Source organism: Deltaproteobacteria bacterium, from assembly GCA_029860075.1.
In the GTDB taxonomy this organism is placed as follows: Bacteria; Desulfobacterota; JADFVX01; order JADFVX01; family JADFVX01; genus JAOUBX01.
In genome coordinates this window covers 1-57250 of record JAOUBX010000017.1, presented here as the reverse complement: position 1 = coordinate 57250, position 57250 = coordinate 1, and the positions used below count along the sequence as shown (strand labels likewise).

General features: G+C 44.1%; 58 protein-coding genes, 1 tRNA gene and 1 riboswitch. Of the genes, 33 read left to right on the top strand and 26 right to left on the bottom strand.

Features of this window, described 5'->3' with window-relative positions; genetic code table 11:
- Positions 1-245: 245 nt before the first annotated feature.
- Genes OEV42_07320 through OEV42_07295 form a run of 6 tightly spaced genes read left to right on the top strand, consistent with a single transcriptional unit; the run spans position 246 to position 5326 of the window.
- Complete coding sequence (locus tag OEV42_07320) at positions 246-626, top strand: hypothetical protein (GenBank protein MDH3974072.1); 381 nt, start codon at positions 246-248, stop codon at positions 624-626.
- Between the two features lie 10 nt (positions 627-636).
- The gene (locus OEV42_07315) at positions 637-1839 is read left to right on the top strand and encodes a radical SAM protein (GenBank protein ID MDH3974071.1); all 1203 of its coding nucleotides are present in this window, start codon (positions 637-639) and stop codon (positions 1837-1839) included.
- 1 nt (position 1840) lies between these two features.
- Positions 1841-3076: an SPASM domain-containing protein gene (locus OEV42_07310; protein MDH3974070.1), complete on the top strand. Its 1236-nt coding sequence runs from the start codon at positions 1841-1843 to the stop codon at positions 3074-3076.
- Positions 3077-3102: 26 nt separating this feature from the next.
- Complete coding sequence (locus tag OEV42_07305) at positions 3103-3252, top strand: hypothetical protein (GenBank protein MDH3974069.1); 150 nt, start codon at positions 3103-3105, stop codon at positions 3250-3252.
- Entirely contained in the window at positions 3240-4256 is a 1017-nt protein-coding gene (locus OEV42_07300; protein ID MDH3974068.1) for a radical SAM protein, read from the top strand. Before OEV42_07305 ends, OEV42_07300 begins: the two co-directional genes overlap by 13 nt.
- Positions 4235-5326 carry a radical SAM protein gene (locus OEV42_07295; protein ID MDH3974067.1) on the top strand — a complete coding sequence of 364 codons (1092 nt, stop codon included), beginning with the start codon at positions 4235-4237 and terminating at the stop codon, positions 5324-5326. The genes OEV42_07300 and OEV42_07295 overlap by 22 nt, the downstream gene beginning before the upstream one ends.
- Positions 5327-5414: 88 nt before the next feature.
- On the opposite strand, the gene OEV42_07290 is transcribed toward OEV42_07295, so the two are convergent.
- Positions 5415-5744, bottom strand: coding sequence for a hypothetical protein (locus OEV42_07290; GenBank protein ID MDH3974066.1), 330 nt, complete (start codon positions 5742-5744; stop codon positions 5415-5417).
- On the opposite strand from OEV42_07290, the gene OEV42_07285 reads away from it, so the two are divergent.
- Positions 5710-6549 carry an MBL fold metallo-hydrolase gene (locus OEV42_07285; protein MDH3974065.1) on the top strand — a complete coding sequence of 280 codons (840 nt, stop codon included), beginning with the start codon at positions 5710-5712 and terminating at the stop codon, positions 6547-6549. The two genes, OEV42_07290 and OEV42_07285, sit on opposite strands and share 35 nt — an antisense overlap.
- Positions 6550-6569: 20 nt before the next feature.
- On the opposite strand, the gene OEV42_07280 is transcribed toward OEV42_07285, so the two are convergent.
- From OEV42_07280 to OEV42_07265, 4 genes are all read right to left on the bottom strand, one after another.
- A complete protein-coding gene (locus OEV42_07280; GenBank protein MDH3974064.1) occupies positions 6570-7571 on the bottom strand; it encodes an acetylserotonin O-methyltransferase in 1002 nt (333 codons plus the stop codon).
- Positions 7572-7598: 27 nt separating this feature from the next.
- Entirely contained in the window at positions 7599-8354 is a 756-nt protein-coding gene (locus tag OEV42_07275) for an SDR family oxidoreductase (GenBank protein ID MDH3974063.1), read from the bottom strand.
- Between the two features lie 156 nt (positions 8355-8510).
- Entirely contained in the window at positions 8511-8645 is a 135-nt protein-coding gene (locus OEV42_07270; GenBank protein MDH3974062.1) for a hypothetical protein, read from the bottom strand.
- Between the two features lie 81 nt (positions 8646-8726).
- Positions 8727-9590 (bottom strand): acyltransferase, encoded by an 864-nt coding sequence (locus tag OEV42_07265; GenBank protein MDH3974061.1) that lies wholly within the window; start codon positions 9588-9590, stop codon positions 8727-8729.
- 261 nt (positions 9591-9851) lie between these two features.
- Here OEV42_07265 and tsaB point away from each other — a divergent pair, with 261 nt between their 5' ends.
- Both tsaB and prfB read left to right on the top strand, forming a co-directional pair.
- The gene (tsaB, locus tag OEV42_07260) at positions 9852-10553 is read left to right on the top strand and encodes a tRNA (adenosine(37)-N6)-threonylcarbamoyltransferase complex dimerization subunit type 1 TsaB (GenBank protein MDH3974060.1); all 702 of its coding nucleotides are present in this window, start codon (positions 9852-9854) and stop codon (positions 10551-10553) included.
- Positions 10554-10668: 115 nt separating this feature from the next.
- Positions 10669-11761 (top strand): peptide chain release factor 2 gene (gene prfB, locus OEV42_07255; GenBank protein ID MDH3974059.1). Its coding sequence is split into 2 segments (ribosomal slippage): positions 10669-10737 and positions 10739-11761, totalling 1092 coding nucleotides; the frame shifts between segments, so codons are not numbered across the junction.
- A 38-nt stretch (positions 11762-11799) separates the two neighbouring features.
- Here prfB and OEV42_07250 read toward each other — a convergent pair.
- Together OEV42_07250 and OEV42_07245 are read right to left on the bottom strand one after the other, a co-directional pair.
- A complete protein-coding gene (locus OEV42_07250; protein ID MDH3974058.1) occupies positions 11800-12090 on the bottom strand; it encodes a hypothetical protein in 291 nt (96 codons plus the stop codon).
- Positions 12087-12386: a hypothetical protein gene (locus tag OEV42_07245; GenBank protein MDH3974057.1), complete on the bottom strand. Its 300-nt coding sequence runs from the start codon at positions 12384-12386 to the stop codon at positions 12087-12089. The genes OEV42_07250 and OEV42_07245 overlap by 4 nt, the downstream gene beginning before the upstream one ends.
- A 111-nt stretch (positions 12387-12497) precedes the next feature.
- Between OEV42_07245 and OEV42_07240 the strand changes: the two genes are divergently transcribed.
- The 6 genes from OEV42_07240 (at position 12498) to OEV42_07215 (ending at position 17649) form a co-directional block, all read left to right on the top strand.
- Complete coding sequence (locus OEV42_07240; GenBank protein MDH3974056.1) at positions 12498-12833, top strand: c-type cytochrome; 336 nt, start codon at positions 12498-12500, stop codon at positions 12831-12833.
- A gap of 223 nt (positions 12834-13056) precedes the next feature.
- Complete coding sequence (locus tag OEV42_07235; GenBank protein ID MDH3974055.1) at positions 13057-13452, top strand: accessory factor UbiK family protein; 396 nt, start codon at positions 13057-13059, stop codon at positions 13450-13452.
- A gap of 11 nt (positions 13453-13463) precedes the next feature.
- Positions 13464-15116, top strand: a complete 1653-nt coding sequence (ubiB, locus tag OEV42_07230) for a 2-polyprenylphenol 6-hydroxylase (GenBank protein MDH3974054.1) — start codon at positions 13464-13466, stop codon at positions 15114-15116.
- A 150-nt stretch (positions 15117-15266) separates the two neighbouring features.
- Positions 15267-16055, top strand: coding sequence for a bifunctional demethylmenaquinone methyltransferase/2-methoxy-6-polyprenyl-1,4-benzoquinol methylase UbiE (ubiE, locus tag OEV42_07225; GenBank protein ID MDH3974053.1), 789 nt, complete (start codon positions 15267-15269; stop codon positions 16053-16055).
- Positions 16056-16074: 19 nt separating this feature from the next.
- The gene (locus OEV42_07220) at positions 16075-16956 is read left to right on the top strand and encodes a DMT family transporter (protein ID MDH3974052.1); all 882 of its coding nucleotides are present in this window, start codon (positions 16075-16077) and stop codon (positions 16954-16956) included.
- Positions 16957-17064: 108 nt separating this feature from the next.
- Positions 17065-17649, top strand: a complete 585-nt coding sequence (locus tag OEV42_07215; GenBank protein MDH3974051.1) for a nucleoside deaminase — start codon at positions 17065-17067, stop codon at positions 17647-17649.
- 191 nt (positions 17650-17840) lie between these two features.
- Here OEV42_07215 and OEV42_07210 read toward each other — a convergent pair whose 3' ends face one another.
- Together OEV42_07210 and OEV42_07205 are read right to left on the bottom strand one after the other, a co-directional pair.
- Positions 17841-18953, bottom strand: a complete 1113-nt coding sequence (locus OEV42_07210; GenBank protein MDH3974050.1) for a Fic family protein — start codon at positions 18951-18953, stop codon at positions 17841-17843.
- A 694-nt stretch (positions 18954-19647) separates the two neighbouring features.
- On the bottom strand, positions 19648-19851 hold the full coding sequence (locus tag OEV42_07205) for a hypothetical protein (GenBank protein ID MDH3974049.1): 204 nt from the start codon (positions 19849-19851) through the stop codon (positions 19648-19650).
- Positions 19852-20042: 191 nt separating this feature from the next.
- Here OEV42_07205 and OEV42_07200 point away from each other — a divergent pair, with 191 nt between their 5' ends.
- Positions 20043-20885, top strand: coding sequence for a hypothetical protein (locus OEV42_07200; GenBank protein ID MDH3974048.1), 843 nt, complete (start codon positions 20043-20045; stop codon positions 20883-20885).
- A 582-nt stretch (positions 20886-21467) separates the two neighbouring features.
- On the opposite strand, the gene OEV42_07195 is transcribed toward OEV42_07200, so the two are convergent.
- Entirely contained in the window at positions 21468-21644 is a 177-nt protein-coding gene (locus tag OEV42_07195; GenBank protein MDH3974047.1) for a hypothetical protein, read from the bottom strand.
- 90 nt (positions 21645-21734) lie between these two features.
- Between OEV42_07195 and OEV42_07190 the strand changes: the two genes are divergently transcribed.
- The 7 genes from OEV42_07190 (at position 21735) to OEV42_07160 (ending at position 31149) form a co-directional block, all read left to right on the top strand.
- On the top strand, positions 21735-22094 hold the full coding sequence (locus OEV42_07190) for a helix-turn-helix domain containing protein (protein MDH3974046.1): 360 nt from the start codon (positions 21735-21737) through the stop codon (positions 22092-22094).
- Positions 22095-22394: 300 nt separating this feature from the next.
- Complete coding sequence (locus OEV42_07185) at positions 22395-24191, top strand: DUF262 domain-containing protein (protein ID MDH3974045.1); 1797 nt, start codon at positions 22395-22397, stop codon at positions 24189-24191.
- Between the two features lie 33 nt (positions 24192-24224).
- Complete coding sequence (locus OEV42_07180) at positions 24225-25748, top strand: site-specific DNA-methyltransferase (protein ID MDH3974044.1); 1524 nt, start codon at positions 24225-24227, stop codon at positions 25746-25748.
- Positions 25748-28420 carry a DEAD/DEAH box helicase family protein gene (locus OEV42_07175; GenBank protein MDH3974043.1) on the top strand — a complete coding sequence of 891 codons (2673 nt, stop codon included), beginning with the start codon at positions 25748-25750 and terminating at the stop codon, positions 28418-28420. Before OEV42_07180 ends, OEV42_07175 begins: the two co-directional genes overlap by 1 nt.
- Positions 28421-28431: 11 nt before the next feature.
- A complete protein-coding gene (locus OEV42_07170; GenBank protein ID MDH3974042.1) occupies positions 28432-29139 on the top strand; it encodes a DUF3800 domain-containing protein in 708 nt (235 codons plus the stop codon).
- Positions 29139-29630 (top strand): hypothetical protein, encoded by a 492-nt coding sequence (locus OEV42_07165; GenBank protein ID MDH3974041.1) that lies wholly within the window; start codon positions 29139-29141, stop codon positions 29628-29630. The genes OEV42_07170 and OEV42_07165 overlap by 1 nt, the downstream gene beginning before the upstream one ends.
- A 595-nt stretch (positions 29631-30225) precedes the next feature.
- A complete protein-coding gene (locus OEV42_07160) occupies positions 30226-31149 on the top strand; it encodes a DUF4124 domain-containing protein (GenBank protein ID MDH3974040.1) in 924 nt (307 codons plus the stop codon).
- 579 nt (positions 31150-31728) lie between these two features.
- Here OEV42_07160 and OEV42_07155 read toward each other — a convergent pair.
- Positions 31729-31917 (bottom strand): helix-turn-helix domain-containing protein, encoded by a 189-nt coding sequence (locus OEV42_07155; GenBank protein MDH3974039.1) that lies wholly within the window; start codon positions 31915-31917, stop codon positions 31729-31731.
- Positions 31918-32107: 190 nt separating this feature from the next.
- Positions 32108-32256: riboswitch (cyclic di-GMP riboswitch) on the top strand.
- A 66-nt stretch (positions 32257-32322) separates the two neighbouring features.
- Between OEV42_07155 and OEV42_07150 the strand changes: the two genes are divergently transcribed.
- The 3 genes from OEV42_07150 to OEV42_07140 all read left to right on the top strand — a co-directional run bounded on the left by OEV42_07150 (position 32323) and on the right by OEV42_07140 (position 35902).
- Positions 32323-32493 (top strand): hypothetical protein, encoded by a 171-nt coding sequence (locus OEV42_07150; protein ID MDH3974038.1) that lies wholly within the window; start codon positions 32323-32325, stop codon positions 32491-32493.
- An 88-nt stretch (positions 32494-32581) separates the two neighbouring features.
- Complete coding sequence (locus OEV42_07145; protein MDH3974037.1) at positions 32582-35269, top strand: hypothetical protein; 2688 nt, start codon at positions 32582-32584, stop codon at positions 35267-35269.
- A gap of 486 nt (positions 35270-35755) precedes the next feature.
- Positions 35756-35902, top strand: coding sequence for a hypothetical protein (locus tag OEV42_07140; GenBank protein MDH3974036.1), 147 nt, complete (start codon positions 35756-35758; stop codon positions 35900-35902).
- Positions 35903-36051: 149 nt separating this feature from the next.
- Here the strand turns inward: OEV42_07140 and OEV42_07135 are convergent, their stop codons facing one another.
- A complete protein-coding gene (locus OEV42_07135; protein MDH3974035.1) occupies positions 36052-36471 on the bottom strand; it encodes a bacteriohemerythrin in 420 nt (139 codons plus the stop codon).
- A gap of 277 nt (positions 36472-36748) precedes the next feature.
- On the opposite strand from OEV42_07135, the gene OEV42_07130 reads away from it, so the two are divergent.
- The 3 genes from OEV42_07130 to OEV42_07120 are packed head-to-tail and all read left to right on the top strand — an operon-like array spanning position 36749 to position 38233.
- Complete coding sequence (locus OEV42_07130; GenBank protein ID MDH3974034.1) at positions 36749-36967, top strand: type II toxin-antitoxin system Y4mF family antitoxin; 219 nt, start codon at positions 36749-36751, stop codon at positions 36965-36967.
- On the top strand, positions 36957-37310 hold the full coding sequence (locus OEV42_07125; GenBank protein ID MDH3974033.1) for a HipA N-terminal domain-containing protein: 354 nt from the start codon (positions 36957-36959) through the stop codon (positions 37308-37310). Before OEV42_07130 ends, OEV42_07125 begins: the two co-directional genes overlap by 11 nt.
- Positions 37307-38233, top strand: a complete 927-nt coding sequence (locus OEV42_07120; protein MDH3974032.1) for a HipA domain-containing protein — start codon at positions 37307-37309, stop codon at positions 38231-38233. Before OEV42_07125 ends, OEV42_07120 begins: the two co-directional genes overlap by 4 nt.
- A 122-nt stretch (positions 38234-38355) precedes the next feature.
- Here the strand turns inward: OEV42_07120 and OEV42_07115 are convergent.
- Positions 38356-38443: transfer RNA gene (locus tag OEV42_07115), tRNA-Leu, on the bottom strand.
- 285 nt (positions 38444-38728) lie between these two features.
- Between OEV42_07115 and OEV42_07110 the strand changes: the two genes are divergently transcribed.
- The 3 genes from OEV42_07110 to yhbY are packed head-to-tail and all read left to right on the top strand — an operon-like array spanning position 38729 to position 40823.
- On the top strand, positions 38729-39382 hold the full coding sequence (locus OEV42_07110) for a DnaA/Hda family protein (protein MDH3974031.1): 654 nt from the start codon (positions 38729-38731) through the stop codon (positions 39380-39382).
- Positions 39379-40527 carry a cation-efflux pump gene (locus OEV42_07105; GenBank protein ID MDH3974030.1) on the top strand — a complete coding sequence of 383 codons (1149 nt, stop codon included), beginning with the start codon at positions 39379-39381 and terminating at the stop codon, positions 40525-40527. The genes OEV42_07110 and OEV42_07105 overlap by 4 nt, the downstream gene beginning before the upstream one ends.
- Complete coding sequence (yhbY, locus tag OEV42_07100) at positions 40524-40823, top strand: ribosome assembly RNA-binding protein YhbY (protein ID MDH3974029.1); 300 nt, start codon at positions 40524-40526, stop codon at positions 40821-40823. The genes OEV42_07105 and yhbY overlap by 4 nt, the downstream gene beginning before the upstream one ends.
- A 35-nt stretch (positions 40824-40858) precedes the next feature.
- On the opposite strand, the gene OEV42_07095 is transcribed toward yhbY, so the two are convergent.
- The 5 genes from OEV42_07095 to OEV42_07075 form a co-directional block, all read right to left on the bottom strand.
- Positions 40859-42475 (bottom strand): glycosyltransferase family 39 protein, encoded by a 1617-nt coding sequence (locus OEV42_07095; protein MDH3974028.1) that lies wholly within the window; start codon positions 42473-42475, stop codon positions 40859-40861.
- Positions 42476-42888: 413 nt separating this feature from the next.
- Positions 42889-43047: a DUF5989 family protein gene (locus OEV42_07090; protein MDH3974027.1), complete on the bottom strand. Its 159-nt coding sequence runs from the start codon at positions 43045-43047 to the stop codon at positions 42889-42891.
- Positions 43048-43078: 31 nt separating this feature from the next.
- Positions 43079-44902: a carbamoyltransferase gene (locus tag OEV42_07085; GenBank protein ID MDH3974026.1), complete on the bottom strand. Its 1824-nt coding sequence runs from the start codon at positions 44900-44902 to the stop codon at positions 43079-43081.
- Positions 44899-45135 (bottom strand): SxtJ family membrane protein, encoded by a 237-nt coding sequence (locus OEV42_07080; GenBank protein MDH3974025.1) that lies wholly within the window; start codon positions 45133-45135, stop codon positions 44899-44901. The genes OEV42_07085 and OEV42_07080 overlap by 4 nt, the downstream gene beginning before the upstream one ends.
- 348 nt (positions 45136-45483) lie before the next feature.
- On the bottom strand, positions 45484-46335 hold the full coding sequence (locus tag OEV42_07075) for a DUF362 domain-containing protein (protein MDH3974024.1): 852 nt from the start codon (positions 46333-46335) through the stop codon (positions 45484-45486).
- A 514-nt stretch (positions 46336-46849) separates the two neighbouring features.
- Here OEV42_07075 and OEV42_07070 point away from each other — a divergent pair.
- The gene (locus OEV42_07070) at positions 46850-47575 is read left to right on the top strand and encodes a TIGR00730 family Rossman fold protein (GenBank protein ID MDH3974023.1); all 726 of its coding nucleotides are present in this window, start codon (positions 46850-46852) and stop codon (positions 47573-47575) included.
- A gap of 51 nt (positions 47576-47626) precedes the next feature.
- Here OEV42_07070 and OEV42_07065 read toward each other — a convergent pair whose 3' ends face one another.
- The 8 genes from OEV42_07065 to OEV42_07030 all read right to left on the bottom strand — a co-directional run bounded on the left by OEV42_07065 (position 47627) and on the right by OEV42_07030 (position 57098).
- Positions 47627-47923, bottom strand: a complete 297-nt coding sequence (locus OEV42_07065) for a zf-TFIIB domain-containing protein (GenBank protein ID MDH3974022.1) — start codon at positions 47921-47923, stop codon at positions 47627-47629.
- Positions 47924-48036: 113 nt separating this feature from the next.
- Positions 48037-48993: a dipeptide ABC transporter ATP-binding protein gene (locus tag OEV42_07060; protein MDH3974021.1), complete on the bottom strand. Its 957-nt coding sequence runs from the start codon at positions 48991-48993 to the stop codon at positions 48037-48039.
- Between the two features lie 4 nt (positions 48994-48997).
- Complete coding sequence (locus OEV42_07055) at positions 48998-50893, bottom strand: tetratricopeptide repeat protein (protein ID MDH3974020.1); 1896 nt, start codon at positions 50891-50893, stop codon at positions 48998-49000.
- A gap of 74 nt (positions 50894-50967) precedes the next feature.
- Positions 50968-51834, bottom strand: a complete 867-nt coding sequence (locus OEV42_07050) for an alpha/beta fold hydrolase (GenBank protein ID MDH3974019.1) — start codon at positions 51832-51834, stop codon at positions 50968-50970.
- A 12-nt stretch (positions 51835-51846) separates the two neighbouring features.
- Positions 51847-53217 (bottom strand): protoporphyrinogen oxidase, encoded by a 1371-nt coding sequence (gene hemG, locus OEV42_07045; protein ID MDH3974018.1) that lies wholly within the window; start codon positions 53215-53217, stop codon positions 51847-51849.
- Positions 53218-53404: 187 nt separating this feature from the next.
- On the bottom strand, positions 53405-53848 hold the full coding sequence (locus tag OEV42_07040) for a peptidylprolyl isomerase (GenBank protein MDH3974017.1): 444 nt from the start codon (positions 53846-53848) through the stop codon (positions 53405-53407).
- Positions 53849-54077: 229 nt separating this feature from the next.
- Positions 54078-55319: an LL-diaminopimelate aminotransferase gene (locus OEV42_07035; protein MDH3974016.1), complete on the bottom strand. Its 1242-nt coding sequence runs from the start codon at positions 55317-55319 to the stop codon at positions 54078-54080.
- Between the two features lie 159 nt (positions 55320-55478).
- Positions 55479-57098: a PKD domain-containing protein gene (locus OEV42_07030; protein ID MDH3974015.1), complete on the bottom strand. Its 1620-nt coding sequence runs from the start codon at positions 57096-57098 to the stop codon at positions 55479-55481.
- Between the last annotated feature and the right edge of the window lie 152 nt (positions 57099-57250).

Here is a 57250-nt window from a genome sequence, read left to right as displayed (position 1 = left end):
GCCTTGCTTTCAACAAAAATATCTCCACCATGAAGGACTGCAAAAGTTTTTTATGATGGCCATGCCCGTCCCGTTCCTTCTCAAAAGGTTTTGTAATGTAATCGACTCCACCCAGGGGGGGCTTCGGCGCCGGGTAAATAAATCTGAAAAAAAATTTGCATTCCCCAATTTAGGTAGTAGACTTTTTCCTGAATTACTTTAAAAGCCGGAACTAATAAAACTAAAAAAAAACTTAAGGGGGAAAAATGGATAAAAAAATGTTGCAGCAGATTTTCGGGCCTTCCGTGAAAGTTCGAGTCGAGGGAAATGAATATCTTCTCTACAACCGCAATACGGATGGCCTCTACATTGTTGGTATGAAAAATGTGGAAAAGCTGGGCGCTCTGCTTACAGAGAGTTCTCCTTCCGCAATGGAAGAAGCAAAGAGTGGAGAGTTGGGGGATTTTGCCGCAGCACTTCATTCTCAGGGGATGCTGAGCAAGGAACTGGTTCAAATTACCGGCGCTGAGCAGACGCTTGAGCGATTGGGAGCGGTTCCGGAAGTTCAATCACTCAAAGCAATAGGTGACCTGACTGTTGCCGCCTGGCCCATTTCAGCCAATACGCAAGTATTGGCTTACAAGTAAGGAGGGGAAAATGCCTGATAAAAAAAACAAGAAAGAATCCATATCAAATAATAATAACGTAACGAGGAGAACTTTTCTCGATGTAGCGGGACGCTCTGCCATGGCCGCAGGTTTTTTCCTGACAGCTCCCGGCCTGCTTGTTGCCTGCAAAAAGAAGGGCAGTGGCATAGGGCTTGCTCCTGTCATGAGTTCATTGGCAAGTTCTGCCGTTATGTCCGGAGGCATTGAGTTTTATAATCGTATCAGAGAGAGCAAGGCGTCATCACCGCTTTACGTAACCTTTGATCTGCAGCCCTTTGAAATGCTCAATTCCCTGGCTGGGGACAATAGCGCAGATCTTACTTCTTCGCAAATTGCCGATGTAATCAGGCAGCTTGGAGAGGCTGATGTGTTGAATCTTACACTTCTCGGCCCGGCGCCTTTCAAGGATGCTGGTATCATGAATTATATCAAGCTGGCAAAAGATAATGACATTTCCCTATCCGTCGTTTCTTCCGGTGATGATATTAATGAACAGCAAATGGATGCCCTCGCAAAAATAAAATTCTTTTCCCTTAAATTCAATTTGGACGGCATATCGGCTGCAACGCACGATAAACTCCACAAGGCGGGGAATTTTGACAAGACCCTGGCTGCCATTCGCGCCGGTATAAAGAGAGGTATCAATACAACCGTTATCACCTATGCAAATGCACTGAATGTGGGAGAAGTAGAGCAGATCATGGATCTTTCTATCAGAGAAAAGGCAGACAACTTTGTGCTCAGACGACTGGTACCGATGGATACCTCTGATAAAACAAAGGCCCTTGTTATTTCACCGGCCGATGGCGAAAAGCTTATCAGCATACTGTCAAAAAAGATCGAAAAATCTCAGGGCGGCACCAATATGATCGGCGCAGATCCTTTTGGAGGAGATACGGAGTACTTTATCAAATCGGGCGTAATGGATCAAAGAGCCAATCAATATGCATGGAATACCATGTGTCAGTCAGGGGCGACCTATTGTCATATCACCTCTAAAGGGGCGGTGCTCCCATGCACATGGCTGCCTGTTCCCGCCGGAAACCTGAAGGAGAAATCCTTTGCAGAGATATGGGAAAAGGGCGAAACTTTCAGACAGCTGCGCGGCAGGCAGTCTTTTGACGAGTGTATAGCGCATTCCTTTACTGAAACGGGAAATATGCTGGAAAGAGATCCCCTGGCCTGGACATAATATGAATCCTGTTACAAATAGCCGGCCCCGGGGATTTCTTTTGAAAAACCTGAGCTGTGTCGAAGTAAATGACAAGATCATCGCCTTTTCTCCCTATTCAGGCAAGATGTGGGCAGCTCCGGCAGGCAGTGAAAAAGATATCCTCGCAGCCGGTGAGATGTTCCGGCCATTGATAGCACGACAGGGAAAACGGCAGGTGTCTTTTATCTGTACAACAGATTGTCTTCAGCGCTGTGTCTATTGTTTTAACCGGGGAGGGCAGGGTAATGCGTTGCTTCCCACAGAGACTGCCATAGGCGTTTTGCGTGAGGTGACAAAGATTGATAATTCGCCCCTTTCTCTCCGGTTTTTCGGGGGTGAACCGACGATGCATATGAAGCTTGTCCGCGAGTGCGCGGGGTGGGTAAAAGACAGGGGCATTGAGCCCTCCTTCTCTATTACAACCGGCGGATATGCGGCTTTGAAGGATATGGAGTGGATGGCTTCTGAAGGATTTTTTTTCACCCTTTCCGTCGATGGCCCTCCGGAGATACAGGCAAGACAGCGCCCCTTGTTTGCAGAGCAGGGCAGCGGCCTTATTGAACCTGAGGAAACGCTTAAGCTTCTCTCTGCCTGGGGCGCTGATTTCAAGGTCCGCGTTACCGTTACATCGCAAAATGTCCACATGCTGCCCGACCTGGTCAGTTATTTTCATGGGTTCGGAACAAAGGTAATTCACATGGAACCTGTTACTTTATCAGGACGCGCTACTGCCCTGGAAAGCCTCCGGCCGGAGGAGGACCTCTTTATTGAAAAGCTGCTTGCCGCAATAGACAGAGCGGCAAGCCTTGGTGTGATCATTATCAATTCCTCATATATGAAGCTCCTTGATTCCGACAGTGGATACTGCGAATGCGGCATAAATAACTTTGTCGTGGGAACCGATGGACGGATCAGTTTTTGTTACGAAAGCGCAGGCGATTGTGGAACCTTGTCGGAAGAGATGAAGGGCGGAAGATATAATGAGGCAACAGGAAAACTGGAGTTGTCCGGACCGGGCCGCTGCGGGGGAGATTCCTTGCCGGCAGAGTGTGCCGGGTGCTATGCAAAGTTTGTATGCAACGGCGGATGCCCTTCCAGGAACATTGCAGACAGGGGCGATGCTTTAAAAAGCAGCGGCTATTTCTGTCGTCTCACACGGGCCATTTACCCGGAAATTGTTGCCAGGCTTGCCAGGGAAGCCGGTTTGACGCAATAAAACCATTAATTATGAAGGAGGATAAAATGGATAAAAAAGTCAAAGTTGAAAAAGAGGTAAAGAGTAAATCGACAGTAGTTACAGACTTGTCGAAAGTGGCTGAAAAAGCCGGCATTGGTGTTAAAAGTAAAAAATCGGCGCAAAGAGGTCTCAGAGAAATCGAGTGCCAGAACTAGATCATGGGAGGGACAGGTTTCTGCCTTCCCTTCCCTATCATGTGATTTGGGGGATTACCTCGGCATGCAACGCCTCCTGCAGCCGCTGTTATGCCGGGGCGGGCAGCAGAAGCGCCGGTGAAATATCTACAAAAAGAGCATTTGAAATCCTGGAAGAGCTTTCACGTATAGGTATTTTTGATATCGCTTTTACAGGTGGTGAGCCTCTCATGAGGAAAGACCTTTTCAAACTCATAGAAAAGGCTGCTTCTCTGGATATGGAACCGGGTTTAAGCACAAATGGAAGTTTGCTCGACAGGAAAATGGCGGCAAAGCTCCGCGATTCCGGTATAAGCAGGGTGCAGGTAAGTATTGACGGCATAGGAAAAAAGCATGATTCTCTTCGGGGAATGAAGGGGCTTTTTGATATGGCCGTAAATGCCCTGGAAAATTGTGCTGCGGAAGAGGTGCCCACAGTCATATGTTTTACCGTTTCCCGCGAAAACATGGACCAACTGAAAGACGTGATGGACCTGGGTCTCTCCAGGGGAGTGGCTGACTTCAATATATCGATCTTTGTCCCCACGGGGAGAGGTGACCGGCGCATGGCGCTATTACCGGAAGACACAGAGCGGCTGTACAGCTTCTGGAATGAACACCGCATGTCGGGCAAAAAACCATGGCTCAAGTTTCATACCGCCAAAATGGACATTGTGGCTCATAAACCTCTCCCGCCGTCCCATATCGGTTGTCAGGCAGGGTGCGGCACATCCTATATCGACCCCCTTGGGAATGTCGCGCCCTGCGTTCTTCTTCCTCTGCCCATAGGCAACTTGCAGAAGAACAGTTTTTTCAATGTCTGGACAACTTCCGGGCTTAATCAAAGGCTGCGTGAAAGGAACCTGGAAGGAAAGTGCTCTTCCTGTACTTACAAAAATACCTGTGGAGGGTGCAGGGCCATGGCTTATGCCCAAACGGGCAATCTCTTTGGTGAGGATCAATCATGCTGGATGAAGGAGAATTAAGGAAGGGCAGTGACTTTCCTCTGCAAAATTCGAATGTGCTCACAAGCCCTCTCTATGCCGTATGGGAGATAAACAGGTTATGTAATGCCGAGTGCATCCACTGTTATACCGGTTCCGGGCCCAATGTGATAGAAAAGGACCTGCTTACTGAAAAAGAGGCCATCCGTGTCGCCCGGGAACTGGGCGATGCCGGTGTTTTCCAGGTGGGGCTTTCCGGCGGCGAGCCGCTGCTCAGGGATGATTGCTGTCATATTGTTGCCGAACTAAGCCGGTCAGGTGTTTCTGTGGCACTGGCAACCAATGGTTACCTTTTTGATAAAGCCGGAGGCAAAGAGCTAAAAAAAGCGGGACTGGAGAGCCTTTGCATCAGCATTGACAGTCACAGAGCTGAAGTTCATGACCGTATAAGGAATCGTCCCGGCCTTTTTGATAAAGCTGTCAATGCCATAGAAGCTGCTTTATCAGAAAATATTGCCGTCGTTGCAGGATTCAGTGTTCTTAAGTATAACTGGAGAGAGATTAGAGAATACGTGGAGTTTATGAAATCCCTGGGAATAAGGGACGTAAACCTTACCAGTTACGTCGCCGTGGGACGGGGAAGCCTGGAGCATGATCTTTCACGGGAGGAAGAGCGGGAGTTCCTCTATATGGTGAACAGGCTATCGGAAGAGTATGCAGGCTCGATGGCAGTTATGTGGCATGACTGCCGCTTTGCCCTTATCAATGAAAAGTATTCCTTTTACCGCTTCAAAGGGTGCGGCGCTGCCAACACGACCTGCCGTATTGCTGCAAACGGCGATGTCATGCCATGCAGCACGCTCCCCATTCCCGGCGGGAATCTGAAGAAACGTTCATTTAAAGAAATATGGCAAAATTCCGAATTCTTTTCAAAAATCAGGGATAGAAATAATATAAAAGATGATTCCAATTGCGGGCAATGCGTTCACAAGGAAGATTGCGGCGGTTGCCGGTCCATCGCTTACGCCTATTACAATGACCCCTTTGCCGGGAACTACCATTGCTGGCTTGATGATGTAGAGCCTGAAAATCTGTTTAAAGGGAATGATTAAGGGGGTAATGAAAAATAGCGCTATTTATACAGACAGACCCTCCTGAAATCTACCCTCAAGGGGCCATAAACCCTTGCCGGGGGAGGAATCATTGCATCCCCTTCTTGCCCCCGGGGAGCGCCCTGAAAGCCATAAAGGGACAAAGGAGGGCAACGCCCGGCGCTGCTGCCTGGCAATTGAATGGATATTCATTGCCGGATAAATAATCTTTCCCCTCCATTCGCCCGGAATTAGCAGGCAGTTTCCCCATCGTGCCGCCTGTATGGATGTGAGTATCGATTCGGGGTTTCTCAATAAGGGAACCGCTTTGGGGCGCACAGGAAAGGTGGTCAGCTTGCAAAGCTAAAGTGAACTTAAGGTAATCAGGTAAAGGAGGTTCTCTTATGTTGATCCGTTGCTGGGGAGCCAGAGGCTCCATTCCCGTATCGGGGAGAGAATACATACGTTATGGCGGCAACACAACTTGTCTTGAAATCAGAAGCGAGAATAATGATGTTATCATCATTGATGCAGGTTCGGGTATCAGGAAAGCGGGGAAGGCACTTCTCAAAGAGGGTGTTAAGGATATTAACATTATTTTTACCCATGCGCACTGGGACCATCTCCTGGGATTCCCCTTTTTTAATCCCATCTATTTTAGCGGTGCCGATATCAATCTTTTTGGCTGCCCCTTTGCGCAGGAATCGATAGAACGGATCATCGCCCCAACCATGACGGCCCCTTATTTCCCCGTTAACTTCAGCGATGTTGCCGCAAACTTTCATTTTCATAAGGTCTGTCATGCTCCCTTTATGGTCGGCGCTATCGAAGTGACTCCCATCATGCTAAGTCATCCCAACCAGGGGATTGGCTTCAGGTTTCATGAGAATGGAAAGCGCTTTGTCTTTCTCACCGACAATGAGTTGACCTATGTTCATGAGGGAGGATTGAATTATAAGGATTATGTCGAGTTTTCGGCAGGAGCCGACCTTCTCGTTCATGATTCGGAATACCTGGAGGAAGAATACAAAACGACGAAAATGTGGGGCCACTCTGTTTATAAAGATGCGCTTAACCTTGCCCTCGATGCGGGCGTCATGACTTTCGGGCTCTTTCATCATAATCAGGAAAGGTCTGATGACGCCATCGATGATATGGTGATCGCTTGCAAAAAGATAATTGCACAGAAGGATTCCTACCTCGAATGTTTTGCCATGTACGAGGGCCAGGAAATCGTTTTGTAAGGCAAGGGCACAAAAGAAACTTACTTATATCCCACCATTAGCGAAGGTCTTTCAAAGCAGTCAATAAATTCGATATTTTTAAAGCCCGCTTCTTCGAGCCAGCCTTTCATTTCATGGAAGGTATAGCAATTGCCCCGCTCTGTATGAACGAGCATGTTGACGGCGAATATGGCCCTGTCGGGAGGGTTGACTCTATCTTCCTCGATAATCGATTCGTGGATGATGATGATGCCCGGTGATTGCATTGCCTTATAGACATTCTTTAACAGGGCCCTGTTTTCAGCGTCTCCTTCGATGTGGAGGACGTTGGAGATAATAGCTGCATCGCAGTCATTTCCAAGGTCGCAATGGGGATTATTAAAGAAATCCCCTTCTTTGAGTTCAATTCTTTCCTGCATTCCCTCTGCTTGTATGACTTCTTTTGCGACTTCTAATGTAAGCGGCAAATCGACGATAATGGCCGACATAGATGGATTCTTTTTGAGCAGTTCCATCGAATAGCTTCCCGGCCCGCCGCCGAGGTCGAGCAGTTTTTTGTAAGGTGAGAGGTCCAGGTTGTCGGCAATGATCTTTGCATTGGGAGTGCCAATTTCCTTCATGGCAAGAATGAAGGAGCGGTTGCGCTCTCTGTTGGTCACGAGACATTCCTCTTTTTTCCTTGGCGTCGTTCCTCTTTTGACTGCCTCCGGGAGCCTCATCCACATGTCCCGCATCCCTAGCATGTGATCCAGTGTTGACCCTTTGCAGTCAACGCCCTTTTTGCAGAGGTACCTCATGGTTTCATCGGTATTGCCGTAGCAGTCTCCCCATTTGTTGAGGATTGCCGATGAAACAAGGGCGTCAAGGAGGATGGTAAGGCCTCTTTTGCTTGCACCGGTTTTTTCAGAAAGTTTTGAGGCGCTTATCTTGCCTTTGCCGATATGATCAAAGAGCTTGAGTTGGTGAGCCGTAAAGATAAGCTGGGATTCCATGAATCCCCTGGCCTTGTTCAGAATGTCATCGATTGTAAGATGCTTGTCCATTTTATAAAAATGTAAGGGAATCCTTTGTCATGCGCAACTGATGCCGCCATCGACGGGCAGCACGGCGCCCGTTATCCAGCTCGCTTCATCTGAAGCCAGGAACAGGGCGGCATAGGCTATGTCTTCCGGCGCTCCCACACGGCCAAGGGGGTGGAAAGAAGCCATTTCATTGAGAAAATCGGCCGTGCCTTCTCCATGCATTTCCTCGTGAATGGGTGTTTCAACGACACCGGGACAGATGCAGTTGACCCTTATTCTGTCTCCGGCGAGCTCAAGGGCCATTGATTTTGTAAGCGAAACAACCCCCGCTTTTGCTGCTGAATAAGCGGCTGTATTGGGCACCGGTTTGAGGCCAAGCGTTGAAGCGTTGTTAATGATGGTTCCCCCCCGGATTTTCATGACCTCAATAGCATGTTTTGAAATGAGGTAAGTCCCTTTCATGTTTATATCGATGAGAGAATTCCATTGTTCTTCGTCCGTATCTTCAACACTGCCATGGCTATAGAGACCTGCATTGTTGAAGAGGATATCCATTCCCCCCATTTTGTCTGCGGCTTCTTTTACAATTAATTCGGCGCTTTCCCTATTTGCAATATCGCCGCTGATTGCATGGCATGGCGCAAGGGATTTGTCGGTCATGGAGGCGGTAATTAGAAGATTTTCTTCTCTTCTTCCAACGATCGATACTTCTGAGCCGTGACGGTTAAATATGATGGCCGCTGCTCTCCCTATCCCCGAACCTCCGCCGGTAATTAATGTCTTTTTTCCCTTTAGCCTCATCATCAAGAGATATTCCCCCCTCTCATAATTTTTTTGAGCGAATATAATCAGCAGTCCTGCCTGTTAATTCAGTTCCGAAAGGACTGTTAAAGCCACTGAAGACCCATAGGGCAAGATCCTTCGTCAATACCTGATGCCCATACAATCCCGGCTTTCCGATCAAATATTTTTATTTAGCGCTTCATTGCCATTGTAAGAAAAGTTGATAGCCGGATTCCTGAAATAGCGGGTAAGGAGAAACCTGCAGAGGTTCCTCATGGATTTGTCCTCGTCAACGACAAGAATTTTTTTCACTTTTCCCCAACAGGAATTTTTTACAGAAGAATTAAAAGCAAAATAAAGGTAATAAATATGAGGACGGCTTTCTCATGGTTATTACCTTTTATCTTCACCTTTCTTACGGGCAGGCATCATCTTTATACCTGCAATTTCGTTATAAAGTTCGGGACGTCTCAGTTTAAGATAGGGATAATCTTTCCGGACTTTTTTTACTTGTGAAAGGTCTATTTCTACTTCATAGACCCCTTCACCCTGGCCACTGGCTTCATGTTCAAGTTCTCCGTAAGGGTTAATGCAAAAACTTTGCCCGTAAAAGTCATGACAGGCTTCTTTCCCTACGCGGTTTACCCTGAACATAAATACATTGTTGGTTATTGCATTGGCTGAGAGGATGGTGCGCCATCTCTCCTGTGATGCAAAAGCGGCGGCCGTGGGCGCGAAGATTATCTGTGCGCCTTTAAGGGCAAGAATCCTTGCTCCTTCGGGATAGAAATTGTCCCAGCAAATCTGAACACCGATTTTTCCAAAGTTCGTATCGAAAACAGGAAAACCGAGATCACCGGCAGAAAAATAATAACTCTCTTCGTAGAGCGGAATCCGGGGAATATGGATTTTACGGTAAAAACCTTTTAGTGAGCCGTCACTTTCGATGACGGCAGCGCTGTTATAAAATACACCTTCAATGCCTTCTTCAAAGAAGGGCGCTATAATAACGGCGCCCTTTCTTTTGGCCAGTTCCCGCATTGTGGAGACTGTTTCCCCATCGGCTTTCTCGGCAAGTCCGTAATGCGTCGAATTAATTTCTTTAGGAAACCACAGGGTATTGAAAAGCTCCTGAAGGCAGATAATGTTTGCGCCACGCTCTGCCGCCATTTCAACAAGTGTTACCGCTTTTTCAATATTTTTTTTCTTCTCTTCCGAGCAGTTCAGCTGTATACCGGCAACCTTTATTTTTGGCACCTAAGGACTCTCCTTTTTGTCTGAAAACAAGGCATTGAAATTTATTAATAGCATATTTGATAATGCCAAACAAGCATAATATGGCAGGAATAACAGGGTAGATTAGAGCGACCCTTTGTTAACTTGAGGAGAACTTTTTGCAGGCCCGGATAAAGGGTGTTTTTTAGCGGCACAGTAAAGAAATATTTCTTCAACCCTCTGTCATATTCCCCGTTTATTATGTTAATATAATGAGCCGTCAATAATATGGAGAGAAGGCTTTTGAAAATTCTTGCAATCGATACGTCGACAAAATCGGGAAGTATTGCCTTGTCTCAGGGAAGCGAACTTCTTGCCGAGACATTTCTGAATATTAATGTTACCCATTCGGAAACGCTGCTTTTGTCATTACGGGATATGTTAAGGCAATGTTCTATGTCTATGGATGATATAGAACTTTTTGCATTAACGATTGGTCCCGGCTCATTTACAGGTGTCAGGATTGGCGTCAGTACGGTCAAGGGCTTTGCGCTTTCAACAAAAAAGCCGGTAGTGGGTGTCTCCACGCTGGAGGCAATGGCCTGGAACTTTCCTTTCTCCGCTTTTCCGGTAGTGCCTTTCCTCGATGCCAGAAGGGGGGAGGTTTATAGTGCGCCTTTTACATGGAATAAGGGCAGCTTTGAAAGGTTGGCTCAAGATAGTGCAAGGGCGCCTGAAGAGGTCCTTGATTCAATTGATGGTGAGGCTATATTGGTAGGGGATGGTGTTGAAAAATATAGTGAGCTTATTCAGAACAAGCTCGGCTCCAGAGCCCTTATGGCTCCTTCAAGCCACGCTTCCGTCAGGGCTTCAATTATTGCCTCCCTGGCCTGTGAGAAATATTTAAAGGGAGATCTCCTTGATCTTAATTCATTTGTGCCGCTTTACCTGAGAAAATCAGAAGCGGAGATTAACAGGGAAAAGGGATTGTTAAAAAAAGGATAGCTGTTGACAAATTAATTTGATTGTATTAATTTCTGAAACCTTTTGAATGTTTGAAAAATAATGATAAACCGGTTTTATTTGAGCCGGAAGGGCGAAATGAACAATGGAGGGACCGATGATAGCGGACATAAAAAGTAATATTATCGAACTTGAAAAGAGGCTTGATGAATTAAGAGGTTATCTTTGACCTCGCCGAGAAATCAAAAAGGCTTTCAGAACTTGAACATATCATAGCGGAACCCGATTTCTGGGACGATAATGAAAGGGCCCGGAAACTTCTCAAGGAGAGGACCTCCGTCAATAATGTTGTTGAAGGCTGGTCCCGGCTGAAAGCTTCCATCGAGGAGGGCGCTCTTCTTCTGGAAATGGCGGAAGAAGAGGGTGACGGCGATCTCCTTAAGGAAGTTGAGGAAGAAGTTGCCCGTCTGGGGAGTGATCTTGATAACATGGAGTTTCGGCGAATGCTCTCCGGGGACCACGACGCCGGTAATGCTATTGTCACTGTTCATTCAGGGGCCGGCGGGACGGAGTCACAGGATTGGGCCGACATGCTTCTTCGCATGTATCTGAGGTGGTGTGAAAAAAAGGGCTACAAGACGGATATTGTTGATTACCAGGAAGGGGAAGAGGCGGGAATAAAAAGCGTCACCTTTACTGCAGGCGGTGATTATTCCTATGGTTATCTGAAGGCCGAAATAGGTATACACAGGCTTGTCAGGATTTCACCCTTTGATTCGAACAAGAGAAGGCATACCTCCTTCGCTTCCGTTTTTGTTCTTCCCGAGCTTGAAGAAGATGTTGATATCGATATCGATGAAGCGGACTTGAGGATTGATACCTACAGGGCAAGTGGCGCCGGTGGGCAGCACGTTAACAAAACGGACTCTGCCATAAGGATAACGCACATGCCGACAGGAATTGTTGTCCAGTGCCAGAATCAGCGGTCCCAGCACAAAAACAAGGCAACGGCAATGAAGCTCCTCAAATCCCGCCTTTATGATATGAAGCGGCAGGAACAGGAAGAAAAAATGGATGAACTCCATGCCGGAAAAAAAGAGATTGGCTGGGGCAACCAGATTCGTTCCTACGTGCTTCACCCCTACAGGATGGCAAAAGATTTAAGGACAGGTATAGAAACAGGAAATGTGGATGCCGTTCTTGATGGCGATCTCGATGATTTTATTCTCGGTTATTTGAAAGGAAATTGAAAAAAGCAGGGAAGGGCCGCCTTGTTATTTAAAGGCGCTTACTCTATGGGATAGGCTTCCGCAATGGGTCCTTCTGCTGTTGCCATAATTTTTATGTAAAAGGGCTGCGGTGGCCTGCCTTTTTTCTTTGCTTCGAAGACGACCATTCCTTTTTCATTGAGATGCTTGAGAAGGTATTCTTTTGAATAGTCGAATTCATAGTTTCTTTCAAGGCCCAGCGCTGAAAACTGACGAATTGTAATCGGTTTTTCGGGAGGTGTGGTACAGCAAAAGAGGGAAAGAAAAAGAAGTAAAAGAATAGAAAATTTAATCAAGTATATCTTGCTCATTGATCGGATGCAGAAAATTCATTTCTGTGATAATGTCTGATTTGAATGCCGTCTGATGTGGCAAATATCTTCAGGTAGACGGGCTCCTTGAAAAACTCAGACTTGAGGGTGACTTCTCCATCACGGTTTAAAACTTTAAGTACGCCATCCATGTCATCTTCTATAATATAATAGGCTATGTTCCTGGTGCTCCTCAGTTCTGCCAGCGAGACCTCTCTTTCAGGTGTTAATGAGCAGGAAGATAAGGTCAGGGGAATGAACAAAAGAACAAATAATGTGGATAAATATGTCTTCATAACTAGTATTAATAATAATACCTTGGCTTCATCCAAGTCAATTAAAATTCTTGACAAATCAATTTATACATATTACCATTTCGTAAAATTTATTTGTAAGGAGAATGTGTAATGAAAAAAGTATTGGCTTCAATTACGACAGTAGCAATCATAAGCGCAAGCGCCGGCATCGCCTTTGCCGGAGACTCAAAGAGTGGTCAGACACTTTACAAGAAAAAGTGTAAAGCTTGCCACACACTGACAGACAAGAAAAAGGTTGGTCCTGGAATGAAAGGTGTATTTGGCCGTGAAAGCAAGATGGCCGGCAAGCTTGATGAGGCGGGTCTTACTGCATGGCTCAAGGATCCAAAAGCGGTTAATCCGAAATCCAAGATGGCCAAGCTTTTCAAAACCAAGCTTAAGGACAATGAGATTGCCGATCTTGTTGCATACATGAAGACGCTTTAATTTATACATTTTTATTTATGAAAAAGCCGGGAGATGATCCCGGCTTTTTTTTTGCGTAAATGTTATTGGTCCCGGTCATTAATAAACAAAGATTACCTTTATTTTAGTTCGATCCCTTTATTGTTGTGAGACCTTAAAGCGGCCTTTTCTCTTGATACACATAGAATAATGTTATAATATCTCCTATTTCGAAAAAAACAATAAGCGCTGTTTGGAGGGTAGAATGGCCGGTTTGATTGATAAGGCTCTTCTGGCAGGTCTTGGCATAGAGAAAAGAGCAAAAAAAAGATTCAATACCCTTGCGAGGGAAGGAAATAAGGAGATTGAGGAGGGTCTTGATATGAAAGAAGATTTTGAAAATAAACTGGTGGAAAATATTGTAAATGTTGTCGGCGCCGGTTTAAAAAAAGTGGGTGTTGCAAAAAAAGAGATAGATCATGTTGCCGCATCTATTGCTGAAGATCTGGCGGAACGGTTGAAAATTGTTACCCTGGATGATCTCGATGTCGTTGAAAAGCTGGTCATGAAAAACAGGGAAAAGGTGGGCAAGCTGGAAAAACAGATCAAAAAGCTGGAAGACAAACTTTCAAAACTTTCAGAAGAAAAAAGTAAAGGATAAGAGCAGACAATATGTTTTTTGCCCGCACCAAAGCCATCAAAAATATAGTAAGGATGAGGAAGATAGTCAATGTCCTCATTAAACACGGTTTTGGCGATTTTGTAGAGCAGCTTAATATTGGCAAGGTTTTTACCCTGGGAAGGCTCTTTCGCAGAGAGGAGCCTCACTCTTTCAGCAGGGCTGAGAGAGCCCGCATGGCCATAGAAGAGCTGGGTTCTACTTTTATCAAGTTTGGCCAGATTCTCAGTACGAGAGTTGATCTTCTCCCCTCTGACTGGGCTGTGGAGTTTAAAAAACTTCAGGACGAAGTTCCTCTTTTTCCCTATGAGGAAGTTGTTAAAGTTACAGAAAGCGAACTCAAAGCTTCCATTGGTGAACTTTTTGAATCTTTTGAAGAAACTCCCTGTGCTTCGGCTTCCATTGCCCAGGTTCATTACGCCAGACTGAAAGACGGCAAGGAAGTGGCTGTCAAGGTCCAGAGGCCGGGCATTGAGAAAACCATATCAGCGGACCTGGCTATTTTATATACCCTCGCCGGGTTAGTTGAAAAGTATATTCCTTCCATGGGCAGGTATGAGCCTCTTGTCGTTGTCAACCAGTTTGAGCAGACTATAACGAAGGAACTCGACTTTACGACAGAGGGTGCTCATGCCGGCAGAATCCTGCGCATGTTCAAAAAAGATGATCGTGTCATTATTCCAAAAGTCTTCTGGCCCCAGACGGGTAAACGTGTTCTTACCATGGAGAGGGTATACGGCACGGTCATCGATGAAGTGGAAACACTGAGGGAAAAGGGAATAGATTTTAAAAAGGTTGCTGAAAATTCAATCAAGGCCTTTTTTGTGCAGGTCTTTGATTACGGTTATTTTCATGCAGACCTCCATCCGGGCAATCTTCTAGTCAGTGATGATGGAAAGATTATCTACCTCGACTTCGGCATTATGGGACGGATCGATGACGATACGAGGAAGTACCTTGCAAAGATGCTTTTTGCTCTTATCAAGAGAGATTTCAGTCAGATGGCCAAGGTCCACCTCGATATGGGGCTTATCCCTCCGGAGACCGATCTCAAGGCCTTTGAAGATGAACTCATTGAAATTACGGAACCCATATTTGGAAAGCAGCTCAATGAAATAAACATTTCCGAGCTTATAATGAAACTTCTCAGTACGGCCATTAACTTTGATATGAAGCTTCAGCCGAGCCTGCTGCTTCTCCAGAAATCAATGATCATAATGGAGGGTGTTGGTAGGGAGTTTTACCCTGATCTCAATATCTGGAAGGTAGCTCAGCCTTTCATGATGGGCTGGATGAAAAAAGAGATCAGCCCCCAGAAGAAGCTGGAAGAGAGCAAGCTTGCTGCCAAGGAACTGATCAAGACGGGCATGGAGCTTCCCCATCAGGCAAACCGGGTGCTGGGGCAACTCAACAGGGGTGATCTCAAGATAGACTTCGCCCATATGAACCTTGAGGTACTCATCGAAAAAATTGAGTCTCATGGTAATGATCTCTATTATGGTATAATTGTGGCGGCCTTATTACTGGGTTCCTTTTATGTTATCGGTTCGACGAGAGGGCCGCAGATTTATGACATGTCAGCTGTCGGGCTGGCAGGTTTTGCCGTGGCATTAATGATGGTCGCCACAAGGATAATAAAAAAATGAGCTTATTTCCTCCTTTAAAAAAGGGGGATTAAGGGGATTTCATTCAAAATGACTCAAATCCCCCCTCACCCCCCTTTACTAAAGTGGGGAATTAAAGATGAGCTGAATAGTTTAAGAAATTAGAACCATTAATTAAGGAGAGTGGTTAAATTGCCTGAAAATAAGGAAGAAAAGAAAGACAAAAAGGAAAACCAGGAAAAAGAATCGATCAGTTTCGGTTTTAAAGAGGTTCCTGTCGAAGAGAGGCAAAAGCTTGTAGGCAATGTCTTCTCCAGTGTAGCCGATAACTATGACGTCATGAATGATGCCATGAGTTTAGGCGTTCACAGACTCTGGAAGAGGGACTTTGTGAGAAAGGCAAAGCTGAGGCCCGGTATGCATTGTCTCGATGTAGCAGGCGGTACCGGAGATATTGCCATGCTTATGGCCAAAGAGGTGGAAGATAAGGGTAGGGTCACAATATTCGACATTAACAAGGAAATGCTTGATGTGGGTGTTGAAAGGGTGATAGACAAAGGATTTATCGGCCCTATCAAGTTCGTACAGGGAAATGCCGAAGACCTCCCTTTTCCTGATGAGAGTTTTGATGTAGCTACCGTCAGTTTTGGAATCAGGAATGTAACGAGGCTCGATAAAGCCTTTAAGGAAATGACGAGGGTCGTCAAGCCCGGTGGCAAAGTCATGTGCCTTGAATTTTCACACCCCACGAATAAGCTTTTTTCAAAGGTCTACGATTTCTTTTCATTCAACATTATTCCTGAGATCGGTGACAAGATTGCCAGGGATAGAGAGTCTTACGAATACCTTGTTGAATCGATCCGAAAGTTTCCCGACCAGGAGAAACTCAAGAAAATCCTGGAAGATTGCGGGCTTTATCAGGTCAAGTATTTCAACCTGACTAACGGTATTGCCGCCATTCATGTGGGGCATAAAATCTGATTATTTTCTGATTAATTTAATGCAAACATATGCTATTAAACCGGCCTCGCAAGGGGCCTTTTTTATTTTTATCTCGGCCATTCTTTTCAGCATCAATATTCTGCTTGTCAAGATACTGAGAACGGCCACGTCTATTCCTGTCGTTGAGATTACCTTTGCCCGTTTTTTTATAGGCCTTATAATTGTCGTTCTTTATCTTAAGGTGAGCGGCGCCGCTTTTAAACCTGTAAACAAAAAGGTGCTTTATCTGCGAGGTTTGCTCAATGCCGCCGCTGTATTGATCCTCTTCTTTGCCGTAGAATACACAACCATCACCAATGCCAATGTACTCAATATGACGTACCCCATCTTTGTTGCGCTCTTTTCTCATGCCCTCATTGGCGAAAGATTCCACCCATCCGTATTTATTCCTCTCTTTCTCACTGCCGCCGGGGTTTATATGGTTATTCAACCTGATTTCAGCCAAATTAATGGAGGTGATTTTATCGGTCTTATTTCAGGGATTGTTGCCGCTCTTGCTATTATATATCTGAGAGTCTTAAGGCGAACCGATGAAACCCATGTTATTCTCTTTTATCTTTTTGCCGTCGGTTCCATTCTTCTCCTCATTCCCACTATTCCTCTATTTGTAATGCCTGATAAAATGGAATTCCTTTTACTGGCTCTTTGCTCACTTTGCGGTGTGGCGGCACAATACTTTCTAACCCATGGTTACAAGTTCATCTCGGCAGTGGGGGGGAGTATCGTTTCGGCATCGAGGGTCTATATCGCTTCCCTCCTGGGAGTCGTTTTTTTCAATGATCCCGTTAATGCCGTGCTTTTTATGGGTACCCTGCTCATCGTAGGCAGTAATGTCTTGACAGCCGGGATCGAATCGTCTAATGGTAATGAGAAAAGGTAATTTTCTGTCTCCCCATTGTAGGGGCAGGTCTTGTGCCTGCCCTGAATACAGGAATTTCGACAACAAGGGTACCCGCAAGGGATACCCCTACAGAAGAGGAAATTAATAATGCCTGAACCTTCATTCAATTTAAATCTCCCTTCATGGATCAAAGACTACATGCCTCCAAAAGAGAAGGTTTTTCCCACCATGCAGGAAAGAATGAAATTCGTCATCGAGCTTTCGAGACTGAATATTGAGCAGGGTACGGGCGGGCCTTTTGGCGCCGCTGTTTTCGATATTGAAAATGACAGACTTGTTTCCCCTGGTGTTAATCTTGTTTCAAGCCTCAATTGTTCCGTTTTTCATGCTGAAATTGTGGCTATTATGGGGGCCCAGAAGATCATCGGCAGTTATGATCTTGGCGGGGATGATGTTCCGGCTATGGAACTTGTTGCCAGCACGGAACCTTGTGCCATGTGTTTTGGTGCAGTCCCCTGGTCAGGTGTCAGGCGCCTTGTTTGCGGGGCGAGAGACGGTGATGCCAGAGTAATTGGTTTTGATGAGGGACCCAAGATGAGTTCATGGATTAGCGCCCTCGAGAGCCGGGGCATTGAAGTTTTTCATGATATATGCAGGGATGAAGCGGTTCAGGTGTTAAAAAAGTATGATCAAATGGGGGGCGTGATTTATAACAGTCGGCAGGGGGGCTGATAATTACGGCCCTGCGGCAAACATTGAAAGAGTGTATCGAAGGCAGATGACACGGATTTGATGGATGAACGCCGATTTTAAACTTTGAACTTTCCTCCGCGCCTCGGCGTCCCTGCGTGAGACCATCTTTTCAAATTGCAAGCCGCGACAGATTTTCTATCCATAAATCGTTAATTATTTCCCCATACTTATTAATCCCAAACCAGATCGTAACTTACGCTTCGGCCCTTAGCCGGATTAGCTTTGATAATCCCCAGGTCTTGTAAATGCTGTAATTCACGGGTAGCCGTAGCCCGGCTGACTTTTACCATGGATACATATTTGCGGTTAGTCAATCCACCCACAAAACCCTTTCTGCCGGAATCTAACAGCTTGTTTATGACCTTCCTTTGACGGTCGGTAAGTTCTGTTTGAGAATGCCTGTGCCAGAAGGATGCTTTATCCAGGACAAGGGCCATCGTTTTTTCCGATGATGTGATGCTCCTGCCGAAGCACCCTGAAAACCACTGCAGCCAGGTTGTTATGTCCATGGTCCCTTTTTGAGACCGCTCTAATACCTCATAGTAGACATCTCTTTCCGCATTAATTTGTGAAGAGAGGCTGTAATATCGCATCGATTGCTTGTCATCCTGGGCCAAAGCCATGTCGGTAAGGGCACGGGCGATGCGGCCGTTACCATCTTCAAAGGGGTGGATAGTGACAAACCAGAAGTGGGCAACTGCCGCCCGGATAATTCCGTCTATTTCCCCTAAACTCTCCTGCCACCATCTGAAAAAACAGTCCATTTCGGCCTCTACCCTGTCGTAAGGCATTGCTTCGTAGTGAACTTTTTCATGGCCTGCTTTCCCTGAAACAACCTGCATGGGTGCAGGGCCGCGCCAGTTGCCGGTGATAATCTTGTGCAATCCTGAGTATCCTGTCGGGAAAAGAGCAGCGTGCCAGCCGAAGAGACGCTCACTTGTTAAGGGTTTGCAGTGGTTTTGAGTCGCATCTAAAAGCAGGTCGATTAAGCCGTCAGCGTTGCGGTCAATGGGCAATCCGGATGAAGGAAGGCCCAGTTTGCGGGCAATAGAAGAACGCACCGATTCCCGGCTCAGTTTCTCCCCTTCTATGGCAGTGGTAGTAATCGCTTCCTCAATGAGGATATCCCTTTGTGCCTGCTGCTCACAGTCAAAACCCAATGAAGACATTTTTGCCAGAATTTTACCCTGCTGAAAACGGCATTCACTGACAGGTTTCAGCAAAAGAGCGTCATTCCATCTAAATTCAGGCCATTCCCGGTGCTGCCAAATATAGTGAGTCATTTAAACCCCATAATTGCCTCAAATAATGATTCAATTATGGAGCCTAATCGACTCATATGCAAGCTTTTTTTATAGCCACAGAAATCACAGGAAAAGCTGATAGAACGCCGATGACGGATTACACTTTGCACTGAATCACCCTCTGCGCGGGACAGGTCATTTCGATCAAAGGGAGAAATCGTAAATCTTTTTGACAGGATCAACAGGATAAAAATCCGATCTGTAATTATCCATTGTTATTCTCTTAAAGGACTTACTTTACCCCTAAAAAAGTACTTTTAAGGCCGGGAAGTGGGTTTTTAAAAAGGTTCTTTCTTTGTTGTCAAGTAGTTAACCCGGTCCGACCCCCATCTCAATAACCAAAGGGAGAAATCTTGGAATTTTTTTCTGACATGATTAACAGGATTTTGGGGATTAAAAAGTATAAATTTAAGTACGAAGTTATATTTTCTCTGTGCCTTTGCACCCAAAGGGCATAAACGTCTCCGCAGGAAACCATCTTTTCACCTGCAACCAGTAACAAGCAACCCGCAACAGATTTTCCAATCCGCAATCTGCATTCCGAAATCGGCAATCGAATCCCCCCCCCAAAAAAAAGTGATGAAAGGTCAAGAATGTCCCCAAAAGATCAGACTTTTCCCCTATAAAATTGCTAATCAATTTGTTACATTGCTTTCGCATTGAAATAGATTACTTACCTGCGGTGGTAAGGTTTTTTTATTTTGAAATTGAATAAAAATTTTTTGGGGGAAGAAAGATGGGGAAGAACCGTAAAATGGCAATAGAGAGCAATCCTCTGTTGTTTTTTAAATCCGGCCATAAAAGGATAATTACAGGTCAAGACATACAGGAACCTGTTGTTTGTCGTTCCGGAAACTTTATTTACTTTCCTGTCCATAACTTGTCTCCCCCCTAATCCCAATTCTATCGATAGCTGATATGATGGGTACAGCCCATTGCCAGAATGGTGATTGCAAAAATTATTGTTTGCGGTGACTAGCGTACAAAAATGAATGGATGACTCATTTATTCATGATAACCGGCTAAATAAAATTCATTAAAGTTATTTATAAATCATAAGGCCTTGATATGACTGCATTAAAAAAAATAACCACCATATTTACCTACAGAGCTGAGAAAAAGCCTGCTACGGATTTTTTTAAGGATCTGGAACGGAAGTTTGGAGAAGAAACTGCACAACAGATTCTGGAAGGTTTTGAGAAAATTAACCTTCCGGCGCCTGCAGGAAGTCATCAGTATTTGAACAGCAATGAAGGTTGTCTTGTGTTTCTGAATAAATACGGCCTCGTTATTCGTGTGGAGCCTCAAATCCCTGAAAAAAATTACTATGCAAGAGTAAATAATACGGGTTGTATCTTACAGCCGCTTGTTTCTCTCGATGCCGGTAAGGCCATATTAGAAATTTGTCCCGCATGTTATGTTGAAAAAGATGAAGCTTCAATTGAATTCCTGAAAGCGCTGCTAAAAGATGAAGGCCTTGTTTTTAGTGATCCCCAGTTAGAGAATGTAGGACGCCTGTATAGCGATAATCCCAAATTCCCGGGAGGGATACTTCTCATTATTGACCGGCTTGCCGTAAGCAGAATGACAGAGAATGCTAATATCGTTAAAAACCCCTTCATTGAAGAAGCTAAAAAAGAGCAGGAAAAACTTGCCGGGCCTTTTTGTAAAGCCTTTAATGAAGGGCTTCTGGATAATTCCAAAATGGATATATTCTGGGAGCTAGCCGAGAGCTATACTGCCGAAGGAAGATTCATGGCAGGCTGGAATGATAATAGTGAATTTTTTGATAAAATCGGCTTTTTTTCAAAAACCTCAAGAGCAAAAGAAGTGGCTAAAACTTATTCCCGCCTGCTTGAAAAGTTTGAGAAGAAGAAAGCGAAATCACAAGCTAAATTAAAGCTCGGCTAATTTTATTGCCATGGAATTCAAAGAAAGAACCGATAGAACGCTGATGACCCCGAATGAAAGTATCTCTGACGGGGCAGTCGCGGATTTAACGGATGTACACATATTTTCTCTGAACTCTCTCCATTAATCCACAGCTAACGGCTCCACTTGGCTACATTGTATGGGTTTAAAAATATTTATTTTGAAGTCGAAGTTATATTTTCTCTGCGCAAAATTGACCTGCTTCGTGAATCTTCGTGACCTTAGTGGATAAAAAAAGGTTCTATCTTTTCTCTGTGCCCCCGGCAGCCCATATTTTTCTACAGGAATTTGATCTTTAATTTTCCGGCTTTTTCCGGCCCTGTCCGCACCCTCAGGGCATAAGTTCCACTAATCTTCGCTATCTCTTGGAAAGTGGAGCTTTATGCTAAAAAATGCCTTTACCCTTTCTCTCCGCCCTCTGCCTTTTATACAGATAAACTTGCATCAAGATGAATGATGTTATATTATTCGCTTTGAAAAAGGAAAGAGGCCCCGTCTCAACCAAATTTCGCGCCAACGGTCATTAGTTTTTAACGGGGCCTCTTTGTCTTGATGGGGTCTTCATGGTGTATCGTCCTGGTTGTGGTCCCCTTTCAAGTTTTCAGACTGTTGCAGTAATAAAAAGAAGTCGAGAAGAACGCCGATTGCCTTCTTTGCTTCCAGACGGTGGGTGGTTTTGGGTAAAGGACTGATTTCCCTGTCGAGGTCTCTCAAAAAAGGAAGATATTTCTTAACCAAGGTGACCACCCCACTGTTTTAGTGAATTAAGTTTAATTGAATACAAATATAGCTGTTAATGCGTAACGTGTCAACAAAAAAGTTACTAATATGATGACATTAATTGAGATAGCGAAAGCCCTTAAAAAGGAATTTAAATGTAAGAATTTTATTGGAGTTGCTAACCTGATAGGCATCACTCCTGAATCGCTAAGGTCTGCAAAGACCAGAAACCTGATTCCTTTCGAAAAACTGTTGAAATTATGTGAAAAAGAGAACAAATCAGCAGACTGGGTTTTCTTCGGCAGAGGTGAACCCGATGAACCCGGTTTCGGAAGCGCCACCCCGGAAGAAAAAGAACTCCTTAATAAAATCCTAAAAATCCACAGAAACCCCGCCACAAAAGCCGCCATTGAGACAACAGCCAACGCCATGGTTAAAGTCCCCGCGCCTGACGCTGAAACAGAGTAGTTTAACGTTTGACAGGATTTACGGGATTAACTGGATTTTAAAACCTGCAACAAGCAACCTGTAACTGCTTTTTGAATCTATAACTGTCTTTCACCACCCGCAACAATCCTAATCATCCCAACACTTTTTTTCCTTTCACTGCATCTTGGCGTCTCTGCGCGAAACTTTCCTTCATAGGATAAATATAGAATATCCAGTTCAAATGTTTTACCTTTGAAATCGAGGTTTAAAAGGTATTGGTGGGGGAGGGGAGGGTGTGGTATAAAATGGAGTTCCGAGGATAGATTTAAAGGGGAATCAATGAAAACACAAAAATATGATGTTAATCAGCAAAGAATAGAAACAGTACTGGCCTGGGTGAATTCGGGGGAAATAGCTATTCCTGAAATTCAACGCCCCTTTGTATGGGATTCAACCAAGGTTAGGGATTTGATGGACTCGCTCTATCAGGGCTATCCTATCGGTTATCTCATTGCATGGCGAAATCCTAATGTTAAGCTGAAAGATGGTTCTACGTCGGAAGGTAAGAAAGTTCTAATTGACGGCCAGCAACGTGTAACAGCCTTAACAGCAGCCATTCTGAACAAATATGTCATTGACAAACACTACAAGCGCATAAAGATTCAAATCGCCTTTAATCCTTTGCAGGAAAGGTTTGAGGTCTTTAATCCGGCCATTGCAAAAGATCATAACTGGTTACCCGATATATCAAAGGTTATTTCAGGGGATGTTGATGTTTTTGAACTCGTGGAAGAGTATTGCGGAAAAAACAAAGATACGGACAGGAAGCTCATATTTCAAAAGATCGAAGCCTTAAGAAAGATAACTCAAAAACAAATTGGTCTGATTGAGTTGGATTCCGACCTCGACATTGAGACAGTGACGGAAGTTTTTATCCGTATCAATTCAAAGGGAGTTGTTCTCAGTCAGGCTGACTTTGCTATGTCAAAGATAGCCGCAAATGAAGAATACAATGGGCCTACACTCAGGAAATGTATTGACTACTTCTGCCATCTTGCCATAGCACCGGAGTTCTATCCCACCATCATTGATGTAGATAAGGAATTTGCCAAAACAGACTATTTTCAGAAAATGTCATGGCTAAAGAATGAAAATGATGACTTGTATGATCCGAACTACAACGACCTTTTAAGGGTTTCCTTTACCTCTGAATTTAACAGGGGCAAACTTGCCGATTTGGTGAGCCTCCTTTCGGGTAGAAACTTTGAATCAAGGACCTTTGAAGAAGAGATTGCCAGGGAATCTTTTGAAAAACTTGAAAAAGGAGTGCTCAACTTTATTAATGAGACAAATTTTAAACGATTTATCATGATTGTTAAATCGGCTGGTTTCATTGTTTCTCACCTTGTCAGGTCGCAAAACGTGCTTAACTTCGCATATGTGGTCTACCTTAAACTTCGCTCCATGAAATACAATCCTGCTGATATTGAAACCTATGTGCGTCGCTGGATTGTAATGTCAATCTTGACAAGCCGTTATTCCAGTTCACCTGAATCGGCTTTTGATTACGATATAAAACAAATCTCCAATATGGACTTTAAGGAGTATCTTGCCAATATTGAAAGCGCCGAACTTTCGGATGCTTTCTGGGATGCGGCATTGGTGCAGCATCTTAATACTTCCGTAGCCAGCAGTCCTTATTTTCATGTTTTCCTTGCGTCCCAGGTCAAGATGAATGATAAGGGCTTTTTATCCAAAGATATTACAGTGAAAGACCTTATTTCACACAGGGGAGATATACACCATATCTTCCCAAGAGACTATATGAAGAAGAATGGCTTGAAGAGAGGCCAGTACAACCAGATTTCCAATTACGTCTATATGCAGTCGGAGATTAATATCAAGATTGGAAACAAGGCGCCTATTGAATATTTCAGCGAACTAAGTGAACAGTGCAACGGGGGTGAACTCAAATATGGCGGACTAACTTCAATGGATGAACTAAAATCTAATATGGATATTAATGCCATACCTGAAGAAGTTATGGAAATGGATGTTAAGGGATATGATGATTTCCTGGAAAAACGAAGGAAGTTGATTGCCGGAAAAATCAAAGATTACTATTTATCTCTTTAAAACTTCAGAATTTCTCTATAATATTACAACCCTATGCCTACACTCGATTGGTTAAATAAAGACGCGGCTGTAAAAGCGGCGGCAAATGTTTCCTACAGATTGCTGGAGCCCGTGCAGGAGCTTGGTTGTGGTGATGTTGATAATGAGAATATGCTTATTCAGGGCGATAACCTGGAAGCACTCAAGGCGCTTATTCCTCTTTATGCCGGACGGGTAAAATGCATCTATATCGATCCCCCTTACAATACAAAAAGTGCTTTTGAGCATTATGATGACAATCTGGAACACAGCCAGTGGCTTTCCATGATTTACCCACGCCTCGAACTGCTGCGAGAACTTCTGGCACCGGATGGAAGCATCTGGGTATCTATTGATGATAATGAAGTGCATTACCTTAAAACCATAATGGACGAGATTTTTGGACGTAAAAATTTTATTACTACACTAATTTGGCAACAAAGAACCACAAGGGAAAATCGGAAGGTATTTTCTAATAATCACGAATATTTACTTTTATATGCTAAAGATCCTGTTCTTTTTGGTAAAGTACGAAATGATTTAGAGCTTAATGATGAAGTTCTCAAAAGATATAAGAATCCAGATAATGATCCTAGAGGCCCTTGGCAGTCTGTTTCAGCTAATGCTCAAGCAGGTCATGGCACATCAGATCAATTTTATACTTTTGTAGCACCGAATGGTAAAGCACATGAATTGCCAAAAGGGCGGTGTTGGTTATACACAGAAGCAAAAATGCAAGAAGAAATAGCTAAAAACAACATATGGTTTGGTAAGGATGGCAATGGGGTTCCAAGAATAAAGAAGCTTTTGTCAGAGGCAAAATCAGGATTAACACCAGAAACCCTTTGGTTGGCAACTGAAGTTGGTACAAATGATCATGCTAAAAAAAACCTAGTAAAGTTATTTGAAGAAGGAGAACTTTTCGAAACACCAAAACCAGAACAACTAATTCAGCAGGTAATTGAAATAGCAACCAATAAAAATGAAATTGTTTTAGATTCTTTTCTTGGTTCAGGTACTACAGCTGCTGTAGCCCATAAAATAGAGAGAAAATACATAGGTGTTGAAATGGGTGGACATGCAGTTACTCATTGTCAACCTCGACTTAAAAAGGTAGTTGATGGAGAGCAGGGGGGGATATCTGAAGCAGTAAACTGGAGCGGAGGCGGCGGCTTTCGGTTTTTTCGTCTTGGTGAAACGGTTTTTGATGAAATGGGGAATATCAATCCTTCAATTCGTTTTCCAGCACTGGCTTCGCATGTCTGGTATATGGCGACAAGAACGCCATTAGAGAAAACACCTGATTCGCCCCTTCTGGGCGTTTATAAAGGCAAGGCCTATTACCTCCTCTATAACGGCATACTGGGAGACCGTAAACCCAATGGCGGCAATGTATTAACGGGGCCTGTACTGGAGAGTTTACCTCCTTATGACGGCCCAAAGGTTGTTTTTGGTGAAGCCTCACGGTTTGGCCCGGCCCGCTTGGCCGCTGAAGAGATCGAATTCAAGCAGATACCTTATGAAGTGAGGGCTTTGTAATGTTCAAATTAAAGGACTACCAGAGAAAGGCGCTGGACACACTTGAAAGTTTTTTGGTACTTGCCAGAACAGGGGATGTGAAAGATGCTTTCAAAGAGGTATTGAAAAATGGGGGCGAAAATGAGGTTCCCTATAGGGAATACAGTTTTGGGCAGGTGCCTTATGTTTGCCTCCGGCTTCCTACGGGAGGCGGTAAGACGGTGCTTGCCTCTCACACCGTAAAGGTTGCTGCCCGTAGTTATCTTGAACAGGATTATCCCATTGTTCTATGGCTTGTGCCTACCAACACTATCCGAGAACAAACCCTGAAAGCGCTTGCCCAGCCGGGTCATCCCTACCGTGCAGAACTTGATCGCTACTTTGACTATCAGGTAAGAATCCTTAATATTGATGATGTAACACAGATTCAGGCCCAGGATGTTGGTAACAAAGCGATTGTTATTGTCAGCACTATTGCCAACTTAAGAGTGAATGATACGAGCGGGCGTAAGGTATATGCCTATAACGAACACTTTGAGTCACACTTTGCCAGCGTTAATCCCAATGACAAACGCCTTGAGCGGGTAACAGAAGAAGATCTCAAGGAAAATGGCCTCGATAGAAGCGCCCTTGGAAAGATTAAGAAATCCTTTGCCAACATCCTTGCCCTTAACGAACCTCTGGTAATTATTGATGAAGCACATAATGCCAGAACCCGTTTGACCCATAAAACACTGCACCGCATCCATCCCAAATGTATAGTTGAATTTACGGCAACACCCGACACGAGTGTTACTTCAGCCAGCAATGTTATCTATCATGTGTCTGCCCTGGAACTGAAGGCACAGCAGATGATAAAGCTGCCAATTATGCTGACAGAACATGCAGAGTGGCAGGCAAGTGTACGTGATGCTGTTTTGACACGCACCAAACTTGCGCAAGAAGCACAAAAGGAAGAGGACTATATCCGCCCTATTGTTTTGTTTCAGGCAGAAGCTAAAAACGGTGAAATTACCGTTGAGGTGTTGAAGGAGTTTCTTATTGAAAACCTCAAAATTGACGCTCATACAATTGCTGTTGCAACAGGTACGCAAAGAGAGCTTGATAATATGGATATCTTTGCACCGGAATGCCCCATTGAACATATCATTACCATAGAAGCGCTTAAGGAAGGGTGGGATTGCTCTTTTGCCTATGTCTTCTGCTCTGTTAAAGAGGTTCGTTCTATGAAGGATGCAGAGCAGCTTCTTGGTCGCGTACTCAGAATGCCCTTTGCAAAAAGGCGTAAAACAGAAGCCCTCAATCGTGCCTATGCTCACCTTTGTTCCTCCAGTTTTGCACAGGCTGCACATCAACTGACAGACCGTCTTGTCAATATGGGCTTTGAAGAACTGGAGATAGCGGCAAATCTACAGGCTGCATATGGGCAATCAGATCTATTCGGCGGCGACCCCGCTGAATACCCTGCTGCCAAAGAGCCACCACTTGAGATACGTCTACCCCAAGCGCCTGATTTGGAGGGGCTAAATGCAGAAGACAGAACACGTATTGAGGTGAGCCAGGTTGAAAGGGGTGACTTCAGGGTCAAGGTGGCTGGTTCTGTTGATGAAGCGCTCTCAAAGGTTCTTCTTGCAAATGTAGATAATAAAGTCACAAAAGAATATAAGGTAGAAATTGCCCTCCATAATGCACGCCTTGACGCCAACCGTGCTCCAGCCCAACGGGGTGAACATTTTATGCCGCTGCCTCAACTCTGCTTTGGTGAACAGGGACAACTGAGTCTTTTGGAACCGGAGGCCTTCAGGTATATAAGCGGAGACTGGTCTCTACTCGATTTTACCGTTGAACTGCCCGGTTTTACAATTAGCGAAAAGGAGACGACTTTTGAGGTAGATATTGATGGTAAAAAAATGAGCTACCATGTTGCTGAAGAGAGTGAGACTTATGACTTGAATCTCGTTGAAAGCGGGCTTTCGGAGTCAGACCTTGCACTTGTCCTCAGCAGGGAGGTTTGTGAGCAGAATATAGCTCACAGTGAAATAATGGCCTATCTTACCCGGCTTATCGCTCATCTTGTGAAAGAACGCGGTTTTACATTGACTGCACTTATCCGTGTAAAATACCCTCTAATCCGCGCAATCAGAGCTCAAATTTCAGTAATTCAGGATAAGGCCGCGTCAAAAGGTTTTCAACAGGTTCTTTTTGAAAATAAGGTTCCACTGGAGGCGAGCCTCAATTATGAATACCGCTTTGAACCTGGTTTGTATCCTGCCAGATTCCCCTATTACCGGGGCCGCTACAAATTCCAAAAACATTATTACCCTATTATTGAAGATCTTAAAGAATCTGACGCAAGTGATACAGAGTTTGCCTGTGCAAGAGCGATAGACAATCACCCAAAAGTTAAATTCTGGGTACGTAACCTCGTTCAACGTGATCATGCCTCCTTCCGTCTACCTCTGGCAAATAACTGGTTCTATCCTGATTTTGTTGCAGAGCTAAATGATGAAAGATTGCTTGTCGTCGAATACAAAGGGGAAGGTTATAAAACCACGGACGATTCAAGAGAGAAAAAAGCTGTTGGTGAATATTGGGCAAAGTCAAGTGGGGGTAAATGTTTTTTTCTCTTTGCTGTTGAGAAGGACGACAAGGGACGGGATGTTTATGGGCAGTTGGGTGGATTACTTGGGTAAGGAATAGAACTATGAGTGAAGTTTATAATATTTACTGTGACGAGTCCTGTCATTTAGAGCATGACAATCAAAAAGCTATGGTGCTTGGAGGCATCTGGTGCCCCCTTGACAAACGACGGGAAATTGCCGTCCGTATCCGTGAAATAAAAGAGAAGCATGGCTTTAGACCTGACTTTGAGATTAAATGGACAAAGGTTTCTCCTGCAAAAGAGAGGTTCTATCTTGATCTGCTTGACTATTTCTTTGATGACGATGATCTACACTTTAGAGCTCTTATTGTACCTGATAAATCAATACTACATCATAATCAGTTTGGGCAGGATCATGATGAGTGGTATTACAAGATGTACTTCAATATGTTGAAAGTAATCTTTGACCCTACAGCAAGATACAATATATATCTGGACATCAAAGACACAAGAGGAGGCAAGAAAGTTGAAAAGCTGCATGAGGTTATCTGCAACAGCCTTTACGATTTTTCAAGGCAGGTTGTAGAGAGGGTGCAGATTCTTGAATCAAAACACGTAGAGCAATTGCAACTGGCAGACCTCCTTATAGGGGCTTTATCCTATTTACATAGAGGTTTGTCTGGAAATCAGGCAAAGGAAACGCTTATAAGCAGGATGAAAGAGCGCTCAAACTATTCACTGATGCGAAACACCCTTTATCAGGAAAAAAAGGTCAATATCTTTGTCTGGCATGGACAAGAGGGGCCGTGATGGATAAAAAAGAAGCATGGCTGCCTGACCTTGTATCGTTTAGTGATTATGGAGGTGACTGGCATAAATATCTCGATGCACTTTATAAGTATTTTAAGGCAGACTTTATCGACCGTAAGCCTGTTTATGAAGGAAGGCGTTTAGGCCTGAAAAGGCGTCCCATGTCACAAGGAAAAGAGGCAACCTTCTGGCATATGATACAGGAAGGGGCAGTGGAAGAAGATAGAGTCCCGGACTTCAGGCGGTGTGAAAGAATAAGGTGGCCACACCCCATTATTGAAAATTCGTCTAATACGGTTATCAAGGTTTGGAAGAATGAGAGAAAGGGGGAAGACCGTATCTGCTTATGGCTTGAGTCTGAAGAGTATATTGTGATTCTAGCCGATAGGGGGGACTACATATTGCCCTGGACTGCATATATGGTAGATAGACCACATAATAAGCGGAAACTTCAAAAGGAGTATGAAAGATACTGGAAAAATAGGTCCTAAAAAGGCTGAAGCCGTTCTCTTTCAAGAACGACCTCGTTACTCCTTCCACGCATGGTAGATGAGCTACTTATTAGTATCACCTAAGATAAATATTTTGTCAAATTTATTTGATGCAGGTTGTTTGTCGGGGATGGTGTCAGCAAGTGTAGGATGGGATAAAAATTAATCTTAGAATATCTTATCCAAGACTAATTTGGGTCGGACTAAGTCAACCAATTGGTGCTATGGTCGGGCCACGCTAACCATTTGAAAAAAAAGCCTTTACCCTAAAAAAGGCCTCTATTTCGGCCTATAACGCCCATTTCAGGGTCAAAAACGCAAATATGAAACCTTGAGTATTGATGGGTCACAATGCGTCATTGAATAAATGATTTAGCCGAGAGATCGAACAAATTAAAGGCTCATGTGAAAGGCATTAACATGGAAGACAAAAGAGTAATGGAGTCAAGTCTTCAAGCTTGAGCATTTTCGGCACCTTCAGCGTTTGGCTGATTGTTGAAAAATAAATCGGGAACGGGTTCACAGTTCATTAGCGTTTTTAATAAACCCATTGTTCATTTTGGCGAAAAAATTAATTTAGAGGCGGTAAATGAGAATGAGACTAATATTTATGAAATTTTGCGCCATTCTTCTATGCCTGTTTCCTGCAACGGCACCGGCACAAGATTATAAATGGGTCGACGAAAATGGAGTCATCCATTTCAGCGATCGTCCGCGCCCCCAGTCCTCGAAAGATTTCAAGGCCATCAATATTGAGATTGAGAAAGATGAAAAGTTAAGTTCGAGAAAGCTGGAGGTTAATATTGAAGCTTTGAGAGGGCTTAAAAATGCAGATTTAGATCCGAAATTATTTTTAGAGGAATTCAGGGAAGTCATCCCGAAGCCGGAATGGTGGGAGCAAGTGAGCTATCCTGGCGATGGCGTTCATAGCGAAGGGGAGGTTCTCAGCTACTGGCAGTCTAAAAAGCGGTGTTGCGTTGATAAAGAAATACTGACCCGGAATAACAGGGAATTTTTCAAGGCGGCCTACGAAGGGATAGAAAAATACCCCGGTAAGGATCATCTGGTCACAAAGGCTCTCTGGCTCATGACCAGTATTGCCGATGAAAGGGAAGTACGTGTCAATTTAAGGAAGCTGCTTCTTAATCATTTTTTTTATCATGGCCAATCGCTCGACCGATGTGCTAATTGCGAACCGGCAAACACGATTGTAAGGTGTACAAGAGACCTTGCCCGCGACTACTACGCCGATGGCGACAAGGAAAAAGCCATAACGCTTCTGGAGTTTGTTCTCGATGAGCGTGAAAAAGAAACCAGCTTATGGGTGTTGACAGAAACATACACTTTCCTTGCCGATCTTTATTTCAAGACCTCGGTTAATAAAGAACGGGTAGAAAGATTGAAAAATGCATTAAAAAAACTGGAAGCCTATAAAGATATTGATCAAAACAATAAAAGGTTTCCCAAATTTGATTTATCCTATCAGCGAGTCATTAAAATGTTTGAAAATAATAAATGAACCGGTTCTCTTAAATCCACAGATTTAAATTGATATTACTCTTTCCCAAGCTCCGGCTTAAAAATAATTCACATGAGAACAAGATATAAAGCTCTGGAAAAAGAAGCCTATTATTTCATAATCCTGTGTGTTGGGGGTATGTGAGCGGGCTTTTACCACCCCCAACCCCTCCTAAAATAGGAGGGGAGTTTAAAGTTCCCCGCCTTGATAAGGAGGGGCTAGGGGTGGTTGAACAATAGGCAGCTCTTCAAATGGTCTTTTTATGAGGTAGAGATTTTTACCACCCCCGGCCCCTCCTAAAATAGGAGGGGAGTTTAAAAGGTTCCCCGCCTTGATAAGGAGGGGTTAGGGGTGGTTGAACAATAGCAGAGCTAATTTGGGTCGGACCAAGTCAACCAATTGATATTAAGAATAAAGGCCTGGAAAAGGTGCCTCTGAATGCTTTGGAGTCATCTTTTTGGGGGTGAAATAGGTGGTTTAAGGACGTAATGTTTCGATTTGGGAAACAACAAATTAAAATCCAGGAAATATACCCCCTAATCCATTCATCAAATTCTCCTTCCTTTAGCTTTGCTTCGGTCATGGTTTGCCCCGCAGCCCTTCAATTCCTTTATTGTCGTAACGATCGATATAATGCCTGAAGGTTCGGTCACTTACGCCCAGTATTTGTGTCGCCTCCTCCAGAGTGATACTCTTCTCAGTCCACATCCTGTAAATCTCTTCAAAGCGCACCTTTCTGAGCTCCTGCAACAATTCTGTTCGTCTCATAGTCGCTCCTTTCAGGAGATAGCCATAATCCGGAGAATTCGCATGCTACAACTCCGGACAGTTTACTTGTTACCAACATAGAGGTAAAAAAAATTGACACGCAATCAATTATGTTTTACACTTTAGTCAACATGTTAGTTGCTTGAAGGCGAAACTACATAGACAAGTTTCGCAGTTTAAAGTCTTAAACCTCTGCTCAGAGCAAACTCCGGGAAATCGGAAGACGCAGAGCATCGGGGCTAAGGAAATATCAAGCGCCATAGGAATGATAAGTTTTGCAGCATGGCTTATTATTAATTTACAAATGCGCACGATTTCTATGCCGGCCGGGCCGCCAGAGTTACACTTTGGTGGCTTTTTTGTATTTGGCTTATGCTCACTCGCCAAAAACAGCGGGATACGAGCATGGAAGTTAGACTCCCTTCTTATACGGGAAATAGAAGAGGACCTTATTATTCACCGGGGCTTCAAATATGTGCGATGAAAAGATTAGCTATTTATGTTGTAAATCCCTGGCGGGCGCTTTCTCAGTGGCTTGCCGAAGGGTGGTTGATTAGGTTCCTCATTAAAATGTAAACATATTGCCAAGATAGGGAATATCATTATAATTTTAATAAATCATTTCAGAATCTCATACCAATCTATTTGCAGGGAGGGTTAAAAGATGGGAACTACATTTTCAGTAACTGACACTTCTTTTAAAACATTATTGTGGGCCCTGTCATTTCTGGCAATATTGACCGTCATATCTTGTGGTGAGTCGGGAGATACAAGTTATACCACAATATCAACGCTAAATGAACCTCTTGAAGTCAAGGAAAGGTATGGCCTTAATAGAGTCAATGAACCTGTTACCTACGGCATTCCTATATCGGAAAAAGAAAACATAACAAATACATCTGAATTGAGCATTACAGGAACGGATGCGCAGTTTAGAGTTCTATCCAGGTATAACGGCCTTCCATCAGACACATCAAAGCCGATTCGCATGGTTCTTGCGGACTTTAAAGCAAATGTCAATGCTAATGCAACAGCCACTTACTATTTTACAAATACAAATTCCGGAACAGTTAGCGCCCCTGACCTGGCTTTAAAGCAAACAGGATACGTAGAAATTAATACGGGAAAGCTAAAGCTTTTTGTTAAAGAAGTGGATACATCAATTTTCGATGAAGTATGGGTCGATATAAATTCAAATGGGGCCTATGAAGCAGGTGAAAAAATTATTGATCAACCGGCAGGTGATGGATTATTAATTAATGCAGGCGCAACAACTTATGTATCGGGATCAACTCGCACAGTCACTATTGAAGAGAATGGGCCATTAAGGTGTACCGTCAAGATTACAGGTGAATTTGGCTTGACGCCTGCCGGCGCTGATAATTCACTCTCCTATACGATCCGTATTATAGCTTTCAGAGATAAATCTTATGTCAAAGTCCAGGCAACATTGGAGAATGAAAACCGAGGATGGTCAAAAGATTCTGGCTCATCTCCCGACTTATCTCCCGTTGAAAGCATTTACATTAATTCAAGCCGGATAAAAACAACACTTAATAATCTTGGACTGAAGACGGTACAATTCGGCCAGGACCATACCCAAGCTAACTATACAAGCGGCTTCCTAAAGTTATTTCAGGATGAAACTTCAGACGGCACAACGACTTCTTACTCCTGGCAATACAATATTTCAGGTATTTCCGGGGGTACTAAAACAGGAATAAAGTTTGATAATGCCGTCGACATCAGGAACAGCCAGTTAGGTCTAATGGTGGCATCAAGGTGGTTTTGGCAAAACTATCCCAAGGGAATCTCCGTTTCAGGAAATGAAGTTAATTTTGAACTATGGCCCGATGTAGCCACAGACCATAGAATTCTTGGTGGAATATGGAAGACTCATGAACTTATGTTTTACTTCCACGGAACTGACACCAATTTTAATGATGAGCTGGCAACATTAAAAAGCAGGCTCATTGCCAAAGCAACAGATAAATATTATTCAGAAACAAACTTTTTCCCATGGATTGTCCCGGGCAATGTGAAGTCAAGTTATCAATTTCCTGCCGGAGAAAATCTTCAATACGCCATTGATGCTCAGGCCGGCATGCATCAGGCAAGATACAATAGCAGTTATGCAGGAAGTACTATCCGTGAGCTTCAGCAGGCAAGGACAATCAAGTTTGATGCAAGTCATTACGCCTCATGGTATGGATGGCTCCGCTTTGGAAATACACCCAGAGGTCCAGGCTGGGGGTATAGCTCACAGCATTATGGCTGGTCGTATATCCCTCTTATGGGATTTCTTCGTTTTGGCAACTATGAGATGCTGGATGTAGGTGAAGAATTTGTTTCACACCGTGCGGACATAATTGTAATCCACGATATGAATACCACTCCCGGTGATGGTGAGGACTATAAATATGCAGGGGGTCAAAGATATGAATCTAGTGGGCTATTACTTCCTGATATGACAAGTCATTCTAACTCTGCGCCCCGCAAAGCATCCCATACATGGACAAAAGGGTTAGCTTTACAATATCTATTAACAGGAGAAGAACGTTATAGAGAGTCACTTCTTCACAATGCGGACCACCTGTTGAGGGTAAAGGATCTTCTAATTATGACTGACCAGGAAACAAGAAATCAGGGTCGGGGAATATTAAGTCTGTTAAACGGATATTTAATAACAGGTGAATCAAAGTATCTCATGGGCGCTTACTCTTTATTTGATCCTAATTTGCTCAAATATGAAGGAGGAACTGGTGATGGAACCTCCGGGTGGATACTGTCATTAGCTTCCCCTGACAAGCTTTGGTTTTTGTATGATGCAATTTTAGTAGAGCCTTTAGTAAAATTGCACTACACTCTTAAATCTGCAGGAGAAAATGCCAAAGCAACCAAGGTAAGAAACTTTCTTTTCAGGTGGGGGAACTGGATGAGAAATGAAATCCTCCCCGGTATGTTTGTTGATGGTGAAATGGGAACATACAGGAATGAATATGCTGAATATTACCCATACACATTGAAGGTGGGCTACCTTTGGGAAATAAAAGAATGGGCGGCAAACGACCCAAATCAATCAGTTCTTCCGCTATATTCGGACTTATTTGCTTCTCTTTACAAGGAGTCACATGATATAGCGTGGTTAAACCTGGCAAGAAATATATTTAAGGATTATTACATCTACCAAATGACAACCGGCAGTGGTTGGAAAGCAACTTTTAATGGGAAAGTAACGCCTGTAGGGATAGAGAATGCTCCTTCAGCGAACGCCTATTTAAAGCATGGAAAGTCAATAACAAAGCCCATGTTTTATCTATTAACGGAATACAATCATATGCGCCAGAGATAATCTCCATCGGAGAAATAAATCCAATTATCCAGGCAATATACACAGAGTAAAGCTGATTATAGAGCTTTTACCACCCCCGACCCCTCCTAAAACAGGAGGGGAGCTTTGATGTTCCCCGCCTTGATAAGGAGGGGTTAGGGGTGGTTGAACAATAGGCGGCTCTTCAAATGGTTTTTTTATGAGGTGGAGATTTTTACCACCCCCGACCCCTCCTAAAACAGGAGGGGAGCTTTGATGTTCCCCGCCTTGATAAGGAGGGGGCTAGGGGTGGTTGAACAATAGGCGGCTCTTCAAATGGTTTTTTTATGAGGTAGAGATTTTTACCACCCCCGACCCCTCCTAAAACAGGAGGGGAGCTTTGATGTTCCCCGCCTTGATAAGGAGGGGTTAGGGGTGGTTGAACAAAAGGCAGCTCTTCAAATGGTTTTTTTATGAGGTGGAGATTTTTACCACCCCCGACCCCTCCTAAAATAGGAGGGGAGCTTAATGTCGAAATTTGAGGCATTGATTTTAGGATTTAGCGCTATTTACATATTGAAGCTTATTACTTCAGCAATTTCTGAAATTATTGATATTCGTCGTTCACAATCTGATAGTGATGAATTGCAAGATAAAGGGGATGATTCACTTTGAAATAAAAGGTGAGATTGCCACGTCGTTGCACTCCTTGCAAAGACAGCAAGCGTAGGATGGGATGAAAATTAATCGGGAAATCCAGCCGAAATCCCCTTACCTCTCCCCGATCAGGGGCTGTTTATCCAGGTTCGGAGTGAAAGAGCAAATCAGACTTTTTTCTCCTTGCTGCATTTCTCTTTGATGAAGTCTCCGTATTGCATATCTTCCTTCATTATATGATCGAGAAGCCAGCTTTTTAAGATACTCATTACCTGCGTGCGAAGAACGACTTCACCGGAAAGGATGCTGCTTCTTACCCTGATAATTTCCTGCCTGAAACTGAAATGAATTCTTGAATGTCTGGAAAGGTCAGGATATCCCACATTTCCCATCAGTTTTTCTTCTTCGGCAAAATGAAAGAAGGTATATTCTTCAACTTCATTTATCGTTTTTTCCAGTGTATCCAGCGAAGTTTCTTCCATAAGGGAGGTATGCAGGTCATTAATAATGGAGATCCATTTTTTGTGCTGTTCGTCGATTTCATCGATTCCTACACTTAATTCGTCATTCCATTCAATTAAAGGCATGAAATCTTTACCTCCGCTTTTTGGGAAATATTACACCATTAAATTGCGTAAATCAAATCCGGTTTGTAAGAGCCATCCGGTGTGATTCTTTCCTTCTCCGTTCTTTCTTAACGACATTATAGACAGTTCCCTTGTCGTTTGTATACCCGAAATAGTATAATCAGTTCTGATGATCTTTGGTTTATACTATAAAGAGTATAAAAAAATTGACATTATACTTTTTAAGGTATAGTTTATTGATAATAACTCAATATTATACTTGATTTGGTATATTTTAATGGATCTTATATCATTCGTAAAAAAGCAGCGAAAGTTGAACAGGATGACACAACGGGACCTTGCCCATAGGGCGGGGGTAGGCATCCACTTTATCCGCGACCTGGAGCAGGGGAAGAAGACGCTCCGCATGGACAAGGTCAACCAGGTGCTTGCGCTCTTCGGGAGGGAGTTGGGTCCGGTAGATAAACGGACCGGCAGGGGTGAAGATGAAAAATGACCCTCCTCCTTCAAGGCGTGGGATTATCTGCCACCGGGGTGTAGAGGCGGGCATCCTGGAGAAAGGGGGCGAGGGCTACCGCTTTATCTACCTCCCGGAGTACCTGGCGCGGAAAGACGCCGAGGCGATCAGCCTCACCCTTCCCTTGAGAGAAGAAACCTTTGAGAGCGAAAAGATGTTTCCCTATTTCCTGGGCCTCATTCCTGAGGGATGGCTCCTCGATCTTACGAGACGGACTCTCAAGGTCGATCCTGAGAATGTCTTCGAGATCCTCCTTCGCTGCTGCAAGGACTGCATCGGGGCAACGAGTATCTACCCCGAAGGAGAGGAGGAGGTAAGATGACAGAGCGATGCCTTTCCTGCCATAAACCCGAGTTGGAGATGGACGGTGGCTATCATCTGAGGTGTGCCCGGAAGTTATTCGGCACGAAATGGGTGCCCATCATTCCCTTCTCCTCATCGGAGATAGTAAGCCGGGCGCAGAAGATGGTAGGAAAAATATCCATCTCCGGTGTTCAGCCCAAGCTCTCCGTCCACCTGGACAGAAAGAGGAAAATACTTGATGTCGTCGAGGAGGGTGGCAACTATATCCTGAAGCCCCAGGTGGAGCGATTTAAAAGTTTGCCCGAGAATGAAAACCTCTGCATGAATATTGCAGAAGCGCTCGCCATTGAGACCCCGCCCCACGGGCTATTGATGTTCTCTGAAGGAGACTTCTGCTATATGGTGAAGCGCTTCGACCGCCTGCCCGACGGTGGCAGGCTGCCCCAGGAGGACTTCCAGCAGTTGACTGGTATTGAGGATAAATATGCAGGTTCAATGGAGAAGGCAGGGAAGGCCCTTCTCAGGTACTCCGAGGCACCCGGCCTCGATATGATTCTCCTCTTTGAGAGGCTCCTCCTCTTCTTTCTTCTCGGCAACGGTGACGCCCATCTCAAGAACTTCTCCCTCCTCAAGAAACCGGATCTGGGATATAGGCTCTCCCCTATTTACGATATTGTCAACTCCAGGCTTGTTATCCCCGCTGAACAGGAGGAGATGAGCCTTAGTATAAACGGTAAGAGGAATAGACTGGCAAGGGAAGATTTCCTCACCTTTGCCGCATATATGGATATGCCGGGAAAGACGGTTGACAGGACCTTTGAGAAGCTGAAGGAGAGCAGAGACCTGATTATTGAGCAGATAGACTCGTCTTTTCTCCCTGATGATTTGAAGATAGGATTCGGGGCGATCTTTGGGGAAAGGTGGGGGAGGTTGTTCGATTAAAGTGAAATATAGCCGGTAATAAAAAGAAATGAATTTTCCCTAAGAGGAAATCATGTCGATAGCTTTTCGGAGAGTCTATTCCAGCCTAATTATTAAAGCTTCATATAAACCATTATTCTTATTGGTGCCGAGGGCCGGAATCGAACCGGCACGGGAGAAACTCCCGAGGGATTTTAAGTCCCTTGCGTCTACCAATTCCGCCACCCCGGCAGAGTACGTGAATGGATGAATAATCTATTATTATTGACAGCTTATGTCAAGTGATAAATGCCTGCCCTGCTTATTCTTTCACTGTGCGAACTTTGGAAAGTCGTACGCTTTGACTATACTTTATGCTATAATTCACAGCTTTCATTTTAATAGAGCCTCAATCCTGAATCATCTTCGGGCCTGAATCATCTTCGGGCCTGAATCATCTTCGGGCTCGGGGTAATAGACTTTTTTTGTGATGCTATGGCTTTGTCAGGGTTTATAAGGTTAACCGCTGATCGTGAAATGACATTTTCCAATTACATTGCCGGTAACAGTAACAGTATGGCCAGGGCAATGGCCCTCTATGTAAGCGAGAATCCGGCAGGCAGTTATAATCCCTGTTATATTTACGGAGGGAGGGGGACGGGAAAGAGCCACCTTATAAATGCCATTGCAAATGAGCTTGCTCAAAAAGATCTGGACCTGTTTATTGGCCGTTTGTCGACAAAAGAAGAGGAAACAGAGCCGATGGGGAGTTGCAAGGTTGTCATCATCGATGATTTCCCTTTTGCTGTGGATGAGAGGGAAAGGACCCTTGCAGATTTTGTAAAAGGCGGAGGCCAACTCATATTGACGGGCGCCTTGTCGCCTGATTCCTTTCCCGCTTCTCCCCTTGCGGAGTTAATCAAAAAGGAAGGAAAGTCTGCCGATATTCCTCCCCCTGAAGAGGAGTTGAAGGTTGCTATTTTAAAGGCCAGGGCCGATGAGGAAAATATAAAACTTCCTGATGATGTTGCGCATTTTATTGCAGGCCATATGGGGGGGAATATTAATTCACTTCTCGGTGCGCTAAAGAGAGTGAGGGCCCATGCATCGCTGGAAGGAAAGGGGATCAACAGGTTTACAGCCATCGAATCCCTTAAGGATTACATCTGGATTGAGGAAGGGCAGCTTTGAAAAAGAGCAATAAGTATAATGATGGAGAAAAAATCACCTGGATCGGCATTTTTGCCAATCTTGTGCTTGCCCTTGTCAAGCTGGTTGCCGGTATTTTCGGGAAGAGTGAAGCTCTTATTGCCGATGCCGCCCATTCACTTTCCGACCTGCTTTCCGATTTTGTTGTCCTTGCAAGTCTGAAAATAGCCAGAAGGCCCATCGATGAAGATCGGCCCTATGGTTATGGCAGGGTTGAAACGGTCGGTACCGGTGTGCTCGGTATTATTCTCATCGTTGCCGGCATCGGTATCTTCTGGGATGCCCTTATTACCATCAGGGAGGGAATCGATTATTTACCGACCTATATTGCACTTGCCGGGGCCTTTCTTTCTATTCTGGTCAAGGAAATTTTATACCGGTATACGGTCAGGGTCGGTGAGAGGACGGGAAGCCCCTCTGTCATTGCCAATGCCTGGCACCACAGATCGGATGCTTTCTCGTCGGTTGCTACTTTTGTCGGTATTGGCGCCGCCATGATGGGGTGGCCGATTTTTGATCCTCTGGCTGCCATCATAGTAACCGTGCTCATTGTAAAAGCGGGATGGAATATATCGAGAGACTCCTTCAGGGATATCATTGATACGGCCGTTGAAAAGGATGTGAGAAATAATATTATCAGGGCCGCTTTAAGTGTATCGGGGGCTTTAAGTTATCACGATCTTAAAACGCGAAAGACAGGGAGTGAAATACTCGTTGATATTCATATCGAAGTGGATTCAAAAATGAATGTCATGGACGCTCACAATATAGCCGACGGCGTTAGAGATTCCATTATAGAGCATGTGCGGAATGTGGCCGATGTGCTTGTCCACATCGATCCCGAAGGTGAAAATGACGGCATCATTTATTCCGTCCCTGACAGAGACCTGCTTGAAAAGGTAAGAAATGCCGCTCTTGGAACGGATGGAATTAAAAACTGCCGTGATATCAGGCTTCACTATGTTGAAAATAATATTATTGTAAATCTCAGCGTGGAAATTTCACCTGAGCTGACTATTAAAGAGGGTTATGCCCGGGTTGCCGGAGTTAAAAGAAAAATAATGGAAGAGGATAGGGTGGTTGATACCTTAATAAGTGTAGAGCTGCCCGGAGAGGTAAAGTTATGAAATTAAGCAGTAAACAAAAGAGTTGTCTCAAGGGATTGGGGCATCATTTAAAGCCCATTATCCAGATCGGAAAAGATGGCCTGTCTGAAAAATTTATCGCCAATCTTGAAGATGCCCTTGAACATCATGAGCTTCTTAAAATAAGGGTTCTCGATAATGCACCGACCGAAAAAAAGGAGCTTGCCGCGTCCATTGAAAAGGCTTCCCGGGGAGCGGTTGTCCAGATTATTGGGCATACCCTTCTTTATTACCGCCCTTTTGCAGAAGAGCCGCTTATTATGCTGCCGAAAAAATAGGGGAGAAGATGGCTGTTAATTTCATAAAAACTTCTTTATTTGTTTAATTTGAAAAACAGCACCCGGTAATCTATCTTGTCACTCCTGTAAATCCCTGCCGGTTCAAGGCGCCTGAATTTCATTACCTGAATCAGTTCTCTTTCCCATTTATCAGATGGTCCTTCAAAGACAAGGTAGTCAACATTCTTATTCCTGGCATATTCAATCATCCTGGAAAAGCTGGTAACGGGCATGGCAGTCCATCGTCCATCAAGATAATAAGTGAGTTTTAGCCATTGGACCATATAGTTGGGAGAACCTTTGAATTGTTTTTGAGCGTATTTCCCCGCACTTTTGGCAGCTTCAGCAAAGCTGGCTTTTGATTGCGCATAATCCGATTTTCTTTCAGCAGAAGGGAGCGCTCTTGTGACAGATATGGCGAACAGAATTATTAAGGCTGTATAAAGGGGTAAGGCATAGTTGATTTTTAAATCTTCGAAAATATTTGAGAGGCCTGCAACAGCCATGACTATAATTAAGGGAGAGTAAGGGGCGAGATATTTCCACCAGCCATGGGTATAAACGGGCAGGATTAGCAAAAGCAGAAAAGGGGAAAGGATAAAAAGCAACTTTTCTCCTTCTTTTTTCTTCCTTATAACGTAAAGTATCCAGATGAGGGCAGGTATGAAAAAATAAAAAGGATAAACCTGGGGGTAGTTCTCCTGCCCGCTGGCCCCGCCGATTCTGCCCGGAATTTCACTGCTTAAATTTGTCAGATAAACCTTTACACTTTTCTTTGGATGGGAAGCAAGATAACTTAAAAGGTCCCCAATGCCCTTTGGTTCCTGCCATTTTAACTTTCCCTGCTCATTAAGCCCCCAGAGTTCTTCATTTCCTATTTCACCATAGTTATTGTCTCTGTAAATCCTCCATTTCATCCATATCTGAACGTAGGACGCTTTGGGTGAAAAAACAAGCTTCCCGTAAGTGTTTTTAAGGAAAACGAGGTAAGGTGATGAAAGGATAAAAAAGCTTAAAAGCAAGGTTATTAGTAAAAAAACTTTTTTGATTTTGATACTTTTTTCCAGTAAGGCCCTCTTCCTGAAAAGGAGAAAGGAGAAAGATAAAATAATAAAGAGCAGTATGAGAAAGCCCTCAGAACGGCTCAGCCATGCAAGTGAAAAGAAAATACCCGCCGGTATTGCACTTAAGATGTTTGACCTTGAATAGGCCCGCCATGAAAAAAAAAGCGCAAAAGTAAGTAAGGTCGTATAGGTTACTGTCGGCTCCATTGTTTGGGATGCGTAGAAAAAGTGCGGGTGAAAAAAAGAAAGGGCCATGGAAAAAAAGGCTATTTTTTTGCTAAAGAGTTCCTTTGCCAGAAGGTAGACGGCTAAAGGCAAAAGAAGAAACATAAATTTGGAAATGATTATGCCTGAAATTAATATGTTTTTTTTGAAAGGGTAGATGAGGGTTGCAAGAATAGCCTGCAGTGGCGGTTGCAGAGTGGCAGGCCAGCCGAGTTCCCCGTCCAGGAGGATATTCCGGGCAATTTGTGCATCGAAAACAGCATCAGCAGAGATATAAGGTTCTTCCACAGGGAAGGGGTGAAATGAATAAAGCGCTGCAAAAGTGAAGAAAAAAAGAAAGAGAAAGGGAATAGGTCGTCTCATTTTAATCAATCTTTGAAATTCCCGTCCTTTGGGCGGGGTTAGAGTTAAAAGGCTATGCCATAATAATTTTTACTTTTCTTTTGCGGACAAAGAAAAGTAACAAAAGAAAGGCCGCCCAAAAACTTGGTCCCGCCAAGGCGGGACTCCCCTCCTTCCACCGTTGCCTTCGGCGGGCACAAAAACTCGCTTCGCTCAGACAGTTTGTGCCCTTCATCCTCAGTCAACGGCTGCACTCGGCTGCCTTTTAACGGGAAGGAAAAGCAAGCCCTTTTAGGGCTCAAGCAAGGCCACGTCCTCTGAGACTGTGTCGCAATAAACTTGAGACATTTTGTTGCATCACCAATGAAACACCTTGAGTCAATAGGGGTACGCAGAGCAATGCCTTGTGTGCCGGTATTGACATCTTCTGTTATTTAAAAGAGTGCGTATATGAAAGGCGCCAGAGCCGAACTTTCAGTGAATACGATGAGAGCGCCAAGTAAAATGAGCAGCATGATAATAGGGCCGAGCCACCACTTTTTGCGAACTTTCATGAAATCCCAAAGTTCTCTGAATATTGCCAGTTTATTCATGTTCTATCCATTTAGATTGTTTTTTCTTATTTTAATCAAGTTCAAACTTTTCTTGCCAATGGTCGTCATCTTTATAGACGGGCTGCTCTTTTTTATGAAGAATGATGTTTCCCATAACAAGGTTATCCATATTTGTTCTCATAAAGCAGCGATAGGCGTCTTCCGGAGTACATACAATAGGTTCTCCTCTCACGTTAAAAGAGGTGTTTACAATGACGGCACATCCCGTCAGTTCTTTAAAGCGCTTTATTATATCATAATAGGGTTTGTTTGTAATCCCCTCTACTGTCTGGATCCGGGCCGAATAATCAACATGGGTAACTGCCGGAATCTCCGACTTGGGGATATTTAAAAGCGCTATACCAAAGAGATCCTCCTCCTCTTTTTTTAAGGCGACTCTTTTACTCTCTTTAACAGGCGCCACGAGAAGCATATAAGGGCTCTCGGCATCCATTTCAAACCACTTGTTTACATCTTCCCGTAATACGGCAGGAGCAAAAGGCCTGAAGGATTCTCTGAACTTTATTTTGAGGTTCATAATAGACTGCATCTCCCCGTTTCTTGCATCACCAATGATGCTTCTGCCGCCAAGGGCTCTTGGCCCAAATTCCATGCGGCCCTGAAACCAGCCGATAGTTTTTCCTTCAGAAAGGAGCTTTGCCGTTTTCTGCACCAGCGTTGATGAATCAAGCTTTTCATAGGGTGCGCCTGTCTTTGTCAGGAAGGCTTCCACTTCATCATCAGTAAAGGAAGGTCCGAGATAGGAGCCTTTCATGGAATCCTTTTTTCCGTCAGCCTTCCTTTCCTTATCCATATATCTGTGCCACCCGAAAAGCGCAGCACCAAGGGCGCCGCCTGCATCGCCCGCCGCCGGCTGTATCCATATATTTTCAAAAGGACCTTCCCTTAATACCTTTCCATTTCCCACACAATTTAGCGCAACACCTCCGGCGAGGCAGAGATTTTTCATGCCTGTTACCTTATGGGCATGACGGGCCAGTTTAAGCATAATCTCTTCCGTCACGTCCTGAAGGGACCTTGCAATATCCATTTCTCTTTGGGTAAGTTTTGTTTCGGGCTTTCTGGCAGGAGCGCCAAAGAGCCGGCCAAAGCCGGAATTTGTCATTCTTAGTGAATCCAGATAGCCGAAATACTTCATGTTCAGTTTGAAGGAACCGTCCTCCTTGAGGTCGATCAGTTCCTTGAAGATGAGGTCTTTGTATTTGGGCTTGCCGTAAGGCGCCAGTCCCATTACCTTATATTCCCCGCTATTGACCTTGAATCCCAGATAATAGGTAAAGGCCGAGTAAAGAAGCCCCAGAGAATGAGGAAAGTTGATTTCATGCTTGATATCAAGCTTATTCCCCCGGCCTGTGCCGATGCTTGTCGTTGTCCATTCCCCGACGCCATCCATTGTCAGGATTGCCGCTTCCTGAAAAGGGGAGGGGAAAAATGCCGATGCAGCATGCGATTCGTGATGCTCGCAAAAAATGATTTCACCACTGTAGCCGAGCTTTTTATGAATTTCCTGGGGAACCCATATTTTTTGTTTTAGAAGGCCCGGCATGGCTTTAATGAATGACCTCCAGCCTTTGGGCGCAACAGAAAGGTACGTTTCCAGTATTCTCTCAATTTTTATGAAAGGTTTATCGTAAAATGCGACGAGGCTAATGTCCGAAATATCAACATTACCTTCCTTCAGGCAGTATTCGATGGCTTTTAAGGGAAAGTCCTGATCATGTTTTTTTCGTGTAAAGCGCTCTTCCTGAGCTGCGGCAATTATTTCACCCTCTTTTAGCAGGCAGGCGGCCGAGTCATGATAAAAGGCTGATATGCCGAGAATATTGCCCTTCAAAACTGTCTCCTGTAATCCTCTTTTTTAAATTCCCCGGCTTCTCTTTTTTTCCAGTAGCTATCGCTTTGGCCGATTTTTCTCTCCATTGGATCTTTCCCTATAAGCTTAAAAACCAAAGCCAAAGGTGAGATGATTAAAAAATAAACAAGGGTCAGGATAATCCTTGTATTTATCCAGCCAAGGACATGGGCAAATTTCATCCATAATTTATATAATTGTTTGAAAAAAGACATTATGCTGAACTTTGATAGAGAGCTTAGAAGTTATTGGAATATAAAGTTGATTAAGCTTTAATGTATATAAAAATAATGAAGAAATGTCAAAGCAAATGCTTCTGATGAGGAGTTTTTTTAAAGAAACTCCTATTCATTTTTAAGAGACCAATGGCTCCTGCTTTTCTTCTCATTCAAAGCGTTTAAGCTCTTTAACCCTTGTTTTCTTCTTCTGCGGCTGTTAATGCCCAAAGCCGTTCTGCTGCCATGCAGCCTTAGCTTAACATGAGCGCCTTTCAAAGCGCTAAATCAAAAAAAGCCGGGTATTTTTTTCTCCTCCCGTCGTCTTTATTGACAACGGGTTATAGGTTATACTTCCAAAACCTGCAAGGGTTCAGCAATACCCAGTTCCCCATTCACCATTGCAATATGCCCTACATGTCTCCAGTCAATATTAAGGGTTTTACAGCCGAAGGCATCGACGGCCAGGGGATCATAACCGGCGATGAGCAGGCCCGGCGGCGGATCACAGGTATGGCCCCAAAGGTGAGATTCGCTCATGCCTATGGTAGCGTCGATGATACTGAAATCGGCATGCCTGTAGCGGTTGAGGTCGGCAAGGGCTTCGTCTATCCCGTGATGAAAAGATGATTTTTTCCAGTGTCCTCCCTGACAATAGTGCGACGGGGGACAGATGCCGACCATATTCTTCATGGTAAGCGTCACTCCGGCCAGAGTATGGGCCTTAAGGACGGGTACGGAGATGAGATAGCTCTCCATGACGATCTGCGGGATATGCATTTGAGGCCATCTTTTCAGTTCCCTTTTTTCAAGCCTTACGGCAGGTTCGAGGTTGAGGTCAACGAGTCTCACATCCTTTTCTATGGCCATGCCCCTATAACCGAGTTCTTTAAAAACATGGTCCGTATCGTAGTCGAGCGATCCCGTACCATCACCGACGAGAATTTCCGCATGAGGAGCAAGAGACCTTAGGCAATCGACGATGGCTCCAACGAGTTGAACGGGAGTTGTAACGGGTGGTTTTGATGTATTGACCAGGTTTGGCTTGATGAGGATTTTCTTCTGTTTTTTAAGAGCGCTTTCAAGATGAGAGCTTTGAAGAAGTTTTTTTACCGGAGTCTCAAAGCCCTCATCCGCTTTGGAGAGCCAGACCCTGCCCTTATTATTGTCTGATTTGTTAGAAGTTCCCATTGCCATCATTGAGTGTACCTTTATACCGGAATTATCATAATAATAACATAAACTTTTAAAATATCCCTTAACGATGTATAATCAAAGTTCAATAATAATCAGCAATGTCCACTTAGGAAATTGCACTGACCTGTCATTTCGAGTACGCCTGAACAAAGTGACAAGTGCCCCCGGGGTGAAAGGAAAAGGCCTTAAGATCTCTCCTCGTGCCTTTCAGAGATCTCCGAGTCGAAATGACAATTCTTCTTCGTTATTCTAAGCAAAAACAGTTGATGCAAATTTCTAACGGAACATCACTGAATAATAATGAAAGTATAAATAGTTTTCATCGGTCAAGGGTGCTTTTTTGCAATCTCTGCGTCAATCTTCGGTTTTGCTTGTGCGATGTACAGTAGTACAACTCGGCGAAACCCTCAATTTCCTTGACCTTGCAAAAAATCCCTCCTTTCCGAATTGAAAACAAAGTTTAATTTATTACAGTTTCTGGATGGATACTAAATACATATAATGGAAAGGTCTTACCATGAATAATAATCACAGGCGCAAGATCGATCTTACCGACAGGGAGCTTAGAGAAGCCCAGTTTCTCATCGATGAATTCAAGGTGGGAGATACGTGGCGAATATTCAAGATCATTTCTGAATTTGTGGAGGGATTTGAAAAACTTGCCGAAATAGGGCCGGCCATTTCCATTTTTGGATCGTCACGTGCAAAAGAGGGGGAGCCATACTACGAAAGGGCGCAGGAACTAGGCGCGCTTATGGCGGAGAATGATATTGCCGTCATTACAGGAGGCGGGCCGGGAATCATGGAAGCAGCCAACCGGGGGGCCTACGGAAAGGGCGGACAATCTATCGGAATCAATATAGAACTTCCCTTCGAACAAAGACCGAATAAATATACGACCGACATTATTACCATGAAGTACTTCTTCATCCGGAAGGTGATGCTTGTTAAATATGCCCAGGCCTTCGTTATTTTTCCCGGTGGCTTCGGTACCATGGATGAGTGTTTTGAGGCCTTGACGCTCATCCAGACAATGAAGATCAAACCCTTTCCTATCATTCTTGCAGGCAGGGAATACTGGGAAGGCCTTTTAAAGTGGATAAGAGAAGAAATGATTGAATCAGGCCTCATCAGGGAGGATGATTACAAGCTTATCCAGGTTATTGACGATATTGGGGAAATTAAGAAGATTATTCTTGATTTCATAGAAAAAGACTCAAGCATGAATTCACTCATTGCTTGAGTCTTTTGTTTTCTTAAAGGTATAAAAATGAGGACTGAGGCAGAAACAGTTCTACCTTGATCCCCAGAACTTATCGAACCAGCTTTTGGCACTCTCTGAACTGGTAAGGGCATCCAGCTCACCGTCGTCGAGCCATATTCCCTTGCATGAAGGGCATTTGTCGATGTTTACTTCATGAAACTCTACTTCAACCAGCTTTTCACCACATTTGGGACAGTGGTTTTTGAAATGTTTTTTAAACTCTTCAATTTCAATTTCATGGTGCTTCTTATCGAGAAGTTCCTTGTCCTTCTTCATAAAATACTGGTCTTCTTTAGCCCTTTTCATATCGTCCCAGGCGTTACTCATGAGATTCCTCCATTAAATTATTAAATGAGCCTTGCGTGCTCAAAATTGCTTTATTTATAAAGTTATTCTACAAAAAGAACCTTTGATAATCAACTTAATTCAGGTACAAAAAATTATACCAGATGGCAGGCTGTTTTGTGACCCCTCTCTATTTCCCTTAATTGCGGCTCTTCACGGCGGCATCGCTCTTCGGCAATGGGGCAGCGCGTATTAAATGAACATCCTGCAGGGGGGGCGATGGGGCTTGGAATATCGCCCTTCAAAAGGGTTCTTTTTTTTGATCTGCCCGGATCGGGCTCGGGAACGGCGGAAAGAAGCGCTTTTGTATAGGGGTGAAGGGGAGCCTTGTAGAGAGACTCGCTGTCACTGGTTTCAACAATCTTACCAAGATACATGACAGCCACCCTGTCGCTGATGTATTCGACAACCCTCAGATCATGGGCGATGAAAAGATAGGTAAGGTTGAGCTCTTCCTGCAGGTCTTTTAGCAGGTTGATGATCTGGGCCTGAATTGATACGTCCAGCGCCGATATGGGTTCGTCGGCAACGATAAAGCGGGGTTCAACGGCCAGCGCCCTGGCTATTCCGATACGCTGACGCTGACCTCCGCTGAATTCATGGGGAAAACGGCCGAGAACCTCTTTGGTGAGCCCGACGGAATGGAGAAGTTCCTCGATTCTCTCTTTTCTTTTTCCTCCTCCAAGGTTATGAATTTTAAGGGGCTCCTCTATGATCTCCCTTACTCTCATTCTTGGGTTAAGCGATGAGAAGGGATCCTGAAAGATGATCTGCATCTCTTTTCTCTTTTGGCGAAGTTCTTTTTCGGAAAGAGAAAGCATGTCTTCTCCTTTGAAAATAACACTCCCTTCCGTCGGTTCAACAAGGCGGAGGATGCTTTTTCCCAGCGTCGACTTGCCGCAGCCTGATTCACCGACAAGGCCCAGCGTTTCACCTTCTTTAATAGCAATGTCCACACCGTCGACGGCCCTGACGAAGCTGGCTTTTTTGCGTAAAAAACCGGACTTTACGGGAAACCAGGTTTTGAGGTTCTTAATGTTGAGCATTTCCATTGTTTTACTTTAATCTCTTTTTCAGGTCTCTTACGATATCATCGTATTGTGAACCGGCATATTTGATAAAAGTCCTGTAACTTTGCCTTGCTTCTTCTTTTTGTCCCATAGCGTCAAAACAGAGGCCCAGGTTGTAATAAGCGATAGCGTAGTCTTTTTTTGTATTTACTGCCTTTTTATAATAAAGGGCTGCTTTATTATAGTCTCTTTTTTCAAGAAAAACATTGCCTATATTACTGAATATATCAGCATTGGGTGAAAGCTTCCCCGTCGCTTCCCACACCATGACGGCCTCATCCTTTTTACCCAGTTCATAATAGATCATACCGAGCCAGTGGGAGGCCTTTACATTGCCTGCATTGGATTCCAGGTCCCCTTTAAGTTCTCTCATCAGCTGCTCTCCCTGGCCGCGACTTAAGGCATCCATCATAAAACTGTTATCAATAGTCCAGGGATTTATTGAAACCCTGTGACCGAAACGTTCAATGAGCGCTCCGTTTGGGGGGCTGTTTTTTACATAGACCCTGACGGCATGGTCCCAATAGACAAGTATCCAGCCCGGGCTTTCGCTAATCCATTCTCCTATAATGTCGAGACCCTTACCGGAATAAGTGATGACGGCATAATTTATATTATACTTTCTGACTGCTTCAAACCACTTGCGGGGAGAGGCCTTTGCTGTAAAATCTTCGACAAATTTGTGGTCATATATTTCCGCTCTTCCGTCGAGGAAGACTTTTTTTTCAGGGTAAAGACTCCAGATGAGGAATCCCCCCAGGTGATAGGTATTATACATATTCCCTTCTATGGGGTGCTTCCTTAAAAATTCCATTCCTTTTTCCGAGTAAGCCGCTTCCCGGCCTATGCCGAAGGAAAACATTCTTTCTCTGGATATTTCACGATAACCGAGAGAAATGAATAAGGTAAGTGCTAATAATAAGAGTGTTGCCTTGACCGGTATTTTTAGCTCTTTTATGCGGCGGGTGTTTGAAAAAAAACTTTCCAGGTTAGAGGCTATGACGGGGGTGACTGCCAGGGAGAAAAGCGCTGTAAAACGGATCGCTTTTATAGACAAACAGGCGAAAAAGAGAAAGAGCAGTATGTCTGCCGCCCTTATATTTCGGCCTCTTAAAATGAAAGAAAGAATTCCGCAGGTAAAGAGCAGTCCGAAGGCGCTGTAAAAGTGATGAATTCTTGTTGGGCGCCATTCTGTGATGGAGGAAAGAACCGATTCTTTGCCGAAGCCCAAGGTGAAAAGAATAAGCTTGAAGCCGTAGGGGTTGATGAGACAGACAGCGGAAGTTAAGAGAAAAAAAATGCCCAGCCCTTTTCCCTTGTTTTTGTTGCCTGAAATTATGACGTCAAGAGCGTAAATGGCAATAATGGCGGGACCGATAATGAAGCTTCCATGCACATTGACCCATAAGAGTTCCAAAAGAGGAAGGAGCCAGAGATAGTTTTTTTGCTTAACACAGTAAAGATCGATAATGTAAATAAAGAGGGGCGTCAGGAGAAACATGAAAATTTGGGGCCTTGCCGTAAACCTGAACCTGGCAGCAAAGACGGCAAGCAGAAGCAGGAGAAGGGCCAGCCACGGATTTGTCCCTCGAAGCCTTGAATCTTTATAAATGAAGAGGAAAGCAAGGGTCAGGAGGAGCGATTTCCCCAGTACAAGACCGCTTGGTCCAAAGAGTGAGTAAACCTTGAAAGCAATAATGCCGAAGAGCCACTCATGGTAGAGCCAGGGTCTTCCCTGAGCGGTAAAGGTAAAAATATCCTCATAGAGGAAGTGCCCTGTATCCAGGATCACCTCTCCCGATTTCATGTGAAACCAGAGGTCCATATCGATGAGCTTGATCAGTGTTAAGGCAAAAAGGACGGCAAATACAGCTATTGGCAAGAGTAAGGTTTCAAATCTTTTTGTTTTACTTTCCAACATTGGGCGATCATAAGACAGGGAAGGATTATAGTCAATTAATTTTGAGAATCAATGATAGCGCTTTTCCCAAGGAAAGGGATTAGCAGCTTTAAAAATTCTTCCGGTTTTTCAATGAAGGGAACGTGCCCCGTCCTTTCAATCGTTTCGAGCCTTGAATCAGGCAAAAGAGGTCCTTTTTTCTCTGCATTGCCCGGAGGGATAATTCTGTCATGACTTCCCCATATGAGGAGCGCCGGTTGTCTGATCTTTTTAAGGCTTTCGTCGGAAAAAGGTCCTGCCGCCTTTCCCTTTCCCATGTTGAAGGCACGCTTTCCTCCCGGTGATCTTATCACTTCAAGGAAGTAAGCTCTCTGATCCACGCCGGGCATAAGGTTCTTATTGAAAATAAGGTAATGAAGAAGTCCTTTTACCGTCTTTGCCGAAGGGAAGATATTGCTCAACATCATGCTGAAAAAAGCTTTTTTCGACATACCTTCCAGGCCGAACCCGCAGCTTCCTGCAAGAACAAGCTTTTCTACCCTGTTAGGGTGGTCCAGGGCGAACTGCATTGCAACGGCCCCTCCCATGGAGTTTGCTGCAATAGAAGCCGATTCGATCCCTGCAGCGTCAACGAAATCGAGAAGCCACCTGGAAAAGAAAACTTTGTCATAGGCCGCCTTCGGTTTGTCTGACTCCCCGTAGCCCGGCATGTCGGGAATGAAAACTTCGAATTCCTTTGCCATTGCCCCCAAAAGGGGAAGCCAGACGAGCCCACCTCCACCTGCGCCATGAAGAAATATGACCGCTTTGCCCTTCCCTGCATGGAGATAGAAGGTTTTGATACTGCCGGTCTCTATGGTCAACTGGTCGATAGAGGCGCTGTGTCTTGAAATAATCCTGCTGCGAATTTCAGATAATGTCAATTTTTTAAAGCCCTAAGCCGGGCAGGCTTGCGGGGTAATTTTTTTAGCGAGATTTACCCCGTTCATAACGCAGTCGGCTACGGAAACCCCTTTGAGGTAATTTCCGAGCAGGTGGAGACCTTTAAAGTCGCAGAGGGCATTTTCTATTCGCTCAAGCCTTTTTCCGTGACCAATGTTGTATTGGGGAATCGCTTTTTTATGCCTAATAATTTTTGAAAAAGAGGGATTGCCTGATATGTGGAGCATGGGTTTTAAATCGGTAAGCACATCTTCCCGTATTTCATCATCCTTTTTGTCCAGAAGAGACCTGTTTTTTGCTCCCCCCATAAAGCAGGTAAGTGAAGCCATACCTTCCGGCGCCCTTCCGGGAAAAAGGGAGGAACTCCAGAGAGAGCCCAGCAGCTTTTTGTTCTCCTTGCTCGGGATGAGGCAACCAAAACCGTCGAGCGGGTGAGATATCTTTTCTCTTTCAAAACCTAAATAGACGACGGCAATGGGCGCATAGTCTATTTGGGCAAGTTCCTGAGCTGCATCAGGAATAAGGGCTGAAAGAATTTCTGCATTGACGTAGGCCGGTGAAGAGAGAACCACCTGATTCGCTTCGATAAGCTTGCCTTCGCCGGTTTTTACAAGGTAGGAATCATCCTTTTTTTCAATGGCTTCCACGCTGACGCCTCCCTGAAACCGTTCGCCAAGGGCTTTCACTATAGCCTCAGGAAGGGCCGACATGCCGCTTTTGAATGAGAATATGCCTTTCCTGCGGCTGCTCTTTTTCCCACCCTTAAGGCCCTTTTTGATCGCCCCAAGGATAAGGCTGCCATATTCCGACTCAAGATCATTCATTTTGGGAAAGGTGCTTCTTAGTTCCAGCTTTCCCGGATCCCCGGCATAGACACCTGAAACAAAAGGATCCAAAGCGTAATCGAGCATCTCTTTTCCAATCCTCCTGGCCACAAAAGAGGCCACACTCTCCTCGGCATCAATACTTTTACCTGCAAAAGGCTCTTTTAGAAGCCTCATTTTTCCGCCAAAACTCCAGAGAGGTGTTCCCAGGAAGTCGGCAAGCCCCATGGGGAGATGAATGAGCCTGCCTCCTTTCATGACGTAGCGTTTTTTCGATATTTCACTGCCGAATACCCTCTCTTCCTCAAGGCCCAGCTCCCTGCAAAGAGAATCTATTTCGTCGTTGGAATTCATCGTCGAATTGGGACCGCATTCAAAGAGGTATCCCTCCTCCTGCCCCGTTTTTATGGCCCCGCCACAACGGGTGTTTTTTTCAAGACAGGTGACATCCATGCCTGCCTTCATGAGGCTGTATGAGGCAGAAAGGCCGGATATGCCGCCACCGATGACGACGATTTTCTTTGACATGACAGAAAAAATCTCCTTTAGCGTTTTAGCTTATTTTTTGAACCGCAGAACAGGCTCCTGGATAAGCAGTATAAACGAAGAACTTTACCACATATATCTCTATGCAACAACAGGATATAGAGCGAAATAAAAAGCCCGCCCTGTTAACAACAGTGGCGGGCTCAATTATAAATTGGGATATCTATGGGAAAAATATCTCTTATACGATAATGGAAGACTGGCTTTCAATATGGAGAATCTTGACGTGGAAGTTAAGTTCCTTCCCTGCCAGCGGATGATTAAAGTCAAGAATGACCGTTTCATCCTTAAGCTCTTTTACAATGGGATAAACCATCTCTCCCTGGGGATTTTCAGCCTGAAGCTGGGCGCCTTCAACTCTTGCCTCTTCCGGTATTTCCTCTTTGGTGACCTCAACAAAAGCCGAGTCGTTAAGAGGACCATAACCCTCTTCCGGTGATACCTTTACATTCTTTTCATCACCGACATTGAGACCTTCAAGCTCCTTTTCAAGTCCCGGAATAATATGATTGCTGCCCTGAACATAAACAAGAGGTTCTCCCCCCACATTGGTATCAACAACGCTGTCATCATCGAGTTTGAGAGTATACTCTATGGAAACCTTGCTTCCTTCTGAAATTGCCATATTTATCCTCCTTATCTGTTTTTTAGTAAAGTTTTCTAACCAACAAAAAGTAATAAAGAGATAAGGGCAACTGCCAAAGATGATCACTCTTCACATTGAAAAACAGCGCTTTATGCTGCAAATAATAAATTACCGGTTGTCAGCTTGTTAGTTTTATGTAAAAGAACTTTTAACTCTATCGTGCTGCCTGTTTATATGCAAGGGAATAATATTTATTCCCCGGCACTCTCTAGAACTCAAAATTTACGTCGGAAAGTCTCTTCTTTATTTCCTCAATGACCCGCTTTTCCTCTTCTGCGCCTTCTGCAATAAAACAGGCAGCAAAGCGGACAAAGTTTCCTGCATCATCCCATGGAACGGTGGAAATAAGCTTTTCCTTGATAAGGTATTGTGAAAAATCTTCCCCTGAGTCAAAGCGGGGACCGCCTTTGACACCTTTAGGGGCCTTGACGTAAAGGTAAAAGGTTCCCCCCGGCATGGATGCCTTGAAGCCGACGGAATTGAGGGCATCTACAAGCATTTTGAGCCTTCTTTCATACTTTGCCGCAATAGCCTCGGTAATTTCCGGATGTTCAAGGCAGTAAATACCGGCTTTCTGAATAGGGATAAACTGTCCCGAATCGTAATTGTCCTTCACGTTGGCAAAAGCGCTTACGACCAGGGGATTTCCGCAAACAAAGGCGAGTCTCCAGCCGGTCATGTTATAGGCCTTTGAGAAGGAGTGAATCTCTACGGCAACCTCTTTTGCACCCTCAATAGAGAGAATGGAAAGAGGCTCATTCTTTTCATAAACAAGGGCCCCGTAAGCGGCATCCTGGATAATGACGACACTGTTTTCCTTTGCCCAGGCAATGGCTTCTTCATAAAATTCCTTTGTTGCCTGAGCCCCTGTGGGATTGTTGGGATAGTTGAGGTAAAGGAGTTTTGCTTTTTTCGCAATATCTGCGGGAATTCCCTTGAGGTCAGGGAGAAAACCATTTTCTTCAAGCAAGGGAAGGTTGTGAACTTCACCGCCATACCAGGATGTATGAGTGGCTGTTACAGGATAGCCCGGTGCCGTCATAAGCATAACATCGCCGGGATTTATAAAGGCTGAAGCCATCATGGCAAGAGCAGGCTTTGATCCGATGGAGTGGACAACTTCCCTTTTCGCATCGAGCCCCTTGACGCCGAAGACCTTATCCATATATAGGGTGGCCGCTTTCTTAAGCTCATCAATACCGTTATCGGCATAGCCCCTGTTTTCAGGTTTTTCAGCTTCCAGTTGAAGCATCTTTACCACACCGGGAAAGGCCATTTCATCAGGCTCACCGACGCCCATATCAATGAGTTCCACACCGGGATGGGCCTCTTTGGCCGCAGCCTTTGCTCTCTTTATTTTTTCAAACTTGTAAATCTTGGTGTCTTTACCAAACATATTGCCGCCGATTCTCCCGGCAATCAGGTTTTGAATATAGCTCTCGTTGGCCATTTTTTTCCTCCGATTAATCTAAAATAAAGTGGGCTATCTTAACAGAAAAGGATTTAATTGTAAACCTGATGCAGTGAAAATACTAAGGCTGGTGATATTATATATAAATAAAAAAGGGCAGCCTTTTGCTGCCCTTCTATTCTAAAGAATTGTATTTACTTAATGTAAATTTGCTGAAACGGAAAAAGAGATTAAAGCTGTTTCTGCATTGGTTGAAGTTATAGATATATCACCCGAATAATTAAGTCCTCCACCATATAGGAAATCCACACGGAGATGGTAGTTTCCGCTCTCATCAGTAGCCACATGTAATGGAGCGTTGACCGGTGTATTGTTGTCATATAGCTGAATGATATTTTGCTGGTCCCGAGACAGAGCTGAATCAATTATAATATCTGTGTTATTTACTGGTTCTCCACTGTCGTTAATCAAGGAAATTGTAAAATAGGTATAAGATACAGTTAATGCCACAGTACTCCTATTTTGAAAAGTATAACTGATAGGGTTAGCCAATATGGTTACCAGGGAATTGGCAGTTATGGTGACAGAATCTTTTGTGCTCCATTCCTGTCCATCAAAAACATCCAGTTCGATGACATAATCACCAGTGATATCTGCTGTAAAGATTGGGTTTGATAGCGATGAATCATCCAGTGTGGCTGTGCTTCCTTCCGGTGAAGAAATGATTACCCAGCGATAGCTTAGATTATTGCCATCGTCATCATTGCTCCCGCTTCCATCCAGGGTAACTACTGTGCCTAACGATACATTCTGATCAGGGCCGGCATTGGCAATGGGAGCAGTGTTCGGAAAATCTCCATAAGGAGTGTTGTCATTTTCATCCAAAGTTCCATCATTATCGTCGTCATCATCAAGCCAGTTCACTGTACCATCATCGTCGGTATCGATGAAGAGGTTCATATCGGGAACCTCCATGATACTGCCTGAGACATTGAGGGACCACCGCTCCAGGTTGTCTCTGATCTCATCAGGGTTAATCTGTCCCTCGGCAAGGAGCAAACCGTCAATCAGTGATTGGTTCTCAATTGTACCATCGGTGGAAAAATCGCTGGAAAATGTATTAAGCAGAAATGTAAGTTCGGAATCGAGAGAGCTTCCATTTGATGAGTCACGATTTGATAAGAAACGATTGGCCGCATCCTTATAAACGATGGAAGACAAGGCAAGCAGGTAGGCATTTCCACTATTTGTGTCAGCGTTTTCCAGGATGTTGAGGTCAGTAAAACGGGTAATGCCTGCTGATGGCAGAAGTGTATTTAATACTGAAAGCAGTTCTGACTCTGCTGTCCCGATGGCTTCTGTCACCTCTAATCCATCATTTGACATGAGATATAATACTCTTCCACTTATCAAATGAGTCATAATATTGACAAAGGCTTTTTGTTTGTTGTTTTGGCTAACTTCATATATGGCTCTTAGTGTTAGTGTTCCTCCCGAAAGGTTACCTGTCAGTTCATTGAGATGACGGCCTGTTGCTTCAATTTGAACAGGACCCGTTTTTTTACTCTGGAAATTAAAATTACCCAGATTGTCGAGGGTATGTATCAGGAAAGTACTTCCTGTAGATTGGCCATCATTGGTAAGTTCATTAATATATATTGAAGAACCGACGACATAAGGCCCTTTTTGGACTGCACCGGCAATATCGATTGTTTCTGGAGTCTGGTTTACGCCTCCACCTTCGTTGCCACAGGAAGTGGATAATAATAAAATAAGGATATAAAGAATAGAAATATTAATAATGTGAAATTTTCTCAAGTTAGCTTGCTCCCTGTTATCAATCTTAAGTTTGTTATAATTGTATAGCATAAAAAAACATTGATTGCAACATGTCTCACGAAAATAGGGTGGAATGTGGAATGATTTAATTGTGTTTTTCCATGTAATTTATTGAATCATTTTTTTTTCAT

Excerpts from the sequence above, each read along its gene's own strand:
- OEV42_07320 (MDH3974072.1), top strand. The coding sequence starts at position 246 with ATGGATAAAAAAATGTTGCAGCAGATTTTCGGGCCTTCCGTGAAAGTT.
- OEV42_07315 (MDH3974071.1), top strand. The coding sequence starts at position 637 with ATGCCTGATAAAAAAAACAAGAAAGAATCCATATCAAATAATAATAAC.
- OEV42_07310 (MDH3974070.1), top strand. The coding sequence starts at position 1,841 with ATGAATCCTGTTACAAATAGCCGGCCCCGGGGATTTCTTTTGAAAAAC.
- OEV42_07305 (MDH3974069.1), top strand. The coding sequence starts at position 3,103 with ATGGATAAAAAAGTCAAAGTTGAAAAAGAGGTAAAGAGTAAATCGACA.
- OEV42_07295 (MDH3974067.1), top strand. The coding sequence starts at position 4,235 with ATGCTGGATGAAGGAGAATTAAGGAAGGGCAGTGACTTTCCTCTGCAA.
- OEV42_07285 (MDH3974065.1), top strand. The coding sequence starts at position 5,710 with ATGTTGATCCGTTGCTGGGGAGCCAGAGGCTCCATTCCCGTATCGGGG.
- OEV42_07290 (MDH3974066.1), bottom strand. The coding sequence starts at position 5,744 with ATGGAGCCTCTGGCTCCCCAGCAACGGATCAACATAAGAGAACCTCCT.
- OEV42_07280 (MDH3974064.1), bottom strand. The coding sequence starts at position 7,571 with ATGGACAAGCATCTTACAATCGATGACATTCTGAACAAGGCCAGGGGA.
- OEV42_07275 (MDH3974063.1), bottom strand. The coding sequence starts at position 8,354 with ATGATGAGGCTAAAGGGAAAAAAGACATTAATTACCGGCGGAGGTTCG.
- OEV42_07250 (MDH3974058.1), bottom strand. The coding sequence starts at position 12,090 with ATGAGCAAGATATACTTGATTAAATTTTCTATTCTTTTACTTCTTTTT.
- OEV42_07245 (MDH3974057.1), bottom strand. The coding sequence starts at position 12,386 with ATGAAGACATATTTATCCACATTATTTGTTCTTTTGTTCATTCCCCTG.
- OEV42_07240 (MDH3974056.1), top strand. The coding sequence starts at position 12,498 with ATGAAAAAAGTATTGGCTTCAATTACGACAGTAGCAATCATAAGCGCA.
- OEV42_07235 (MDH3974055.1), top strand. The coding sequence starts at position 13,057 with ATGGCCGGTTTGATTGATAAGGCTCTTCTGGCAGGTCTTGGCATAGAG.
- ubiB (MDH3974054.1), top strand. The coding sequence starts at position 13,464 with ATGTTTTTTGCCCGCACCAAAGCCATCAAAAATATAGTAAGGATGAGG.
- OEV42_07220 (MDH3974052.1), top strand. The coding sequence starts at position 16,075 with ATGCAAACATATGCTATTAAACCGGCCTCGCAAGGGGCCTTTTTTATT.
- OEV42_07215 (MDH3974051.1), top strand. The coding sequence starts at position 17,065 with ATGCCTGAACCTTCATTCAATTTAAATCTCCCTTCATGGATCAAAGAC.
- OEV42_07210 (MDH3974050.1), bottom strand. The coding sequence starts at position 18,953 with ATGACTCACTATATTTGGCAGCACCGGGAATGGCCTGAATTTAGATGG.
- OEV42_07205 (MDH3974049.1), bottom strand. The coding sequence starts at position 19,851 with ATGGACAGGAAAGTAAATAAAGTTTCCGGAACGACAAACAACAGGTTC.
- OEV42_07200 (MDH3974048.1), top strand. The coding sequence starts at position 20,043 with ATGACTGCATTAAAAAAAATAACCACCATATTTACCTACAGAGCTGAG.
- OEV42_07190 (MDH3974046.1), top strand. The coding sequence starts at position 21,735 with ATGATGACATTAATTGAGATAGCGAAAGCCCTTAAAAAGGAATTTAAA.
- OEV42_07185 (MDH3974045.1), top strand. The coding sequence starts at position 22,395 with ATGAAAACACAAAAATATGATGTTAATCAGCAAAGAATAGAAACAGTA.
- OEV42_07180 (MDH3974044.1), top strand. The coding sequence starts at position 24,225 with ATGCCTACACTCGATTGGTTAAATAAAGACGCGGCTGTAAAAGCGGCG.
- OEV42_07175 (MDH3974043.1), top strand. The coding sequence starts at position 25,748 with ATGTTCAAATTAAAGGACTACCAGAGAAAGGCGCTGGACACACTTGAA.
- OEV42_07170 (MDH3974042.1), top strand. The coding sequence starts at position 28,432 with ATGAGTGAAGTTTATAATATTTACTGTGACGAGTCCTGTCATTTAGAG.
- OEV42_07165 (MDH3974041.1), top strand. The coding sequence starts at position 29,139 with ATGGATAAAAAAGAAGCATGGCTGCCTGACCTTGTATCGTTTAGTGAT.
- OEV42_07160 (MDH3974040.1), top strand. The coding sequence starts at position 30,226 with ATGAGACTAATATTTATGAAATTTTGCGCCATTCTTCTATGCCTGTTT.
- OEV42_07155 (MDH3974039.1), bottom strand. The coding sequence starts at position 31,917 with ATGAGACGAACAGAATTGTTGCAGGAGCTCAGAAAGGTGCGCTTTGAA.
- OEV42_07150 (MDH3974038.1), top strand. The coding sequence starts at position 32,323 with ATGGAAGTTAGACTCCCTTCTTATACGGGAAATAGAAGAGGACCTTAT.
- OEV42_07145 (MDH3974037.1), top strand. The coding sequence starts at position 32,582 with ATGGGAACTACATTTTCAGTAACTGACACTTCTTTTAAAACATTATTG.
- OEV42_07140 (MDH3974036.1), top strand. The coding sequence starts at position 35,756 with ATGTCGAAATTTGAGGCATTGATTTTAGGATTTAGCGCTATTTACATA.
- OEV42_07135 (MDH3974035.1), bottom strand. The coding sequence starts at position 36,471 with ATGCCTTTAATTGAATGGAATGACGAATTAAGTGTAGGAATCGATGAA.
- OEV42_07130 (MDH3974034.1), top strand. The coding sequence starts at position 36,749 with ATGGATCTTATATCATTCGTAAAAAAGCAGCGAAAGTTGAACAGGATG.
- OEV42_07125 (MDH3974033.1), top strand. The coding sequence starts at position 36,957 with ATGAAAAATGACCCTCCTCCTTCAAGGCGTGGGATTATCTGCCACCGG.
- OEV42_07120 (MDH3974032.1), top strand. The coding sequence starts at position 37,307 with ATGACAGAGCGATGCCTTTCCTGCCATAAACCCGAGTTGGAGATGGAC.
- OEV42_07110 (MDH3974031.1), top strand. The coding sequence starts at position 38,729 with ATGACATTTTCCAATTACATTGCCGGTAACAGTAACAGTATGGCCAGG.
- yhbY (MDH3974029.1), top strand. The coding sequence starts at position 40,524 with ATGAAATTAAGCAGTAAACAAAAGAGTTGTCTCAAGGGATTGGGGCAT.
- OEV42_07095 (MDH3974028.1), bottom strand. The coding sequence starts at position 42,475 with ATGAGACGACCTATTCCCTTTCTCTTTCTTTTTTTCTTCACTTTTGCA.
- OEV42_07090 (MDH3974027.1), bottom strand. The coding sequence starts at position 43,047 with ATGAATAAACTGGCAATATTCAGAGAACTTTGGGATTTCATGAAAGTT.
- OEV42_07080 (MDH3974025.1), bottom strand. The coding sequence starts at position 45,135 with ATGTCTTTTTTCAAACAATTATATAAATTATGGATGAAATTTGCCCAT.
- OEV42_07075 (MDH3974024.1), bottom strand. The coding sequence starts at position 46,335 with ATGATGGCAATGGGAACTTCTAACAAATCAGACAATAATAAGGGCAGG.
- OEV42_07070 (MDH3974023.1), top strand. The coding sequence starts at position 46,850 with ATGAATAATAATCACAGGCGCAAGATCGATCTTACCGACAGGGAGCTT.
- OEV42_07065 (MDH3974022.1), bottom strand. The coding sequence starts at position 47,923 with ATGAGTAACGCCTGGGACGATATGAAAAGGGCTAAAGAAGACCAGTAT.
- OEV42_07060 (MDH3974021.1), bottom strand. The coding sequence starts at position 48,993 with ATGGAAATGCTCAACATTAAGAACCTCAAAACCTGGTTTCCCGTAAAG.
- OEV42_07040 (MDH3974017.1), bottom strand. The coding sequence starts at position 53,848 with ATGGCAATTTCAGAAGGAAGCAAGGTTTCCATAGAGTATACTCTCAAA.
- OEV42_07035 (MDH3974016.1), bottom strand. The coding sequence starts at position 55,319 with ATGGCCAACGAGAGCTATATTCAAAACCTGATTGCCGGGAGAATCGGC.